Origin of the sequence: Myxococcus xanthus, from assembly GCF_013116825.1 — a bacterium.
Lineage (GTDB): Bacteria > Myxococcota > Myxococcia > Myxococcales > Myxococcaceae > Myxococcus > Myxococcus xanthus_B.
In genome coordinates this window covers 1-41,050 of sequence record NZ_JABFNS010000085.1, presented here as the reverse complement: position 1 = coordinate 41,050, position 41,050 = coordinate 1, and the positions used below count along the sequence as shown (strand labels likewise).

Annotated in this window: 29 protein-coding genes and 1 pseudogene; 11 read left to right on the top strand and 19 right to left on the bottom strand. The window is 69.4% G+C overall.

What is annotated here, in order from left to right; genetic code table 11:
- From HNV26_RS23445 to HNV26_RS23435, 3 genes are all read left to right on the top strand, one after another.
- On the top strand, positions 1 to 1,195 hold a 1,195-nt coding region (locus tag HNV26_RS23445; RefSeq protein WP_253816946.1), incomplete at its 5' end, for a class I SAM-dependent rRNA methyltransferase.
- A gap of 10 nt (positions 1,196 to 1,205) precedes the next feature.
- Complete coding sequence (locus HNV26_RS23440) at positions 1,206 to 1,694, top strand: YkgJ family cysteine cluster protein (protein WP_171444068.1); 489 nt, start codon at positions 1,206 to 1,208, stop codon at positions 1,692 to 1,694.
- 214 nt (positions 1,695 to 1,908) lie between these two features.
- Positions 1,909 to 3,024, top strand: coding sequence for a glycerate kinase (locus HNV26_RS23435; protein WP_171444067.1), 1,116 nt, complete (start codon positions 1,909 to 1,911; stop codon positions 3,022 to 3,024).
- A gap of 9 nt (positions 3,025 to 3,033) precedes the next feature.
- On the opposite strand, the gene HNV26_RS23430 is transcribed toward HNV26_RS23435, so the two are convergent.
- From HNV26_RS23430 to HNV26_RS23410, 5 genes are all read right to left on the bottom strand, one after another.
- Positions 3,034 to 4,182 carry a hypothetical protein gene (locus HNV26_RS23430; RefSeq protein WP_171444066.1) on the bottom strand — a complete coding sequence of 383 codons (1,149 nt, stop codon included), beginning with the start codon at positions 4,180 to 4,182 and terminating at the stop codon, positions 3,034 to 3,036.
- Between the two features lie 11 nt (positions 4,183 to 4,193).
- Positions 4,194 to 6,203, bottom strand: coding sequence for an amidohydrolase family protein (locus tag HNV26_RS23425; RefSeq protein ID WP_171444065.1), 2,010 nt, complete (start codon positions 6,201 to 6,203; stop codon positions 4,194 to 4,196).
- A gap of 48 nt (positions 6,204 to 6,251) precedes the next feature.
- Entirely contained in the window at positions 6,252 to 8,753 is a 2,502-nt protein-coding gene (locus HNV26_RS23420) for a type VI secretion system Vgr family protein (RefSeq protein ID WP_171444064.1), read from the bottom strand.
- 104 nt (positions 8,754 to 8,857) lie between these two features.
- Complete coding sequence (locus HNV26_RS23415; RefSeq protein ID WP_171444063.1) at positions 8,858 to 9,829, bottom strand: cysteine hydrolase family protein; 972 nt, start codon at positions 9,827 to 9,829, stop codon at positions 8,858 to 8,860.
- Between the two features lie 7 nt (positions 9,830 to 9,836).
- The gene (locus HNV26_RS23410) at positions 9,837 to 11,282 is read right to left on the bottom strand and encodes a nicotinate phosphoribosyltransferase (RefSeq protein WP_171444062.1); all 1,446 of its coding nucleotides are present in this window, start codon (positions 11,280 to 11,282) and stop codon (positions 9,837 to 9,839) included.
- 113 nt (positions 11,283 to 11,395) lie between these two features.
- Between HNV26_RS23410 and HNV26_RS23405 the strand changes: the two genes are divergently transcribed.
- Positions 11,396 to 12,739, top strand: a complete 1,344-nt coding sequence (locus tag HNV26_RS23405; RefSeq protein WP_171444061.1) for an energy transducer TonB family protein — start codon at positions 11,396 to 11,398, stop codon at positions 12,737 to 12,739.
- A 6-nt stretch (positions 12,740 to 12,745) separates the two neighbouring features.
- Here the strand turns inward: HNV26_RS23405 and HNV26_RS23400 are convergent, their stop codons facing one another.
- From HNV26_RS23400 to epmA, 3 genes are read right to left on the bottom strand one after another with little or no spacing between them, the layout of a single operon-like run.
- Positions 12,746 to 13,483 (bottom strand): inorganic pyrophosphatase, encoded by a 738-nt coding sequence (locus HNV26_RS23400; RefSeq protein WP_171444060.1) that lies wholly within the window; start codon positions 13,481 to 13,483, stop codon positions 12,746 to 12,748.
- Positions 13,480 to 14,217: a lysophospholipid acyltransferase family protein gene (locus HNV26_RS23395; protein WP_171444059.1), complete on the bottom strand. Its 738-nt coding sequence runs from the start codon at positions 14,215 to 14,217 to the stop codon at positions 13,480 to 13,482. Before HNV26_RS23395 ends, HNV26_RS23400 begins: the two co-directional genes overlap by 4 nt.
- A complete protein-coding gene (gene epmA, locus HNV26_RS23390; protein ID WP_090490170.1) occupies positions 14,214 to 15,218 on the bottom strand; it encodes an EF-P lysine aminoacylase EpmA in 1,005 nt (334 codons plus the stop codon). The genes HNV26_RS23395 and epmA overlap by 4 nt, the downstream gene beginning before the upstream one ends.
- A gap of 30 nt (positions 15,219 to 15,248) precedes the next feature.
- Between epmA and HNV26_RS23385 the strand changes: the two genes are divergently transcribed.
- On the top strand, positions 15,249 to 16,967 hold the full coding sequence (locus tag HNV26_RS23385; protein WP_171444058.1) for a chromosome segregation protein SMC: 1,719 nt from the start codon (positions 15,249 to 15,251) through the stop codon (positions 16,965 to 16,967).
- Here the strand turns inward: HNV26_RS23385 and HNV26_RS23380 are convergent.
- The 5 genes from HNV26_RS23380 to HNV26_RS23360 form a co-directional block, all read right to left on the bottom strand.
- Positions 16,964 to 18,886 (bottom strand): CotH kinase family protein, encoded by a 1,923-nt coding sequence (locus HNV26_RS23380; protein ID WP_253816944.1) that lies wholly within the window; start codon positions 18,884 to 18,886, stop codon positions 16,964 to 16,966. The two genes, HNV26_RS23385 and HNV26_RS23380, sit on opposite strands and share 4 nt — an antisense overlap.
- 297 nt (positions 18,887 to 19,183) lie before the next feature.
- Positions 19,184 to 20,233 carry an SPFH domain-containing protein gene (locus HNV26_RS23375; RefSeq protein ID WP_140865644.1) on the bottom strand — a complete coding sequence of 350 codons (1,050 nt, stop codon included), beginning with the start codon at positions 20,231 to 20,233 and terminating at the stop codon, positions 19,184 to 19,186.
- 198 nt (positions 20,234 to 20,431) lie between these two features.
- Complete coding sequence (locus HNV26_RS23370) at positions 20,432 to 21,232, bottom strand: ABC transporter permease subunit (protein ID WP_171444056.1); 801 nt, start codon at positions 21,230 to 21,232, stop codon at positions 20,432 to 20,434.
- Between the two features lie 3 nt (positions 21,233 to 21,235).
- Positions 21,236 to 22,153, bottom strand: coding sequence for an ABC transporter ATP-binding protein (locus tag HNV26_RS23365; protein WP_171444055.1), 918 nt, complete (start codon positions 22,151 to 22,153; stop codon positions 21,236 to 21,238).
- Positions 22,150 to 24,453, bottom strand: a complete 2,304-nt coding sequence (locus tag HNV26_RS23360; RefSeq protein WP_171444054.1) for an ArnT family glycosyltransferase — start codon at positions 24,451 to 24,453, stop codon at positions 22,150 to 22,152. Before HNV26_RS23360 ends, HNV26_RS23365 begins: the two co-directional genes overlap by 4 nt.
- 266 nt (positions 24,454 to 24,719) lie before the next feature.
- Here HNV26_RS23360 and HNV26_RS23355 point away from each other — a divergent pair, with 266 nt between their 5' ends.
- Positions 24,720 to 25,931: a hypothetical protein gene (locus HNV26_RS23355; RefSeq protein ID WP_171444053.1), complete on the top strand. Its 1,212-nt coding sequence runs from the start codon at positions 24,720 to 24,722 to the stop codon at positions 25,929 to 25,931.
- Positions 25,932 to 25,937: 6 nt separating this feature from the next.
- On the top strand, positions 25,938 to 26,816 hold the full coding sequence (locus HNV26_RS23350) for a hypothetical protein (protein ID WP_171444052.1): 879 nt from the start codon (positions 25,938 to 25,940) through the stop codon (positions 26,814 to 26,816).
- Positions 26,817 to 26,991: 175 nt separating this feature from the next.
- Here HNV26_RS23350 and HNV26_RS23345 read toward each other — a convergent pair whose 3' ends face one another.
- Entirely contained in the window at positions 26,992 to 28,518 is a 1,527-nt protein-coding gene (locus HNV26_RS23345) for a rhomboid family intramembrane serine protease (RefSeq protein ID WP_171452872.1), read from the bottom strand.
- Positions 28,519 to 28,653: 135 nt separating this feature from the next.
- Here HNV26_RS23345 and HNV26_RS38575 point away from each other — a divergent pair, with 135 nt between their 5' ends.
- From HNV26_RS38575 to HNV26_RS23335, 3 genes are all read left to right on the top strand, one after another.
- Positions 28,654 to 29,658 (top strand): FHA domain-containing protein, encoded by a 1,005-nt coding sequence (locus tag HNV26_RS38575; RefSeq protein ID WP_366816928.1) that lies wholly within the window; start codon positions 28,654 to 28,656, stop codon positions 29,656 to 29,658.
- On the top strand, positions 29,633 to 30,259 hold the full coding sequence (locus HNV26_RS38570; RefSeq protein WP_253816943.1) for a hypothetical protein: 627 nt from the start codon (positions 29,633 to 29,635) through the stop codon (positions 30,257 to 30,259). Before HNV26_RS38575 ends, HNV26_RS38570 begins: the two co-directional genes overlap by 26 nt.
- Before the next feature lie 74 nt (positions 30,260 to 30,333).
- A complete protein-coding gene (locus tag HNV26_RS23335) occupies positions 30,334 to 30,927 on the top strand; it encodes a response regulator (RefSeq protein ID WP_002634367.1) in 594 nt (197 codons plus the stop codon).
- A gap of 34 nt (positions 30,928 to 30,961) precedes the next feature.
- On the opposite strand, the gene HNV26_RS23330 is transcribed toward HNV26_RS23335, so the two are convergent.
- The 3 genes from HNV26_RS23330 to HNV26_RS23320 are packed head-to-tail and all read right to left on the bottom strand — an operon-like array spanning position 30,962 to position 33,358.
- Positions 30,962 to 31,744: an enoyl-CoA hydratase/isomerase family protein gene (locus HNV26_RS23330; protein WP_171441433.1), complete on the bottom strand. Its 783-nt coding sequence runs from the start codon at positions 31,742 to 31,744 to the stop codon at positions 30,962 to 30,964.
- 2 nt (positions 31,745 to 31,746) lie between these two features.
- A complete protein-coding gene (locus tag HNV26_RS23325; RefSeq protein WP_011555548.1) occupies positions 31,747 to 31,959 on the bottom strand; it encodes a biotin/lipoyl-binding carrier protein in 213 nt (70 codons plus the stop codon).
- Between the two features lie 46 nt (positions 31,960 to 32,005).
- Positions 32,006 to 33,358 carry an acetyl-CoA carboxylase biotin carboxylase subunit gene (locus HNV26_RS23320; RefSeq protein ID WP_171441432.1) on the bottom strand — a complete coding sequence of 451 codons (1,353 nt, stop codon included), beginning with the start codon at positions 33,356 to 33,358 and terminating at the stop codon, positions 32,006 to 32,008.
- 137 nt (positions 33,359 to 33,495) lie between these two features.
- Here HNV26_RS23320 and HNV26_RS23315 point away from each other — a divergent pair, with 137 nt between their 5' ends.
- On the top strand, positions 33,496 to 33,885 hold the full coding sequence (locus tag HNV26_RS23315) for a hypothetical protein (RefSeq protein ID WP_171441431.1): 390 nt from the start codon (positions 33,496 to 33,498) through the stop codon (positions 33,883 to 33,885).
- A 21-nt stretch (positions 33,886 to 33,906) separates the two neighbouring features.
- On the opposite strand, the gene ftsZ is transcribed toward HNV26_RS23315, so the two are convergent.
- Positions 33,907 to 35,124 (bottom strand): cell division protein FtsZ, encoded by a 1,218-nt coding sequence (gene ftsZ / locus HNV26_RS23310; protein WP_171441430.1) that lies wholly within the window; start codon positions 35,122 to 35,124, stop codon positions 33,907 to 33,909.
- 333 nt (positions 35,125 to 35,457) lie between these two features.
- Positions 35,458 to 40,749, bottom strand: a pseudogene (locus tag HNV26_RS23305) (Ig-like domain-containing protein); the annotation flags it as partial.
- Positions 40,750 to 41,050: the final 301 nt, after the last annotated feature.

The following is a 41,050-nucleotide window of genomic DNA, read 5'->3' as shown; positions in this document are numbered from 1 at the left end:
GGACCGCACCTCGCCCGAGCTGGGCCCGGACGGCCTCCCCCAGGTGTCGCTGCTGCGCCGCGGCGTGGAGCGCTGGCAGGGCGGCCACCCGTGGATCTACCGCGCGGACCTGAATGGCGACCCCGGGCTGCCCGGCGGCGAGGTGGTGCGCGTGACGGACACCCGGGGGTGGTTCCTGGGCAAGGCCTTCTATTCGAAGCACTCGAAGATTTCCCTGCGCTGGCTCTCCTTCGACGACGTCGCGGTGGACGCGGACTTCTTCCGGGAGCGGCTCCTGGCCGCGGACCGGCTGCGCCAGCTCGCGCTCCCGGGGGAGAAGACGTACCGCCTGGTGCATGGCGAGGCGGACGGGTTGCCCGGACTCGTGGTGGACCGCTACGGCGACTTCCTCAGCGTGCAGTTCCTGGTCCCCGCCATGGAGCAGCGCAAGGCGCTCATCGCCGACCTGCTCCAGGCGCAGTTCAATCCGCGCGGCATCATCAACCGCTCCGACGTGGGCGTCCGCAACCTGGAGGGCCTCACCCCGGAGAAGGGCGTGCTGCGCGGCGAACATCCCGGCCCGGTGTCCTTCGACGAGGGCCTCGTGAAGATGCGCGCGGACCTGCTGGAGGGCCAGAAGACGGGCGCCTTCCTGGACCAGCGCGAGAATCACGTCATGGCCGCGCACTACGCCCACGGCGAGGCGCTGGACTGCTTCTCCTATGTCGGCGGCTTCGCGCTCCAGCTCGCCACGCGGGCCAGGCACGTCACGGCGATTGAAATCTCCGAAGCGGCCTCGGCGCAGCTTCGGGAGAACGCCGCGGCCAACAAGCTGGACAACCTGGACGTGGTGGTGGCCAACGCCTTCGACTTCCTCCGCGACGCGGTGGACGAGGGCAAGCGCTTCGACACCATCGTCCTGGACCCGCCGTCCTTCGCGAAGAACAAGGACGCCATCCCCGCCGCGGTGCGCGGGTACAAGGAAATCAACCTCCGCGCCCTGCAGCTGTTGCGGCCCGGCGGCATCCTCATCACCGCCAGCTGCACGTACCACGTGGACGAGCAGGCCTTCGAGGACATGCTCGCCTCCGCCGCCGCGGATGCCCGCCGCCGCGTGCAAATCATCGAGCGCCGTGGCGCAGGCCGGGACCACCCCGTGCTGCTCAACCTGCGTGAGACGCGCTACCTGAAGTGCTTCGTGCTCCGGGTGCTCTGAGGACTCGCCCATGCGGACGCGGGACTGGGACGACGAGGCGGACGACGCGCCCCTGGGTGGCACCCGCGAAAGGGAGCGCGCGCTGAAGGAAGTGCGCGCCGTCTACCGCCAGGCGGACGCGGCCTACGCCCCCTACTCCTGCCCGGCCAGCGGCGAGTGCTGCCAGCTGGCCATCACGAAGCGCCAGCCCTGGCTGTGGCAGCCCGAATGGGAGCTGCTGTCCCGAGGGCGCCCGCTGCCGCCACCTCGCGCGGACGGCGGCTGTCCCTACCTGGACGCCACGGGCCTGCGCTGCTCGGTGTACGCGGACCGGCCCTTCGGCTGCCGGACCTTCTTCTGCCAGCGCATCCAAGGCCCCTCACGCCAACCCGCGGAGACGGTGGCCAGCCTGCTGGAGCGGCTGGAGCGTGTGTCTCAGCGCGTGGCCCCTTCACTGAAGGCTCCGCGCCCTTTGCTGGAATGGCATGCGGAGGACTGGCACGCGGCGACGAAAGCTTGAATTACCAATTTTCAATTCAAGTCTTTGCAGGAATTCGCGGCGCCAACGTCCGGTTGATACACAGAAGTGATGAAACACGCATCACCCCAGGAGTGGGAATGACGCTGGGAGTGGTATGCCAGGGGTGGGGACTCTCGCAGGTAAAGGACGCGGTACAGGTCCCCTGGCCTTCTGGAGTTCCCTGGACACCTCAGAAAGCGCCAAGCCCTTCACCGTGATTTCTCCTCGCTGGCTCGTCGCACCGCAAGAATTCAAGGGAACGCTGTCCGCCGCGGAAGCAGCTGAGGCCATGGCCCGCGGCCTCCGTGAGTCCTCGCCGGAAGTGGTGTTGGACGTGGCGCCGCTCGCGGATGGCGGGCCTGGGACGGTGGAAGCGCTGCTGACGGGCCTGCGCGGCGAGCGTCGTCAGCAGGTGGTGCGTGGACCGCTGGGCGCGCCCGTGGAAGCACACTGGGCCCTGGTGGAGGACGGACGCACGGCGGTGGTGGAGATGGCCTCCGCGTCCGGCCTGTCGCTGCTGGCGCCCGAGGCTCGCGATGCGCTGAAGGCATCCACGTATGGCACCGGCGAGCTGATGCACGCGGCGCTGGAGTCGGGCTGCGAACGCCTCATCGTCTGCCTGGGTGGCAGCGCCACCACGGACGCGGGCACCGGGGCGCTCAGCGCCCTGGGCTTCCGCTTCCTGGACGCGCGAGGACAGCCTCTTCCCCCGGGAGGCGCGGCGCTGGCCCAGCTCGCCCGCGTGGACGCGAGTGGCCGTCATCCCCGACTGGGCGCCGTGGAGCTGCTGGGGGCCACGGATGTCACCTCGCCCCTGCTGGGGCCGGACGGCGCCGCGCGGCTCTTCGGTCCGCAGAAGGGCGCGGACGAGGCCGGCGTGGAAGCACTGGAGGCGGCGTTGGCACACGCGGCAATGGTGCTGGGAGATACGTCCGCGGGCTGGCCCGGCGCGGGAGCGGCGGGAGGCTTCGGCTTTGGCCTGCTGGCCCTCGCTGGCGCGCGACTGGTGCCCGGCTACGAGCTGGTGTCACGCGCGCTGGGTCTGGAGCGGCGCGTGTTGATGGCGGACGTGGTGCTCACCGGAGAGGGCCGCTTCGACCGGCAGACGGCGCTGGGCAAGGGCCCGGGCGGCATCGCGCGGCTGGCCCGCGAGCACAGCACGCCGGTGGTGCTCTTCGCCGGCCAGGTGCAGCGGGATGAAGGCCTGCCGCTGGACCTCTTCCACGAGGTGGTGGAGCTGAGCGCCCACGCCCAGCCGGGCGAAACGGCCTCGAAGGTGCTGTGCGAAGCCGCCGCGCGCTGGGCGGCCCAGCGCCTCAAGGGACGCTGAGCCCCACCGTCACTTCCCGTCTGGCCTGGGCGACGCGGGAGGCTTCGCCGGTGCCGCCGTGCCCGCCAGCTTCCAGTGAGCCAGCGCGTCCTTCGTCCCGTCATACATGACGAGCGAAGGCGCCCCGCCCGTCCACAGCAGCGCCGCGCCCTTCTCCGGGACAGCGCCCAGTGACAGGGGCGGCTTGAAGGCCGCGCCGACCTGCTGCACGTAGAGCTGTGGGTCGCGGCCCGCGCTGTTCAGGACGCGGTAGTAGAGCCAGTCACCCTCGGGCGACAGCGGGCCCAGCGTCACCGACTCCCCGGAGGCATGGCGCGCCAGCCGCACCGTCACCGCGGGCGCGCCTTCCCACGACACGCGCCAGATGCCAGGGTCCTCGGGCTTCTCCTTCCCCTCCTCCCGCTTCGGCGTCACGTCACGGCCCAGGGCCACGAGCGCCACTGGCAACGAGGGATGCAAACGCAGCGACTGCAACGTGAGGCCATCCACCGCCAGCTTCCGCAGCGCCAGCGCCAGCGGGTGCTCCGGCTGGGGTTTGGCCAGGTCGGGCCCGTAGAGCTCCAACGGTACGCCGGGCTTCTGCACCGCGACCAACCCCGCCCCCGCGTCCCACTTCACCGCGCCGACGACGGAGCCGAGCTCCATCGAGCCCAGCTTCACGCGCTTTTCCCCCTCCAGTCGCCACGTGCGCAGCCGGAAGTCGATGCGGGACTTGCGGGCGTAATTCGAGGTGTCCTCCAGCTCCACCGCCAACACCTGCGGCGTGTGGGAGACCCAGGCGCCGCGGCTGGCCACCTCTTCCAGGCGCCCGACCATGGACCACGTCTTGGCAAGCTGCCACTTGAGGTCGTAGAGCACCAGCCGCCGCGTCTGGAGGTACGCCAGGTGCGTGGGTGACGGCGGCAGCATCGCGTGCAGCTCGCCCCCGGACACCTGCTCCAGGTACTCGTCGTCTACCTCGACGCGGCGTAGTTCGGGGCCGGTCAGCTCCAGCCGCCAGAGCTTGTCGTCCAGCGTGAGCACCGCCACCGAATCCGGAACCGGCGCCGGAAACACGAGCGCCACCTGGTTCCAGGGGAACGGCGAGGGATGGCGCACGGGCGCCGCGGCCGCGGGCAGCCCGGGCGTCAGCAGGAAGGGGTCCTTGTTGGGCTCCATGGGCGGGGCTCCTACTTCGCCTTCGTCGTCGAGGTGAACAACATGGGTCCGCTGGCCAGGCCGCCCGCCTTGTCAATCTGTTCCAGCGGGTGCTGCAACCGCATCAGCGTCGTGAAGTTGTCCTCGAGCTTGTCCACCGCGTCGCCCGTCACGTTGAGGTTTGTTTGAAGCTTCTTGAGGCCCTCCTTCATCTTCGGGGCGACCTCCATCATGCGGTAGAAGCGCATGGGATTGACGATGGCGAACTGGGTGAAGAGGTTCACCTGCGTCGGCAGCTCCTTCTGGATGAACTCCAGCCCTCGGATGGTGCGGCTGTACCAGGCCGCGTACGCCACGGGCTCGGCGGTGATCATGTACCAGTCGGTGCCGAACATGATCTTCTTCAGCATCCAGGGGCTGGACTTGAGGATTTCAGCCAGCAGCTTCCACTTCTGCTTCTCCATCAGGTCCAGATAGGAGATGTCCGTGTAGAAGTTGGGGAACGCGTTGCACAGCTCGACGATGGAGCCAATCCAGCTCTTGTCATACTGGACCTTCTGGCTGTCCTGCTTGACGGCGAGCCCCTTGCGGAAGTCCCAGAAGGTGCCGTCGCTGGCGAAGTGCGCCAGGCACAAGCGCAGCTTCGGGTTGTCATTGAGCACCGGGCGCCACGCTTCCGGGTGCACGTAGTTCTCGTAGAAGTAGCGCATCCGGCCCGGGTTCAGCAGCTTCTCCTTGGCCTCGATGGCGTCCTCCACGCCATTGCGCGCGCGGCGGAGCACGAGCGGGATGTGGCTCTTCCAGCTCCCCTCCAGCTCCGTCACGTAGTCGCGCGCCTTGGTGATGTTCGCGTCCGCGGTGGCGATGGCGTCCTTCGAGGGCCAGTACTTCGGGTCGTTGCGGATGGCCTCGTCCGGCTCATGGTCCAGGTAGAAGCGCCGCTCGTGCGTGTAGAAGCCCGACGGCGTGCAGTGGGTCATCAGCGGGATGTCGTTCGACGCGCACTCGGAGAAGAACCAGCTCAGGATGTCCTTCACCGGCGCATGGCGCTCCTTGGGCATGTAGCCCTGGGGCGTGTACATCTTGAAGCCGATGTATGGCGCCGCCTTGGAGGCCGTCACCACCATCTCGAAGGGGAGCGTCTTGTCCTCGTCCTTGATGTAGCGGCGCGGCTCGAAGTGATACATCGGCAGCAGCCGGAAGGGATGCTCCGCCGCCACCTTCTCGGTGTGCATGAGCTGCCGGTTCCACGTCTCGTGGAGATCCACCTCGTCTGACTTCGCGACAATCGTCTCGCCTGGGTCGTCGGACGTCGTGCGCCAGCGGTAGGTGATGCCGGGCCCGGACTCCGTCTCCTCTTCGCTGTAGATGGCGTCCCCCTGGTAGCCAGCCAGGTGGCAGTAGTCCATGTCCATGGTGAGGACGATGGACATGCCCAGGTAGGAAGCGCTGGCCTCCGCGTGGCCCTGCGTGGACGCATAGGCGCGCAGGGGCGCGGGGATGGTGTACTCCTCCACGTTGCCCATCCCATCCGAGGTGTATCCCGTCCGGTCCTGGGCAAGGCTGTCATTGGAGCGCACGGCCTCTTCGCCAATGCGGTGCGTGTCGCGGTGGGACACATCACCGATGTCGGGCGCGAACGGGATTTTCGCCGCCCAGAAGCCCAGGCGGTTGATTTTGGTGCGGCTGGTGCCCGTGCCGATGAGGAAGCCCAGGCCCTTGTCCTTCATCATCTGCACCAGCGCGGGCATGGGCGTGCAGTTGCCGCTCATGATGTGCATGTGCGCGTCGAAGTGGACGGGCGGCAGCGTGAGCGGCGTTCCCGGCGTGGCGATGAGGTTCTGCGGCCCTCCGGCGGACACCTGGTTCTCTGGCAGGTCCGGGATGATGACCCGGTCATCCGCCTTCACTTCATTGGCGCCGCGCGTGGCGCGCAGGCCCCCGTTGTCCGGATGCTCGTAGATGAGCTTCCATTCCTTGAACCCGTACTTCTGCGCGATTGAGTCGGGGGAGTCCCCGTCCTTGACGACGTACGTTTCCATCGCTGGCCTATCCGAAATGGCGCGTGTGCCCGCGCGGGCGGGTACGGCTCAGGAACCCTTGTTGATGCGGCCTGACATCTCCGGGAAGACGACGCGGTAGTCGCCGGGCGGAACCTTCTCCACCACGCCCTTCCCGCTCCCGTCCACGCGGCCCTTCTTGATGCTGCCGTCGGGCATGTGCAGTTCGAAGGGCTGGTCCTTGATGGGCTTGCCGTCCATGCCCTTGAGGTTGAACTCGACGTTGACGGGGTCCGGGTCCTTGAAGTGCTCCAGCTCCTTCGCCTTGCGCGAGTCGCTCTTGAGCGAACCCGCCGCCTCCATCTTCACCTTGCCGCCCTTGATCTTCACTTCCTTGCCGTCGACGGTGAGCGTCTTGAGGGCGAAGGTCACCTTGCCGGACTTCTCCATCTTCAGGATGAGGTTGTCACCGACGAGCAGCGAGAAGGTGTCTGCCTTCAGCTCGAACTTCTTGGCCAGGCCCGCCATGTCCTCGGTGATGTAGAGGCTGGTCGTCTTCCCGATGTCCTCTTCCCAGTCCTTGCCGATGGTCAGTGTGAGCTGGCCCTTGGTGCGCAAGTCCCAGTCCATGCCGACGTCCACCGTCTTGTCCTTGCCGACCGTCTCCTGCCGCGAGCCCAGCACGTGCTCGGTGTGCGCGGCGGCGACCTGGAGGCCGCGCGCGCCGCCGGTGGCCTCGTTGTAGGCCAGCGCCACGTTGACGCTGTAGGCGCCGCCAATGGTGGTGGCCTTCGCCGCCCCCACGTTCTCCATGGCGCCCTGGAGCACCAGCGCGGTGAGGTTGCCGCCCACCGTCATCGTCTGGTTGCCCTCCACTTCCTCGTCGTGGGACAGAGTCGTCCGGGTGGAGCGGTTGCCCTGCACCACCAACGTCTGGTTCTGCTCGACGACGCCCACGTCGTCCAGGCCCACGCGCAGCTCCTGGTTGCCCTCCACCGTGCGCTTGCGGTCCTTCTTCACCAGCAGGTCCTCGAAGCCCGTCACCTGCTGGTCCTTGTCGTTCTCCGTGAGCAGCTCTTCGTCCTTCTGCGCGTGGGTGAAGACCTCCTCCTGGCCCGCCGCGTCCTCGACGCGGACCTCGTTGAAGCCGTCGCTGCCCAGGCTGGACGCGCTCTTGCGCGTAGACTTCGTCTTCTCCCCCGGCAGGCCATACGGCACCGTGTTGGTGCCGTTGTAGACGGCGCCCGCCACCAGCGGCCGGTCCGGGTCGCCTTCCAGGAAGCGCACCACCACCTCCTGGCCGATGCGCGGCAGCCACACGTCACCCCAGGCCGGGCCGCCCCACGGCTGGCCCACGCGCACCCAGCACGACGACCTCTCGTCGCGCTTGCCCTCGCGGTCCCAGTGGAACTGCACCTTGATGCGCCCGTGCTCGTCGGTGTGAATCTCCTCGCCCGCGGGGCCCACCACCGTGGCCGTCTGCGGACCCGCCAGCTGCGGCAGGGGCGTCAGGCGCCGGGGCCGGAAGGGCACGGCCTTGGGCAGCAGCTGGTACTGGTTGCGGTACAGGCCCTGAATCGCCTCGCTGCCCGCGCTGACGTCCGGCTGCGTGCCCGAATGCACCACCTCCGTCACCAGGTACTCGCCCGCGAAGGTGCCATCCTCCGGGGACTGCACCTCCAGCAGGTACCCGGGCGTCAGGCGCGGCGCCACGCCCTGCCCCATCAGCGTGCGCCCGCCCATGCTGGCCGCTTCCGTGCGCACGTTCGTCGCCGCCTTGCCCACGCCCGGCGCCACGTAGCCCGCCGGATAGTCGTAGAGCTCCAGCTCCGTGACTCCTTCGGGCGCCTGCGCCTTGCCGGAGATGTCCAGGCCTGGCTTCTCGAAGTCGAAGTCCTTCAGGTGCACGGCGCCGGGACGCAGCCGGTGCACCACCTCCAGCGCGGAGAGGTACTCACCCGCCACGACCTCCTTGCCCAGGCTGGGACGCAGCGGGAGCTGCTGGCCCTGCGGCAGGGGCGCGTGCGCGCTGGGCTTGTCCCCCAGCACCAGGGTGTGCCCGTCCTCCGTGTGCTCGAAGAAGTAGAAGATGCCTTCCCACTCCATGAGGCGGCTGAGGAAGGCGAAGTCGCTCTCCCGGTACTGCACGCAGTACTCGCGGGGGGCGTAGCTGCCGGACAGGGCCAGCCGCGTCTTCACGCCCGCCGCGTCCAGGACCTCCTTGAGGATGTCCGGCACGGACTTCTGCTGGAAGATGCGGCTGCGGTGGTGCTGGGTGAGCCGCCACAGCCGGGGCACCACGTGCGCCCGGTAGCGGCGGCGGCCCGTCTTCATGCCCAGCGATTCCACCTCGCGGACCCAGCCGTGCACGTAGCGGGGCGCGCTGTCGCGGATGGAGAGGGTCAGCAGCGCGTCCTGCTCCAGCAACTCGCTGGTGGCGATGGGGTCGCCATCCTTGGCGAAGAAATCCACCCGGAAGTCGAACAGGTGGCTCAACGCCTCGGTGCCCGAAATGCTCGAGACACTCAGCGCATCCGCGCCGTGTGAGCCGACCTGCACCGTGAACGCAGGCGGATTGAATTGAGCGGCCATGACTCCCCCTTCACCGACGCGGAGGTCCCCAGCCTCGCCGGGAACGAACGGGAGATTCTACCACACGCTGGGTACGTGGGCGCACTCGCCCGGAATGCCGCCGGCTACCCTTCCAGCGGGTCCGAGGTCCGGACCACCCGCATTCCCGCCGCCTGGAAGTCCCGGAGGGCCTCCTTCGCCAACCGGGGGAAGTCCAACGAGGCGGGCAGCGGCTCCAGGGGGGGCGCCGGCACCGGGCTCATGGCGTCCTCCAGGATGTGGATGCGGCCCATCTTCGACGGGTCCGTCCGCTCGATGTGACGCCGCAGGTCCAGCAGCGTGTTCAGCACGCAGTGGGAGCTGGCCTGGCCGAACACGTAGACGCGGTCGAAGGACATCAGGCGCTCGAAGAGGCGCGTGTTGAAGGCCCCGACCTGCTGCCCCTTCAGCTCCGTCACCTCGGGTGAGAGCACGGAGTAGTTCTCCGTGAGCGGGTGCTCCCCCTTCAGCTCGAAGTGCGTGGGTACGTCGCGCACCAGGGCGTGGAAGAGGCTCGCCTCGAAGACGGACGGAACCAGCGCGTGGCTCAGGCCACCCAGCATCGCGTGGAAGGGCCAGACGGTGAGCACGTACCGGCCGCTGGCCTCCAGTTGTTCGCAGTAGGCCAGACTCTCCTCGTGGAAGCGCGTGGCCCGCCAGCGGCCGGAGCGAACATCCGCCGCGGTGATGGCCGTCAATGGCGGCGGCGGCCGGCCTTCCGCGTCCCGCCACCAGGACGGATGGAACACGTGGTACGCGTGGTGGGTGTCCAGCGAGAACACCAGCTCCGTCACCCGGTCCAGGTTCGCGTAGAGCCAGCGCAGCGCGCGCTGGGTGTCCTCCACCGCGCCGGGCACGAAGAGGCTGGCGCCCGGCGTGCAGAAGGCCACCTGCACGTCGATGCCGAACGCGGCGATGCGCGTCGCGTCCTCACGCGCGGGGCGGATGCGGTGCTCCGCCACGTAGCGGAGGGCCTCCTCGGTCACCTCCGCGCCACGCTCCAGGTAGAGCTGGCTGACGCGGGCGTCCTCGTGAAAGCGGGGAATGGGCAAGGGCATGTCGGCCTCAGCGGTGCTGCTGGGGGAAGTGACGGCGGTGCAGCGCATCCACCAGCGCCTGCGTCGCGGCGGTGTAGGCGACACGCGCCTCGGCCGCCGTCTCCTGCGCGCCCACCAGTGATGGGGTTTCCGGCGCGCTCTCCATGAGCGGGAAGTAGCCGTCCGGGACGGGCTCGCCCACCTGGCCAACCAGTCCAATGGGCCCCGAGCCATGGCGGCGGCGGAAGAGGACGGGCTCGCCGGGGATGCTCTTCTTGCCCTCGGCCAGCTCGTTGCCGAACTTCATCACCGGCGTGTTGCCCGTGCGAGACAGCTTGTAGATGGCGGCCACCTTGTCCCGGGTGAGCGGGCAGTCCATGGTCCGCGCGATGATGTGGCCGCCGTAGCCGTAGAACTGGGCCGACGGCTCCCAGCCCACCTGCCGCCGCAGCTCCTCGAACTCCCGCGTGGCCTCCGCGTCCAGTCCGTCCTCCAGGATGTTGACGGGCCGAATCCCCAGGTCCCGCGCCCGCGTCACCGCGTAGAGGTACTGGAGCTTCTTGTTGCCGGAGTCGAAGCGGATGGAGTCATTGTTGCCGGGCTCCTCCTGGATGAGCTGGAAGGCTGCGGGGATTCCGGACGTGAGCGTGTCGAAGGTGTCCAGCAGGTAGCTGGAGCGCTGCGGCCGGCGCTCGCGCATGGCCCGGAACGCGGCCTCATCCGAGCCATAGCGCTGGATGTGCTCGTGCCCCATGGTGCCCACGGGGACCATTCCCAGCTTCGCCGCCCCGTCCACGTTGGAGGTGCGCGTGACGCCCGCGTCCTTGCAGCTTCGCAGCGCCACCTCGTGCTGCTCCAGACAGGTGGCCGCGCGCAGGCCCACCTCGAAGATGCGGGACGGGTCCTCGACGATGTCCACCAGCTCCTTGACGGTGGCGAAGACGCGCCTGGCGTAGCCCTCCGTGTCCACGGTGATGGGCACCGCCTTCACGCCCACCGAGTCGAGCGTCTCCAGCGCGATGGCCTTCTGCGCATCGCACGTCACGGTGGCCAGCGCGCGGGCCAGCGCGTCCCGGTCCGACAGCGCCAGGGTGGCGACCTGGATGCGGAAGTTGAGCTGGAGCAGCAGCGGCTCCACCCAGGACACCAGGGCGGACGGCCCTGTCAGCGTGAGGATGGGCTCGCGCGGATAGAAGAGCGCGCCCTTGGGGATGGCGCGGATGCTGAGTTTCTCACGGCGGAGGATGGCCGCCTTGAACCCCACGCCCATCTCATAGTCGTACCGGCTGAGGTAGTCGTAGTCCTCCGGCCTGGGCTCCGGAATGAGCGACTGGACGAAGGCCGCCACGTCGAGCGGCATCACCTGGAGACCACCCCGCCGGTGTGAGTAGTAGAACGTTTCCCGACGAAGCGGCCAGCCGGCCTCCGCCATGCTGAACTTGTAGCCATCCGTCGCGAGCAGCGAGGTCGACATCCTGGGGTCCTTCCTCCGATGCCGCGAAGAGTAAACGCGTCAGGGTTGCGTTTCCTATCCTCCCCTCGCGGATTCCCAGGGCATGACGTGAAAGCGGGGTTAGATGGAGGCGCATGCCTCGGGAGCCCACCAGACGCCTGCTGCCAGCGCTCGCCGCCAGCCTGGGCGTGCATGGGCTCTTGTGGCTGACCCTGGAGCGCGAGGAGCCGGTCGCGAGGCCCCCTCCGGCGGCCCCGCCGCCTGCCCTGGAATGGGTCGATGTGGAGGTGGCGGGGCCCCGTGTATCGCGGGACACGCAGATGCCGGACGAGCGTCAGGGCGCCGGCTCAGCCCAGCCGGTGCCGCCAAGCCGTTCGGACAGCGCCCATGCGCCCCCTGCGCCCCGCACGGCTGCGAAGCCCCGGGCTCCCTCGAGGCAGGCTGCGCCGGAGCGCGACGCCGCGCACGCCCAAGCGGAGTCCCGGTCCGAGCGCCACACGGCCCCCGCCCACGCGAGCGCCCAGAGCGCCCACGACACGCAAGTCGCCCAAGCGGACGCGCGGCCTGAACGTCACGTGGAGGCCCTGGACTCGGCTCCGGCGCGCTCCCGTTTCGCGGACGCGCCCCTGGCGGGGACGCCCCCCACGGACGTGCCCCGCGCGGAGCCCGGCGCCAACGCCGTCTCGGGCTCGAGGCTGTTGCTCGCGGCCCGTCAGGTCACCGCGCTTTCAGGAACGCATCGCGATGTGGCGGCGGAGCTCGACGGCGGCGTGGACCCGCATGCGCCTCCTTCAGCCCAGGGCCTGGTGGAAGAGCTGGTATCCGAAAGCGTGGGCCGAGGCCGGGTGGAACGTGGGTTGGTGCACCCGTATTACGGCCAGCTCGGCAAGGCGTTGATGAAGGCGTGGGACGCTGACCGCTCCGTGAAGGAGCACGGCCTCCAGGGCTACTTCGACATGGGCATGGAGCGCGGCCGTGCGTACTCGCGCATCTGGGCGGAGCGCGCGGCGGACTACGGCGCGTCGGGCTCGTTCGCCGCGAAGAACGGCCCGGGCGAGGACCGGCGCAGGCCGCTCAGCACCGCCGGAGACCCCACGCTCAATGCCCGCCGCGAGATGCGCCAGCAGATGCGTCAGGAGTTCCGCACCACGCGCCGTGCCCTCCTCCGCGTCGTCCAGGACGCGAAGGGCCAGCTCGTGGACGTGCACCTTCTGGAACCCAGCCATCAGCCCGAGGTCGACAAGGAGGCCCTCGAGGACGTGCGGGCCATGGCGGAGAAGCTGCCCCCGCCGCCGGACGAGGCAGTCGGCGGACGCTCGCGGCTCACCAGCGTCTGGGAGTTCGAGCTGCTCATCTCCATCAGCCCGCCCATCCCCACCTTCAGCTTCGAGTTCGACGAAGCGCTCGGCTTCATCGACACCCGCCTGCCGCTGGACCGCCGCATCTACAAGCGCGTGCGACTGGTCGAGGTCCGCTGAGCCGGCTCAGGACGCGCGCGACTTGCGCGCCGCCTTCGTCTTGGCCTTCGCGGGCTTGGCGATCTTCGCCTCCACCGCCGCGACACGCTTACCGACAGCGCGCGCCTTCGTGGTGACCTGCGGGCCGTAGATGCGCTCGTAGTCCTTCATGCTGCGCTTGATGACCTCGAGCGCCTCCGGCTGATCGTAGACCTCCGCGATCTCCACGCTGCGCTTCCCCTCACCGGGAATCTGCTTGTAGGTGAGGAAGTAGTGCTTGAGGCGGTCGAGCAGCGCGCGCGGAAGCTGCGCGAGGTGCTGCAGCTCGCCGTACACCAGGTCGGACTCCAGCACCGCGATGATCTTGTCGTCGGCCTCGTCGCCGTCGACCATGCGGAAGCCGCCAATGGGAATCGCGCGCACCAGCAGGTTGCCGCTGGAGATGACCTTCTCCGTCAGCACGCAGATGTCGATGGGGTCGCCGTCGCCCTTGATGTCCTTCAGGCCCGTGCGCTCGGCGCAGCGCTTCGCCACCAGCTCGTCGCAGTACGTCTGCGGGATGAAGCCGTAGAGCGTGGGGCACTGGCTGCTGAAGCGCTGCGGACGGTCCAGCTTGAGGATGCCGGACTCCTTGTCCAGCTCGTACTTCACCGCGTCCGTGGGGACGATTTCGATGTACGCGGTGACGATTTCGGGGGCGTCCTCACCCGGGGTGATGCCGTGCCACGGGTGCGCCTGGGATGTGGTCTGGATTGGCTTCTTCATGGAATGTCTCCCGAGCGCTTGCAGGCCTCGGCATAGAGTTCTGCGACCGCGTCCTCCAACTGGCGCGTGAGCGCGTCGCGGTCCTGCATCGTCAGTCCCTGGGTGGGGATGGGCTTTCCCACCACCAGCGCCACGCGCTGTCCCCACTGCACGGCCCGGCCCCCCTTGGGAAGAATGAGGCGCGTCCCTGACACGGCCAGGGGCACCACTGGAACGCCCGCCTGGATGGCCAGCGTCGCGGCGCCCTTCTTGAACGGCCGCAGCCGCCCATCCGTGCTGCGCGTGCCTTCCGCGAAGAAGAGCACGCTCACCCGTTCCCGCAGCGCCGTGACGGCTTCCGACAAGCGGGCCCTGTCTCCCCCACCACCGGTGCGCTCCACCGGGATGTTGCCCGCGCGGCGGAGCGCGGGCCCGAAGACGGGGATGCGGAACAGCTCCGCCTTCGCCACGTAACGCGTGTGCTTGCGGATGTGGGCGAAGTTCACCAGCGCGTCGTAGTGCGACTGGTGGTTGCTCACGAAGACGACGTGGGTGTCGGCGGGGACGTTCTCGACGCCCACCGCCTCATGCCGAACCCCCGCGGACGCCAGCAGCGAGCGCGCCCACAGCACCAGCACGCCGTCCGCGTCCTTGGCGTCGCGCAGCGACAGCGCCGACACCACGGGAGACAGCACACCGGTGATGCCCACCGCCGCCGTTCCAGCAAAGGCCGTCTGCAGGAGCTTCCGAATCAAACGAACTCGTGGGCGGGGAAAAGGAGCACGTCCGAGATGCGCTGGACCCCGAGCAGCAGCATCAGGATTCTATCGAGCCCGACGGCGATGCCCGCCGAGGGTGGCATTCGCCCTACCGCGTCAAGGAACCGCTCGTCCAGAGGATACACGGCCCGGCCCAATTGGCGCCTGAGCTCCTGTTCTTCTGTCAATCGTGCCCGCTGTTCCACGGGGTCCGTCAGCTCGGAAAACCCGTTCGCCAGCTCCAAACCCTTGGCGTACAACTCCACCCGCTCCGCCACCGCCGCGTCACCGGGCTTCAGCCGGGACAGCGCCGCCATGGACGCCGGGTACTCCATGAGGAAGGTGGGCCGCTCGTGGCCCAAGCCGGTCTCCACCTTCTGGAGGAAGAGGTGGAAGAAGACGTCGTCGAACGTCTCCGCGTTCCCGGTGCGCACCCCGGCCGCCTCCGCCGCCCGCTTCAATGACGGGCCGTCCGAATGCTGGCGGATGTCCACGCCGGTGGCGCGCAGCACCGCGTCACGCACCGTCAACCGCTCGTAGGGAGTGCGTGTGAAGAAGAGCGGGTCCGCCCCGGGCTCCCCTTCCGTCGCGCCGCGGCCCGCCTCCGCCAGCGCCCCTTCCAGGTCATCCATGATGGCGTGGTAGTCCGCGTGAGGCCGGTAGAACTCCAGCATCGTGAATTCCGGATTGTGGGTCGGGGACACCTCCCCATTCCGGAACACCTTGCACAGCTGGAACAACGGCCCGGCCCCGTCCGCGAGCAGCCGCTTCATGGCGTACTCGGGGCTGGAGTGCAGGTAGAGCGTCCGCGCGGAGCCCACATCGGTCTCCGGGATGAAGCCGGCCTCGAACGCGTTGATGTGCGGCTCCATCCCCGGAGCGGGGACGAGCAGCGGCGTCTCCACCTCCAGGTAGCCGTGGGCGGCGAAGAAACGTCGCAGGGCGGAGTAGAGGGACTGGCGTCCCCGGGCGGCCCGCCATTGAGAAAGATTGGGCATGGGCTGCGCGCAAGTAACATGAGGAGCCACATGCACCCAAGGATTCCCCTGCTGCTGGCCTTCGCCTGCTGCCTCACCGCCTGCCCCAAGGGCCCGCCCGCCGATGGCCGGCAGGTCCTTTCCGAGAAGCAGCAGCTCGAGGCGGATGTCAGCGCCATGTCCTCGAAGGCTGAAGCCCTCCTCGAAGCCCAGAGCCGCCTGGTGTGGGACTTCTGGACGGAGGGCCGCCACGTGGACGTCGCCGCCACCTACGCCGGCCAGGAGGCGCTCTTCACCCTCGAGAACATCCGCAGAATCGACCGGCTGCGCCAGCTCACGGACGACGCCCGCGAGGTGCGCGCCCTCACCGCGCTGCACTCGCACTTCGCCGGCGAGTACCTGTCCCACGCGCTGGCCGAGTTCAACGACGCGGCCGCCAATCTGGAAGCGTCCCTCACCTTCCCCTTGGATGGAAAGGACGTGCGCTACCGGGACCTGGAGCGGCTGCTCGCCAACGAGCGCACGGTGGCGCGGCGCCGGGCCCTGTACGCCGCGGCCACGCCCGCGATTGAACGCCTCAACCAGACGCTGCGCCGCCGCGAGGAGCGCGCGGACGAGCTGGTGCGGGAGCTGGGCTTCGCCTCCTACGAGGCCTTCGGCAGCGAGCTGCGGCAGTCGGACCTGGGACGGCTGAGCGTGCTGGCGGAGGAAATCCTCCAGGCCACGCAGGCTCCCTACCGCGTGGTGATGGAGCGGCTGAGCCAGCGCGAGCTGGGCATGGCGTTCAAGGACATCACCCGCGCGGACATCCCCCGCCTGTTCCGCTCGCGCGAGGTGGAGGACGCCTTCCCCAAGGGCGAGTCCCTGCTCAAGGCCCACGGGACGCTGGCGGGCATGGGCCTGGATCTGGGTGAGCTGCCCCACGTCACCATCGACGCGCGGGACTTGAAGGCCAAGAGCCCACGCCCCCTGGCGCTGGCGGTGCGCGTGCCCTCCGACGTGCGCATCTCCTTCAAGTCGGGCACGGGCGTGCTGCACCAGGCACGCGTGCTCCACGAGTTCGGGCACGCGCTGCACGCGGCCTTCACCACGGAGACGCGCTTCGAACTGGCGCGCCTGGGCAACCCCACCGTGGGCGAGGCCTACTCCGCCCTCTTCGAGGACCTGGCCGAGGACCCGGTGTGGCTGGAGGAGCACGCGGGCGTCAGCGGCGAGCAGCGCGCGCAGTACCTGGCCGCGTCCAGCGCGCACAAGCTGTTCCTCATCCGCCATGCCGCCGGCCGGCTGCTCTACCAGTTGGAGCTGCACCGCCGCGTCGAGGCCGACCCGAAGGTGCTGTACCGCGAAATCATGTCACGCACCGACGACATCCCGATGACGGACGAGGACACCGAGCGCTACCTCGTGGACCAGGAGGACTTCTTTCAGTCCGCGGACAGCTTCCGCGCCTGGTTCCTGGCGGGTCAGCTGCAGGCGCAGCTCAAGGCGCGCTTCGGCCCCGCGTGGTGGCGCACGTCGCAGGCGGGCGAGTTCCTCAAGACGCTGTGGGCCAAGGGCAACGCGATGTCCGCGCGCGAGGTGGCCCAGGCCATTGGTGAGAAGGGCATCGAGCCGGACGTGCTGCTGCTGCGGCTGGGCACCACGCTCCAGGTGCCCATGAAGCTCCACCTCGAAGGCGTGGAGGACGCCATCCTCCCCGCCGCGCCGGGGCTGGAGGACTTCACCCAGCCCCCACCCGCGCCGGGGCTGGAGGACTTCAGCGCCCCCTAGAAGGGACCGAAGCTCGCTTCCAGGTGCTGGCGCACGCGCATGGGCCGCTGCGTGGCGAAGTCACGCATCGCGTCCACGTAGTAGCGCCACGACTCCACGGACACTGGATAGCCCCAACGCTCGATGTGCGCGGGAATCTCCGCGGCGACCAGGTCGGCCAGCGACTCCAGGTGTGCCGTCACGCGCTCCTCACGGAAGGTGTTGTCCAGGTGCCACTGGAATCGCGACACGAAGCGGCTCTTGAAGTCCGCGTTCGTCAGCAGCTTGCGGATGAGCAGCACGGACCACTCCGGGAGCGTTTCATCCGTCAGCACCCGAGCCAGTGAGTCGTAATTCGCGTCGCCGAGGAAGGCCCCGTCCAAATCGTAGAGCAGCCAGCGCCAGCGGCCGTCCTTCGCGACGGGCCCCTCGGCATCTGGCTCCACGTAGCGCCAGAACTTGACGTTGTTGTGGGGCCAGTCCGTGTTCGCGAAGAAGATCTCCGCGATTTGATAGTCGATGAAGTCGTCCACATCCATCATCGACTCCACGTGGGACAGGTTCTCCGGCAGCGAGAGGTCGTTGTTCCGGACGAAGTCCAGCAGCGCCAGGTAGTGCGACTCGTCGCCCTCCTCGCCAGTGTCGAGCACCCCGTCCAACTCCAGGATGGCCACCTTCTTGCGGTCGATGCCGTGGCGCGACGCGAGGTAGTACTCGTCATACCGCTCGCGCAGCTCGTGCAGGCCCCAGTACTCACCGTTGAGGTACAGGACGGTGGGGCGGCAGGCCTGCAGGTGCAGCGCCGTCTCCCGCAGCAGCCCCTGGAGCGCGCAGTCGCGAATCTTGGAGTACAGCAGGTCCTGTCCCGACGTGCGGACGATGAGCCGCGTGAATTCATCCACCGCCTCGCCGGGGAACACCGCCGCGCGGAAGGTCTTCGGCCCGTAGTCATCCTTCGCGTACAGGCGCAGGCTCTTGTGCGGCAGCGCCACGCTGCCCGAGCCATGGACGCGCACGCCCGCCCCCTGCGAAATCACCGGCTGGCCGTCTACCTCGAACCACTCCACGTGGAGGGGGCGCTCCCAGTCCTTGCCGCTCTGGTGATAGTTGCCGTTGCCCCACATCCAATCCGGCCTGGGGTCCTCCGCGTGGATCCGCCCGGGGACGTAGATGCCGTGCTCGAAGCCAAAGAAGTGCTCCGCGTCCACCGTCAGCGACATCACCGGCAACGGACCATGTGACTTGTCGATGAGATAGCTCCGCGTGCCGGAAGCACCCACGGGCGTGGCGCCCTGGAACTGCTGGAAACGCACCACGGCGGCGCGGCCCACCGGCCCGCGAGGCGGCAGCCATCGCCACTCCACCGGCGTCTCCGGCGGATTCGTGGGGATGAAGGACAGGGGCGCGGGCTCGCCCTGTGAACGCATCAGGACCAACGGCGAGGTGTAGATGGGCGAGTTCGCCGTCGGCGTCGAGCCATCCAGCGTGTAGCGCGTCGTCGCGGACTCGCTCGTGGGCAACGTCAGCAGGGACGGGGGCTGGTAGAGCGCGTGCGGCGTGGCGAAGTCCAACGGCTGGAGCGCCAGCGACGCGCGGGCCGGGGTGCCCGAGCCGTCATGCGCCACCACCTCGATGGAGTGCCTCGGCGCGCCGGGCAACCATTGGATGCTCCACTGGTCACCATTCACCTCGGCCCAGCCGAGCAGCACGCCGTCCACGTGGACTTCCACGGCCCTGATGTCGCCCTGCCCCTGGATGGTTCCCCGCAGGAAGCCGGACGCATTGTCCATGCCATCGATGGACACGTACGGAACGGACTGCTCTTCCCGCGGCTCTTCAATGGGCGGAACGACCGGCGCCGGTGGAACATCCTCACGGCAGGCGGACAATGAAATGGTGAGCCACAACAACGCCGAGCGGGACTTGAAACGAAGGGGCATCAACGCCTGTCTCCCTGGGAACGAGCGGCCGGCACATGGCTGGCACGGGGACGTCCGGCCCGCAGGAATACGCTCCTCCTGCGACACGTCCCCCACGCGCCCGTGCACGGCGCACGCCATCTGAGTCCCCAGGTGGGGCGCCCTGAAACGTACACCGTGCGACGACCGCGGCGGCCGCTATGTAGCGCAGGGGACGTTTGAGGTCCATCCAGCCCCAGGGCATGTCAGGGAAAGCACGAGAGCCCCCGCCCGGTGTCGGACGGAGGCTCTGGGTACCGCAAGGGCACACGAAGGGAACTACAGGAGCTTCATCAGCTCCGCGCGCTTCGCATTGTACTCCTCGTCGCTGAGGACACCCGCGTCCTTCAGCTCCTTGATTTCCTTCAGGCGCTGCGCGGGGCTGCGCGTGTCCGCCGGGGGCGCCGCGGGCGCGGGCTCCGGAGGCCGCTGCTGGTGCTGCTGCTGGTTCATGAACTGCTGGGCCATGCCGAAGCCCATGCCCATGCCCATGCCGCCCAGTGCGTTGCCCGCGCCACCACCGCCGTCACCGCCCTTGGCCATGCCCTCGGCCGCGCCGAGCATCGCCTGGCCCTGCGCGTACTGCTGGAAGCCACCGGCCAGACGCGAGTACGCCACGTCCTTGCCCAGCTTCTTCAGCGTCGCCTCGTCCTCCTCCTTGATGGAGACGTGGAAGTTGCCCATCCGCACCACGGTGAGGCCGTAGCCGTCCACGTGGGGCTTGAGCCCGGAGATGACCTCGGTCTCGATCTCCTCGGTGTACGCGCCGCTCGTCACGTCGAGCAGCGGCCAACGCTTCTTGACGAGCAGCTCCGCGATGCGGTCGCGCGTCACCTTCAGCACCTGGTTCTTGAACCAGCCGAGCAGTTCGTCGTTGCCGGTGCGGCCCATGCCCACCAGGCCCACCACCAGGCGCTCAGGGTCCGTCACACGGATGGAGAAGTCGCCGTACACCATGGTGCCAATGCCCAGGCCCGTCTCCGGGTCGCGCACGTCACCGATGGGGCCACCGAACTTCACGCCGGCGAACTCCCGGGTGGAGACGAAGAAGATTTCGGAGATGAAGAGGTTGCCGCCCGTGAAGCCTTCGATGAGGCGGGACAGGAACGGGATGTTGTTCGTGTCCAGTGAGTGACGGCCGGGCCCCAGCTTGCCCTCCACCTTGCCGTCCTTCACGAAGAGGGCGACCTCGTCCGCATCGACGGTGAGCTGGGTCAGCATCCGGACGTTGTTCTCCGGATACTTGTAGATGATGTCGCCCTTCGCCGAGTCCGCCCGGGCGATGAAGTTGCGCTTCGCCTCACCCTTGATGCTGTCGAAGATACCCATTGCCGTCAGCGCCTCCGTGGCCGCGTTGGCAGCCGGTCAACCCGCGCCGCCACCCCAACCCTTTTAAGAGCATGGCATCCCGGACGAAAGCGCGCGCGCTCGCGTACCGGCACCTGCTCGCAACATGCCAGTTTTACTGGCGAAAGCCTAGCCGCTCGGCGGGCTGGATGCCCTGGAAAGCGACGGCCGGCGGCCGCGCTAGCCCCAGCGGCTCACCAGCCGCTCGCGGTCCAACAGGCGGATGCTGGCCCACAGCAGGAGGGCGTCCAGCACCAGCACCACGGCGCCCTGGAGCAGGTAGTAGCCGAAGCCCGCCTTGAGCACGCCCGCCACCTGCCCCCCCACCATGCCCACGATGGGCAGCACCACCAGCGCGGACAACTGCTGGGCCATGCGCGCCTCGCTCACCCGGGCGGAGATGAGCACCGCCACCCCGTTGCCGAAGAAGGCGAACAGCGGCGCGATGACGAACACGCCGAAGGTCCACAGCGCGTTGGGCATCAGCGGCATCTTCACCAGCGGCCACGCGACGATGTCCACACCTACGCAGAACACGACGAAGGCCGTCCACGTAATCGCCACGGAGGGCACCAACGCCGCCAGGCTCTTGCCCGTCACCAGCTCCGCCGCCGTCACGGGCGAGGCCAGGAGCGGCTCCAGCGTGCGCCGCTCCTTCTCCCCCGCCACGCTCTGGGACGCGATGAGGATGGGCACGAACACCGGCATCACCAGGAACATGCCGAACCAGTCGGTGAGCGTCTTGTCGATGAGGAAGCGCGCGGCGCTGGCGCCCAGCGGCAGCGTGGGGTCGTAGAAGAGCGCCACGCTGCGCAGGTCCGCGTGGTCCGGCGTGCGCACGTACGTCCACACCACGCCAATGGGCACCAGCACCATGACGGCCGGGAGCACCATCATGGACACCAGCAGGCCCACGTTCTTTCGCAGGTCCAGGAAGTCCTTCCAGAACACCGCCAGGGCCCGCTTCGGACGGAACGCCATGGGCTACCCCCTCCCCTCGCGCAGCAGCTCCAGATAGACCTCTTCCAGGGGACGCTGCGTGGGCACCGCGCTGTGCACCCGCGCTCCCGCTCCCACCAGGCACGCCACCACATCGGGCGCCTGCGCGTCGTCCGCCAACATCACGCGCAGCTTCGGCCCTTCGGCCAGCACGTTGGGCGCGAAGGGCAGCTGGGCCAGCGCGACACGAAAGCGCTCCGCCTCCCCTTCCACGCGCACCTCCAGCGCCTGCCCCGCGTGCCGCAGCTCGCGGACGGGGCCCATGGCCAGCAGGCGGCGCTTCACCACCGCCACGCGCTCACACAGGCGCTCCACCTCCGCCAGGTTGTGCGAGCACAGGACGATGGTGCGCCCCTCCGACGCCAGCTCCGCCACGGCGTCGCGCACGGTGCGCGCCGACTCCGGGTCCAGGCCGCTGGTGGGCTCGTCCAGGAAGATGACCTTCGGGTCGTGCACCAGCGTCCGGACGATGGCCAGCTTCTGCCGCATCCCCTTGGAGAAGCCGCCCACCGGCTCCTCCTCGCGCCCACCCAGCCCGAAGCGCTCCAGGTAGTGCCGGGCCCGAGGCCAGGCCGCGGCTTCGTCCAGCTCATGCAGCTTCATGAAGAAGCGCAGGTTCTCCCGCGCGGTGAGCCTGTCGTAGAGGCCGGGCTGCTCGGTGAGCAGGCCCACCACCTTGCGCAGCGGCTCGCCGTCGCGGTCCACCCGGTGGCCCCACACGGTGGCCTCGCCCTCGGTGGGCTGAAGCAGTCCCGTGAGCATGCGCACCGTGGTCGTCTTCCCCGCGCCGTTGGGCCCCAGCAGGCCGAATACCTCGCCGGACCGCACGTGGAAGGACAACGCCTCCACGGCCACCCGGTCTCCGAAGCGCTTGCCCAGGTCCTGGACGTGGATGCCGCTCAATCGATGGTCACCAGGACGAACTTGTTGTTGATGTCGCGGTCCACCGGCGTGACGACCTTGTCCGAGCCCACCGCGGTGCGCAGCAGGTTGAGCCGGTTGTGCTCCACCAGGGCCCACTCACGCCCCGGCCGCTGCGCCAGGGCGCGAATGCGCGCGTTCGCGTCCGACACGCGGTACTGCTCCACCGTGTTCTGCGAGTAGAACGTCTCGCCGCGCCAGTTCATCATGTACGCGACGATGGGCTCGCCCGCCTGACGCTGCGCGTAGTAGCGCCAGAAGAGGTCGCGCTGCGTCCAGTGGTGGGACAGGTCCACCCAGTGGTTCCAGTTGAACCAGAGGGCCATGCCCGCCGCGAGCACCCAGAAGGTGCCGAACAGCATCGCCCGCGCCCGCATCAGCGACGCCACCACCGCCATGCCGCCCGCCACCGCGAAGGTGAAGCCCAGCGTCTTCTTGACGTTGACGGGCTCCGACAGCGCCTTGAGCAGCGAGTCCTCCGCCGCAGGCTGACGGAAGCCCCGCACCGCGAACGCGATGCCCACCACCGCCAGCACGCCGGCCAACGTCTGGAGCGACGCGCGGCCCTCCGCGCCCGGCCGCATGGACTCCCACGCCAGATAGCCCGCCACCGCCAGCACCGCCACGCCCACCAGCGCCTTGGCGGACACCTGGGCCTGGGCGCTCACCGCGCCCAGCGTCGCCACGCCGCCCAGGAGCAGCATCAGCGCCACGGCGCGCGCGCTCGGCGTCGTCCGGGCCCGCCCCTTCGCGGAGAAGGCGTCGAAGGACAGGTAGACGCCGAAGGCCAGCAGCACCAGCGTCACCAGATCTCCCGTCCACAGCGGCCGCGAGGTGAAGAACGCGATGGGCTTCGTCACCAGGTCCTGCGGATAGGTCCGGTCGTAGTTGTAGACGAACAGGTCGGTGAAGATCTTTGGGTTCTCCGCGATGTTCTTCCCCACCAGGACGAAGAGCATGAACCCGAAGATGAGGCTCACCGCGTGCGCGGAGATGCCCTCCTCCCACAGCCGGTCGATGAAGAGCGCCAGGAGGACGGCCACGCCCGGCAGCACCGGGAAGACGTAGTGGTGGAACTTGGTGGCGCTGGACGACAGCAGCCAGAAGGAGAAGGCCACCCACAGCACCGCGATGATGGCCAGGTGGTCCGCCGCCTTCTCCGAGCGCAGCTTCAGCCGCGCCACCACCGCGAAGGCGCCGGGCAGCAGCGCCACCCAGGGGAAGATGGCGAAGCCCCCCTGCTCGATGAAGTAGATGAACGTGCCGCCCGGCGTGGTGGTGTGCACGCCCGCCGTGAGGCGGTTGAGGTGGTCGTGGACGAAGAAGCGGTACCAGAAGAGCTTGCCCTCATCGTCCACGGAGCCGAAGAGGGACAGCGTCAGGTACCAGGGGCCCGCCACCGCGAAGAACACCAGGATGCCCGTGCCCAGGTGCATCTTGAACATCTGCCCCCACAGCACGGGCATGGGCCGCCGGCCCTCGCGCACGTCCTGGCGGAAGCGGGACTGCGTGAGCCACTTCAAGTGCGCGTCCAGGCTGTCGCTGTCCCAGGGGATGACGGACAGGGCCGCGTACAGCACCAGGATGACGGCGGGCAGGCCCACGCCCAGCAGGCCCTTGGCCAGCGCGGACAGGCCGGCGAAGAAATAGAAGCCGTACCACCAGGCGGCGCGGTGCTTCGTCGTCGCATCCAACTGGCCGATGAGCGCGCACGCCATGGCGCAGATGAAGGTGGTGACGAAGGGCGTGTCCGTCACCGTCTGCCGCGTGAGCAGGAAGTACAGCGGCATGGTGGCCAGCACGAAGCCGGTGGCCAATCCCGCGCGCCGGGACACCACGCGCGCCACCGCCAGTGACAGCAACGCCACCGCGGTGATGCTCAGGAGCGCGAAGGGCATCCGCATGCCCCACTCCGTATAGAGGCCCAGCATCCCACCCGGGTTCGCAGCCCCCACCACGTTCATGCCCAGCGCCTGCATCCACATCGTGAGCGGCGGCTTGGAGAAGAACCACGAGTTCTCCCAGAAGGGGTACACGTAGTCCTGGCGGACAATCATCATCCGCGCGACTTCGCCGTAGTGCGTCTCCCAGGGGTCCCAGAGCCCCACCGCGCCTAGGTAGGGAAGGAAGAGCAGGGCCGCGAAGCCCGCCGTGGCCGTCACGACGCGCAGACTGAGGGACAGCTCCAGCCACCGCTTCGCCCACTTCGCCTGGAAGAAGTCCTTGCCGAGGATGGCCTCGACGAAGGTCTGCTCCCGCTGCTGTTCGACTTCGCTCTCCACGGACTGAAGCTCCTTGAGTCGTTCCGGGCGGTGGGCGGCCCACCCTCGGCAGGACGCGGCGTTATATCCCCGCGGCCCCCTCCGGTCGACCACCGCCAACGGCCGCTGCCGTGAGCCTGACTGCGCGCCGCTGTGCAGGGGGATGTACACGACAGGGGCGTCAACCCCGCGAAAGCACGGCTCCTGGGCAGAGGCACGGCGCTTGAATCGCCCAGGGCCGGCGGTGCTTCCCGAGGCCGACGGGACGTCGCCACCGAGGAGACATCATGCTCGCCCCCGCAGTGTCCCTGGCTTGCGCCCTCTTGCTCGCGCAGCCAGGGAACGAGGCCCCCGTCCTTCAGCCGCCCGCCACGCCGCTCCCCTCCCAGACGTGGCACGCCCCCACGGTGTGCATGCGGCTGCCACCGACGAAGGACGTTCCCTCCGGCGAGTGGCGGGCCCAGTGTGACGACACCGGCCAGGTGTGCCGGGTGTCCCCGTTGAGGGAGCTGGACGCCGAGGGCATGGAGACGGACCGGCTGCAAGCGAGGGTGACGACCTGCTCCATCACGTTCGATGAGGAAACGGCGGAGCGGGTGAAGGGGTATCGAATGGAGCCGGCCCGCGCGGCGGCCCCACCCGGCTGGTACCGCGACGAGCGCGGGCGGGTGATGCAGTTCAACTTCGACCTGAACCGGCGCGTCTGGCTCGGAGGTGCCTGGGCGCCCCTGTGGCATGACGGCCAGGTGCAGGGCCGCATGCGCGCCGACTTCGGCATCGCGGTGGAGGCGCCGTCCCACCGGGGGAAGCGGCTGCACCGGCTCCGCTTCCTGGAGACGGAGCTGCACCTGGGCGTGCCCTCGCTCGACCTGACGGCGGCGCGTTACGACTTCAGCGTCGAGCGCGACGACCCGCTCTTCCGCGTGACGACCTTCTTCGGCAAGCCGCGACGGCATGACCTCCACCTCAACCTGGGCTTGTGGATGGAGACGCTCCGCGTGGAGGAGCTCGAACGCGGCGGCGAAGTGGGGCGCTTCCTCACCTGGGGCACGCTCCACGCCACGGTGGACCTGTGGCGTTCGAAGGACCTGGTGTCCTACGTGCGCGTGCGCGCCGGTCCCTCCTTCGAGCGGGACTCCGTGAATGGCTTCAACACCTTCGTCCCCGGCGCGGCGCTCGAAGCAGACCTGACGCTGGACCAGGACGGATTCCACCATCTGCGGCTGGGAGTGGAGGCGGAGAAGGTGTTGCTGGCCCCCGCCGTCGCGGGCCGCCCGCTGAGGCCAGAGCGGCTGCGGCTCCAGGCCGGCTACGAGGTCATCATCCTGGCCATCAACGACCAGCCGTTGAGCCTGCTCGTGGATGGCCGCGGCATGAAGCGCGGCGACATCGCGGGCGTCCCCGAGCAGTGGGAATGGTCCGCGTCCGCGGGCCTGCGCTTCTCCCTCTGGGCTCCCGCGCGTCGCTCCGCGCCCATGGCCACGTCCGTGAAGGAGTAGGCCCCCATGCTGATGCTCGGACTGGCGCTGCTGCTGGCCACCGCCGCGGACGTGCCGCGGGGCGTACCCGATGACGACGCCTGCGTGGCCCTGGACGAGCGCGGTGAGCGCTACCCCATCTGCTTCGACCCCGGTGACGGCTTCGTGGTGGGCACGCGCACGCGGTTCAGCGGTTCGGCGATGGCGCAGGCGGTGCGCACGGGCGTGCACATCCGAAGCGGACGCAGCAGCCGGAGCAAGGGCTCGCCCTGGTTCAACAACCACCGGCTGCTCGGTCTGGAGGCGTGGGATGGGGAGCAGCGTGGGCTCACCTTCACGGCGTATGACGGGACGCTGCGCCGGCACCTGGAGGAAGGCTTCATCCTGGTGCCCACGGCGCGGCCGGCGCGCATTCCCTTCCCCTTCGACGTGACGGTGGCGCTGCGACTGGGGCACCTGGAGCGCCGCGTCTGGGAGGGCCCCGGTTGGACCTTGGAAACGGGACGGCTGGGCCTGCTGCTGGACCCGCTGCGCGCGGAGACGGAGCGGGTGTGGTTCGGCGTGGGGCCCGCCGCCGGGCACGCAGCGCGGCGTTCCCGGGAGGGCGTCTCGCACACGGTGGCGCCCTTCACCGAGCTGATGTTCGACGCGGGCCTGGAGTCACGGGACGGACTGTGGGCCCTGCGCGCATCGGGGCTCGCGGGCTGGAGCATCGGAATCGAGCGTGGGCTGTACTTCCGCGCCAGGACGGACGTGGGCCTGGAGCGCGTCGTGCTCGCGGTGGCGGACCAGCCCGTGGTGCTCCAGGTGAGCGGGGCCTATGTCCACCGGGACGCGGGGCTGGACCGGCGCAGTGAGTGGACCGCGAACGTCGGGCTCGCGGTCCGGGTTTTCGGTGCCCGATGATGCGCGGCATGCGGCCCTTCCAGTCCCCCCACGGGCCACCGTCTCGTTCAAGGTCATCAACAACGACGTCCTGCTCGAGGACGAGGACTGAAGCCCGGCGCTGGCTCACGTGGCCGACATTGGGGTTCTCCGCGATGATTCTCGGGAGCCTCCCCCACACTTTCCGACCTGGTTTTCAGCGGGGCGGCGCGGCCTCCAGCACCGTCCGCAGCGCGAGCTCCGCGGCGCGCAGCCGGGCATCCTGAGGGTCCACCCGGCGCGCTTCCACCAGGCGCTCCAGGGCCCGCGCGACGTTGCCGCGTGACAGCTCACAGCGCACCCCCGCCTCCAACGCGCCCGTGTCCCAAGGCCCGTACACCCGCGCCTCCGCGGCGGCGTGACACCCTTCCTCCACCCGCGATGACTCCAGGAGCGCGCGCGCCAGCTCGACACGCGTCTCTACATGAGCGGGCGCCAACCGCACGGACTCGCTCAACGGCGCCACTGCTTCCTTGGGAAGGCCCAGGCGGCGCAGCACTCCGCCCAATGCGCGCAGCGGTCCAGATGCCCCCGGGACGAGCAGCGCTCTGGCCCGCGCCTCGCGCAGGACGGACGGCTCGTCGAAGCGAACCTCCGCCACCATCCGGTCCATCACCTCGCGGTAGGCGGGGTACGCCGCGGGCCAGGTGAACACGAGCCGGTACACCCACTCCCCCCGTGGCACGAAGAGCGCCATCAGATGAGTGGGCCCCCCTGGCCCCTCCAACTCCGCATGCAGCCGCTGCGCGCTCCGCCCGCCCACGCGCGCCGCCACCGGCCCCGTCACCTTCAGCGTCCGCCCCTGGGGGCTCGGAGCGCCCAGCACCAGCACCTCCTGCTGGAACTGCCACGCCTGGACCGAGCCGTCTCCTGGCTCTCCTGTCTCGATGGCCTCCGCCGAGAAGGTCGCGCGGCCACGCCCCGGCAGTCCATTGGAGAAGACCCGCCGGCCCTGCCCATCCACGTCGCCCCGCCAGTCGCGCGGCAGGGCCACGGAGAGGCCAAAGCCGTCATCCCGCTCCGTGCGCCAGACGGAGCGCTCCGCCACCACGCCCCCCGTCACCACCACCGCCGCCACCACCATCCCCACCGGGCGCAGCCAGCCCGTGTCCGGGTGCCAGCGCGGCTCCAGGAAGACGCCGGCCAGCAGCCCCGCGAGCAAACCGCCCAGGTGCCCCGCGTTGTCCACGCCCACCGACGTCCACCCCATCCATAGGAAGACGAGCACGGTGGGCACCGCGGCCTCGCTGGACATCCACCGCGCCGGCAGCTTCGCCCGGTGACGCCGGCCCAGGACGAGCAGCGCACCCACGCAGGCATATACGAGCCCAGAAGCTCCTACACTCACGCCCCCGGAGCTGCCGAGCGAGCCCGCCATGGTCGCCAGCCCCGCCGCCACCAGCAGCGCCGCGTAGTCCCGGCGCCGGCACAGGCGCTCCAGGCCGCTTCCCGCCGCCAACAGCACCAGGACATTGAGCGCCAGATGGGGGAAGTCCCGGTGCAGGAAGTGGGCGGTGACGAGCCGCCAGACCTGGCCCACGTCCACCACCAGGGGCCCCGCCTTCGCGCCCCACCGCAGCAGGGTGTCCAGCCCCACCGGCCCCGCGGCTCGCGCCGCGCCGTGGATGCCCACCAGCACGGTGGCGAGGATCAACGTGAGCCAGGGCGCCCCCCCAAGTCGCATTCCACCGGCCGATTGACCGATGGACAACAGCCTCGCCTGCCCCTCTTCCTCGGGAGAAAGTCGTGTCTTTTGAGGGGGATACATGGCTTGTACAGGGAAAGGCCGTTCTGCTATGACTGTACGCGGATCGGACCCGTGCTGAAGCTCATCATCGAAGACGACGAGGGGCGCAAGACCGTTGTTCCTTTCGTGCGTGACGAGATCACCATCGGCCGTCAGGAGGGAAACACCATCCGCCTGACGGAACGGAATGTGTCTCGCCGTCACGCACGATTGGTGCGACTCAATGGCCACGTCGTAGTGGAAGACCTGGGGAGCTATAACGGCACCCGGATCAACGGCGAGCGAATCGCGGGTCAGTCGCCCCTGAAAGAGGGTGACCTGGTCCAGATTGGCGACTACGACCTCGCGCTCCAAGCGGAGGGCGCGGCCAACGCCGTAGGCCCCATCACCACCAAGGTGCCCGCCCGCCGGCCGGAGCCCGAGCCGGAGGAGGACGACTCCGACGACGAGCCGGAGGAGAGCGAGCACACCCCTCCCTCCCTCAGCGCCGCGGACGCGCGCCGTCACTCCACCTCCATCATCCGGTTGGACCAGGTGGAGGCGGAGCGGCCGCGCAAGGTGGTGGACGTGCCCGCCGAGGACGCTCCCCGCCTGCTCGTGCTGTCCCCGGACGAGCTCAAGGGCCAGGAGTTCGCCTGCATCCGCACGGAGCTGCGGATCGGCCGCACCGACGACAACGACATCACCTTGGATCATCGGTCGCTGTCGCGCACCCACGCCAAGCTCGTCCGCGAGGACGCGGGCGAGTGGCGCGTCATCGACATGCAGTCCGCCAACGGGATGACGGTCAACGGTGAGAGCTACGCACAGGCCACGCTCGCCACCGGTGACATCATCGAACTGGGGCACGTGAAGCTGCGCTTCGTCAGCGCCGGTGACGCGTCGGACGACGTGGCCCCGGACGGCGGCTCGCGCTCGAAGCTGCCCCTGGTGGCGAGCCTCGTGGCCCTGCTGCTCGGCGGAGGCGGCGGAGCCTTCTGGTACATGAACCAGCAGGGCACCCAGCCGACCGCGCCCCCCGTCATCGCGCGGACGCCCACGCGGCCCCTCCATGGAGGAGCAGCGCGCGGTCGCTGACAAGGCGATTGCGGCGCGTGACTTCGACACGGCCGTGGACGCGCTGGAGCGCATCAAGGATGCCAACGGCCAGCGCCCCCGCGACGTGGAGACCCGGCTCGACGAGGCGCGCGCCGAGCAGTTGATGAAGCGGCGGCTCGACGACGTCCGCAAGGCCCTGGGCGACGGCAAGCTGCCAGAGGCCGAGGAAGCCCTGCGCGAGAGCGCCGCCACCAAGGCGTTCGCCAAGGAGTACGCGGCGCTGAAGACGCAGGTCGCCGAGGCCCAGAAGAAGGCCGCTCCGCCCGCCGCGGTGCCCACCTCCGGCACGGAGAAGCCGCCGCCCGCCGCGCAGTCCGCGGCCGCCAAGGCCCAGGCGGAGGGCTTCGATCACATCAAGGGACTACGCTACCGGCAGGCCATCGAGCAGTTGAACAAGTGCCTCGACCTGGAGCCCACCCGCGCCGAGTGCCACCTCTACCTCGGGTCCGCCTACGCGAACGACAACCAGCCAGAGAAGGGCGCGGTTCACTACAAGCGATTCCTGGAACTTGCGCCCAATCACGCGTACTACGAGCGCGTGAAGGGTTTGGTCGAGAGTTACGAGAATCCCAAGAAGTAGTGGTCTGCCGGAATCACCCCCGCCCCCCGGGGGTATTCCGGTCCCATGGCACTGAACTGCAGCGAGGAGACGCTGTGCAGATTCGCATCCTGGTAGTTGATGATGAGCAGGACAACTGCGACTACCTCAAGCTGGTCCTGACCCGTGAAGGCTACGAGGTCGTGACCACGACGGACCCCACCCAGACGGTGGAAATCCTCCGGGGCTCCGACTTCCACCTCGTCATCCTCGACATGATGATGCCGCAGATGTCGGGCACCGAGGTGCTGGAGCAGATTCGCAAGTACGACACGGACGTGGCCGTCATCGTCGCCACCGCGTACCCCACGGTGGACACGGCGGTGGCCTCGCTCAAGGCGCAGGCCTCCGACTACGTCAAGAAGCCCATGGAGCCGGAGCAGTTCATCACCGCGGTCCGCAACGCCCTCCAGAAGAAGGGCTTGTCCCAGGACCCGGAGGCGGACCTGCACCGCGCCATTGGCCGCACCATCCGTGACGCACGCAAGACGCAGGAGCTCACGCTCAAGCAGCTGGCGCGGCGCACGGGCCTGTCGGTGTCGCTGCTCTCGCAGATTGAGCGCGCGGAGTCCTCCGCCTCCATCTCCTCGCTGTACAAGATTGCCTCGGCGCTGCAGCTGCGCATGGGCGAGCTCTTCGGCGATACCTGATGTCGCCGTGGCAGTGCCCCGCCGGCCGCCCTGACTAGCGGCCGGAGAAGCGGGGCGGGCGCTTTTCAAGGAAGGCCGCCCGCCCCTCCTTCGCGTCCTCGCTCCCGAAGGCCGCCGCGCGCAAGCCGCGCAGCCGCGCCCGGTCTGCCTCCTCCAGCGGGGCCCGAGCCAGACGCCCGAAGGACTCCTTCATCCCCGACACCGCCAGCGGCGCATGGCCGGCCAGGGTGGCGCACAGCGCCAGCGCGCGCGCCTCCGCGTCCGCCAGGCAGTCATCCAGCAGCCCCCACTCCAGCGCCTCCCGCGCGCTCAGCTTCCGCGCCGCGAGGAAGAGTTGCTTGGCGCGCGCCACGCCCACCAGCCTCGCGGCCCGGGCCAACCCCTCCGGGGAGTAGACGATGCCCAGCTTCGCGGGGGGCATGAGGAAGACGGCGTTGGGCGTGCCAATGCGGAAGTCGCACGAGGCCGCCAGGTCGAAGCCGGCCCCCACCGCGGGGCCCTCCACCAGCGCCACACTGGGCGCGGGGTGGGACTCCAGCTTCAACAGACACTCCACCAGCAGGTCATCCGGCAGCCGTCCGCCCGCGCCCGGGGGGCCCAGGTGCGTCAAGTCATAGCCGGAACAGAAAGCCCCGCCCGCGCCGCGCACCAGCAAGGCGCGCACATGCGGGGCGGGCTCCAGCGCCGCGTCCAGCCGCGCCAGCAGGCCGTCATCGAGCGCGTTGCGGCGGGCCGGGTTGGACAGCGTCAACACCCGGACCCCGTCGTCGCGGTCCTCGACGTTCAGCGAAGCACCTGTCGCGACGACGGGCTCCACTGCTAGCCGAGCACCACGAGGACATCGCCCTCGTTGACCGACTGCGCCTCCTTCACCCGAATCTCCTTCACCGTCCCGCCATCCTCTGCCTCCACGGGCATCTCCATCTTCATGGATTCGAGGATGACGAGCGTGTCGCCCGCGTTGACCTGCTGGCCGACCTGAACCTCAATCTTCCACACCGTGCCGGTGATGTGCGCCGCTACGTCCGCCATGAATCCGTGCCTCCTCAGGGGTGGTTTGGGGCTGGAGCGAGCCCCGCTACGCCGGCTTGGCGTGGTGCTCCAGGAAGTGCGTGTCCAGCTCGCCGGCCTGGAAGGCCGCATCCTGCACGATGCGCAGGTGGAGCGGGATGTTCGTCTTGATGCCTTCGATGCGGAACGACTGGAGCGCCGCCACGGAGCGCTCAATCGCCTGCGCCCGCGTCTCACCGGTGACGATGAGCTTGGCAATCATCGGGTCGTAGTTGGGCGTGACGGTGTTGCCCTCGCCGTAGCCCGCGTCCAGCCGGACGCCCTCGCCCGTGGGCGGCTGGAACACCTTCAGCGGCCCGGGAGACGGGAAGAACTTCACCGGGTCCTCGGCGTAGATGCGGAACTCCAGCGCCGCCCCGCGCCGCTTCACGTCCTCCTGCTTCACCGTGAGGCGCTCGCCCGCGGCGATGCGCAGCTGCCAGCCAATGAGGTCCAGCCCCGTGGTCAGCTCCGTCACCGGGTGCTCCACCTGGAGGCGGGCGTTCATCTCGATGAAGTAGACCTCACCATCCGAGTAGAGGAACTCCACCGTGCCGGCGTTCGCGTAGCCGAAGGCCTTCGCCGCGGCCACCGCGGCCGTGAAGAGCTTCTGCGCCAGCTCCGGGCTGCGCCCGTCCGCGAACAGCACGGAGGGGGCCTCCTCCACCACCTTCTGGTGGCGCCGCTGGATGGAACACTCCCGCTCCAGGCAGTGGATGAGGTGGCCGTGCTGGTCCCCCAGAATCTGGACCTCGATGTGCCGGGGCGCCGGGAAGTAGCGCTCCACGTACACGCCTTCCTTGCCGAAGGCGGCCTTCGCCCGGTCCGTGCACTGGCGGTAGACCTTCTCCATCTCCGCGGGGTTCCTGGCCACCGCCATGCCAATGCCGCCGCCGCCGCTGGCCGCCTTGACGAGCACCGGGTAGCCGATGCGCTCGGCCTCCGCCAGCGCGCTGGCCACGTCGGGCACCACGTCCTCGCTGCCGGGCACCACGGGAACCCCCGCGGCGGCCACCAACTTGCGGGCCTGGCTCTTGTCCTTCATCCGCGCCATGGCCTCGGGCGGCGGCCCCACGAAGATGAGCCCCGCGTCCGCGCAGGCCTGGGCGAACTCGCCGTTCTCCGACAGGAAGCCGTAGCCCGGGTGGATGGCCTGCGCACCCGTCTGCTTCGCGGCGTCCAGGATGGCGGCGGTGTTGAGGTAGCTGTCCTTGGCCGGTGCGGGGCCGATGCGCACCGCCTCGTCAGCCTCTTTCACGAAGGGCAGCTCGGCGTCCGCGTCCGAATAGACGGCGACCGTCTTGAGCCCCATGCCCCGGGCCACCACGCCGATGCGGCGGGCAATCTCTCCCCGGTTGGCGATGAGCAGCTTCTGGAACATGGCGAAACCCCTGCGGTGCGGGTGCGAAAGGGCGGCGAACCTAACCCTCGCTCCCTCTCAAGACAAGGGTGCGAACGGACGTGCAACAGGTCCCTACAGTCCAGTAAATTTGCGGGTCTACGAGGCGGTGTCGTACCTTGTTCCCCGTGACGCCCCCCACCTCCTCAAGCCCTGGCGGCGTGGTCAATCTGCACCACGCGCGGCGCGCCAAGCGCCTGGACCTCTACCGTGGCCGGCACACGGACCGCGTTCGCTTCGTACGCACCACGCTCGAGACGTTGACGCAGAGCGGCACCCTCTTCACCGAGGAGGGCACGCGCCGCGGCCTCTCCCTGCTGAAGGCGCTCCAGTTGCTGCAGCGGGCCCACGCGCGCCTGGAGGAAGTGTCCGGCGACGGCGTGCTGCCCGCGGCCCGGCTCCCGGAGCGCGTGGACGCGCTCTATTCGGAAGTCGACGGCCTCTTCGCCCGCGCGGACACCCTGTCCGCACGCGACGATGCCAGCGTGGCCCAGCTTCCCGCTCGCTGAGCCCCGCGTCTCCCCTGCCCCTTACGGCAGTTCCGTCTGGCCCTGCCGCCGCAGGAAGGTGGGGATGTCGAACTGGTCCTCGTCCAGCGGCAGCGGCGCGTCCTTCACCACCGCGGTGCGGGCGCTCACCGACTTGGCGCTCTCCACGGTCAGGGGCCGCGAGCTGCTGCCCTTCGTGGGCACCAGGCTTGCGACTTCCTCGCGCGCGTTCGCGAGCACGGACGGCGCCGGGCGCGACAGCGGCACCTGCACCACCGGCGCCACCGTGCGGACCTTGGGCGAATCACGGTGCACGAAGCCCGTGGCGATGATGGTGATCTTCACCTCATCCGAGATGTTCTCGTCGATGAGCGAACCGAAGATGATCTCCGCCTCGCTGTCGGCGGCGTCGTGCACCAGCGTCAGGGCCTCGTTGACCTCCTGCAGGGTCATGTCGCGGCCACCGGTGATGTTGATGAGCAGGCCCGTGGCGCCGTCGATGGAGACGTCCTCCAGCAGCGGGCTGGCGATGGCCTGCTGCATGGCAATCAGCGCGCGCTTGTCACCGGTCGAGTTGCCCGTGCCCATGAGCGCGATGCCCTTGTCGCTCATGATGGTCTTCACGTCGGCGAAGTCGACGTTGATGTAGCCGTGGTACTGGATGAGGTCGCTGATGCCCTGCACGGCGTTCAGCAGGACCTCGTCCGCGCGCTTGAAGGTCTCCAGCAGCGGCATCGGCTCGTTGGAGAGCGACAGCAGGCGCTGGTTCGGAATGGTGATGAGCGTGTCCACCGCGGCCTTGAGCTCCACGATGCCCTGCTCGGCTTGCTTGCGGCGCTTGTTGCCCTCGAAGAGGAAGGGCTTGGTGACGACGCCCACCGTGAGGCAACCCAGGCTCTTGGCGATGTCCGCGATGATGGGCGCGGCGCCCGTGCCGGTGCCGCCGCCCATGCCGGCGGTGACGAACACCATGTCGGCGCCCTCGAGCACCGCGGCAATCTGGTCACGCGACTCCAGGGCGGCCTCGCGGCCCATCTCCGGGTTGGCGCCCGCGCCCAGGCCCTTCGTCAGCGTCTGGCCCAGCTGAAGCCGGGTGGGCGCCTTGCTCGCGGCGAGCGCCTGGACATCGGTGTTGGCGGCGATGAAGTCCACCCGGTCCAGCTTGGACAGGATCATCGTATTGACGGCGTTGCAGCCGGCCCCACCCGCCCCGACGACCCGAATCTTGGCGGCCTGCTTGTTCTGATCGAACTGGTCCATGGTGGTCCTCTCGCCCGGAGTCGCGCGGTGCAGCGCACGTGCTCCCAACCCCCACAATCATCAGCAAGTCCCACGCTTTGGCAAGTATTCCGCTACGAGCCTGTAGCGGGATGCTGCGCGTCTGAGTCCTGACGCGCACTTACGCCAACCCATGGACGTGCAGGCGTGCGACCCGGTGGGTGAACTTCGCCCCTTGACTCGCGATACACGGCACTGCCTGGCGGGTGGAGCGCAGCATGCCCCAAAAAACGACGGGTGGCCCCGAAATCTCTTTCGGAGCCACCCTCGCTGAAATCACCCGGTGTGTTTCACCGGAAATTCAGAGCCAGTGGGTCAGCGCGCCTCGCGTTCCACTTCCACCTTCCCCACGCGGAGGATGGTGAACCCCACGCGGCGGTTGTTCTCACGGCCCTTCGCCGTCTTGTTGGTGTCCACCGGCTTCGTCTCGCCGTAGCCCACCGCCTCCATGCGGCCCTCGGCGATGCCCTCCTTCACCAGGAAGGCGCGCACGTTGTTCGCGCGGCGCTGGGACAGGTCCAGGTTCTTCGCGTCGTTGCCCTGGTCGTCCGTGTGGCCCTCGATGCGGACCAGCTCCACCTGCGGGTTGGCGCGCAGCACCGCGGCCACCTGCTTCAGCAGCGGGAACGAGCGGGCCAGGATGACGTCCTTTCCAGTGGCGAAGTAGACCTTCTCCAGGATGACGATGCGCTCGCCGTCCACGAGCACCTTCACCTTGCCCTTGTCGGGGCAGCCGTCCTCGTCCTGGAAGCCGTTGATGGTCTCCGGCTCGTTCGGGCACGTGTCCGCCGTGTCGGGGATGCCGTCCCGGTCGTTGTCCGGGTCCGGGCACCCGTCCTCGTCCTGGAAGCCGTCCTTGTCCTCCGGGTCGTTGGGGCAGCGGTCATCCGGATCCATGATGCCGTCGCCATCCGTGTCCACCGGCGGCGGAGGCGGCGCCACATCCGGGCAGCCCTCCGTGTCCTCGAAGCCGTTGACCGTCTCCGGCTCGTTCGGGCACGTGTCCGCCGTGTCGGGGATGCCGTCCGCGTCGTTGTCCGGGTCCGGGCAGCCGTCCTCATCCTGGAAGCCATCCTTGTCCTCGGGCTCCGTCGGGCAGGCGTCGTCGATGTCCAGGATGCCGTCGCCGTCCGTGTCCACGGGCGCGGCCTGCTTCGGCTCGCGGGACGGCTCCGGGCTGTAGCTGAAGCCCGCGAGCAGCCGGAAGCCCGGCGTGCCGTAGCCGCGGGTGAGCCCCGGCCCACCGCCCACGTGCGCGGAGAAGCCGCCCAGCGCGCGGTACTTCAGCGCCGCCAACAGCTCCAGCGGGCGCTCCTCCGTGTCCTGCTGCTCCAGGTTCACCGCGCCCACCAGCGTGGCCGCGAGCGCCAGCGGCACCTCGCTCACCGTGAAGGGCAGCTCGGCGCCCACGCCGTAGGACACCGCGTTGCCCAGGTTCAGGTTGCGCAGCTGCTGCTTCTCCCGGAAGTCCACGCCCACGTTGGCGGCCACGCGAAACCGCTCGCCGTATTCAGCCACCAGGCGCGGCTGCACGCCCACGCCCGAGCCCCCGAGGAAGTCGGAGCCGCCGCCCGTGGGCAGCACCACCGGCACCGTCAGGGCCAGGCCGAAGGAGCCCTCCTCCAGGAGGCGGGCCTTGGGCACCAGGCGCAGGTCACCGATGCCGCCCGAGCCCACGCCCTGGGCGAAGGACGGGTCCACCATGGGCGCCGCCTGCGAACGCTGGAGCGTCACCGGCAGCAGCACGCCGAGCTCGAAGCGGTCGAAGAGGCCCACGGAGCCCATCAGGTCCACCCCCACCTGGCTGCGCACCAGCGCGGTGATGAACCGGCCCGAGCGCGGGTCCATGAAGTTGAGCGGCTTGTCCGCGTAGTTGACGGACACGCCCACGTTCCAACCCAGGTGGGAATGCACCTGGGCGCTCTGGACGCCCAGGATGTCCTTCGAGCTCGGCCCCGGCTTGTACTGCTGCACGTCGATGGACTGGGACGCGGACAGCGTGGGCACCTGCGCCACGGCCGGCCGCGACACCATCAGGACCGCCAGCGCCAGCACGGCGGCGGCGGCCACAGGGGCCCCAGCGGCCCGCCCCGCCGAGCGGCGGAAGCGGCCCAGCAGGGGCAGCCCGAGCAGCAGCAGCGCCAGCGGCGCGAAGGTGCCCGCCCCGCTCGAGCTGCACCCACGGCCGGAGATGACGAAGTCGTCGTTGCCGTCCAGCGGGTTGGTCCCGCCGGTGACTTCCTCGCCGTCGTTCACGCCGCCGCCGTCCGTGTCGGCGTTGTTCGGGTCCGTCTCGCCGTTGTCGAAGGAGCCGTTGCGGTTGGCGTCCTCCGCGCCGTCCAGCAGGCCGTCGCCATCCGTGTCCGGGTTCAGCGGGTGGGTGGGGTTGGAGCCACGCACCTCCACGCCGTCCGTCAGCCCGTCAGCGTCCGTGTCCGGGTTGTTCGGGTCCGTCTCCGTGCTGTCGACGCGGCCGTCGTGGTTGGCATCCTCCGCACCGTCCAGCAGACCGTCACCATCCGTGTCCGGGTTCTTCGGGTCGGTGGTGGTGCGCGGGTCCGCGTCCGGACGGAAGTTGGGCGAGTTGCGGTCCGTGTCCGCCGGAGCGCTCTCCAGCGTCACGCCCATCTCCGTGCCATCCAGGATGCCGTCGTTGTCGCTGTCCGGATCCAGCGCGTCGATGAGGCCGTCACCATCCGTGTCGGTGATGCCGTCGATGCCGTCCGGCACGCCGTCGTCGTCGCTGTCCGCGTCGTTGGGGTCCAGGCCCCGCGCGATTTCGGTCGCATCATCGATGCCGTCGCCGTCGGAGTCGACGTCGTCCGCGGGGTTGAGCGGATCCGTCTCGCCCGGGTCCACCCGGCCGTTGCGGTTGGCGTCCTCGATGCCGTCACGCACGCTGCCGCCGTCCGTGTCGGGGTTGAGCGGGTCCGTCGTCGTGGTCGGGTCGGCGTCCGCCACGAAGCGCGTCATGTCCGTATCGGCGCCCTGGGGCTCGGCGAGGCCCAGCTCCAGACCGTCCGACAGCAGGTCGCCATCGGTATCCCCGTTGTTCGGGTCCGTCTCGCCGTCATCGACGATGCCGTTGTGGTTGGCGTCCTCGTTGCCGTCCAGGATGCCGTCGTCATCCGAGTCGTCGTCGAGCGGGTCCGTCCCCGCGGTATTCACCTCGATGCCGTCCGGCAGTCCGTCACCGTCCGTGTCGGGGTTCTCGGGGTCGGTGCCCAGCACGACCTCCTCGGCGTCCGTCAGGCCGTCGCCATCCGTGTCGGCCGCGACCGACCAGGTGTAGGTCGCCGGCGTGCCGTCAACGTTGCCCGCCTCATCCACCGCGCGGACGCTCAGCGTATGGCTGCCTTCCGCCAGGCCCGTGAAGGTGGCCGGGTCCGAGCACGACACGTACGCCGCGCCGTCCAGGCTGCACTCGTATGTCACCGGGGATTCGTCCGAATCGAAGTCGAACGTCGCGGTGCCAGGCGCTTCCGTCAGCGGCGGGCCGGAGAGGATGAGAGTGTCCGGCGCGGAGGTGTCCACGATGAACGTGTGCGTCACCGTCGTGCTGGTGTTGCCCGCCTCGTCCTCCGCCGTGACGGACACCGTATGGGGGCCCTCCGCCAGTGTGTCGCCCACGGGGAGCGACCAGTTGCCGGACGGGTCGGCCACCACCGTCCCCACCGTGACGCCATCCACCACCACCGTCACCGTGCTGCCCGGCTCCGTCGTACCGGAGTACGTCATCACCGGCGCATTGAGCACCTCGCCGTCCGCGGGCGTGGTGATGACCACCACCGGCGGCGTGAGGTCCACCGTCCACGCGTACTGCGCGGGCGTCGGGTCCACGTTGCCCGCCACGTCCACCGCGCGCACCAGCAGCGTGTTGTCACCGTCCGGCAGCGGGCCGAACTGCGCCTGGGCCGGGCACGCCGTGAAGGGGGCGCCATTCAGCGAGCACTCGTACGTCACCGGAGACTCGTTCGAGGAGAAGACGAAGTCCGCGGTGGCCACGTTCGTCAGCACCGCCGGGCCACTGTCGATGGCGGTATCCGGCGCCGCTGTGTCCACCGTGAAGGTGGAGCTCGTCGAAGCGCTGGTGTTACCCGCCTCATCCGTCCCCGTGACAACAACCGTGTACGGGCCGTCCGCCAGCGTCACCGGCGGCGTGAAGCTCCAGTTGCCACCCGCATCGACCGTGATGGGGCCGTAGGTCGTCCCATTCAGCGTCAGCATCACGAACTCAGCGCCATCCGCCGTGCCGATGATGGTCACCACGCCGTCACTCAGCACCGCGCCGTTCGCGGGCGAGGTGATGAGCGGCGCCACCGGCGGCGTGAGGTCCACCGTCCACGCGTACTGCGCGGGCGTCGGGTCCACGTTGCCCGCCGCGTCCACCGCGCGCACCAGGAGCAGGTGGTCCCCCTCCGCCAGGCCCGTGAAGGTCGCGGGGTCGGCGCAAGCCACATAGACGCCCCCATCCAGGCTGCACTCGTAGGCCACGGCTCCGCCTTCCGAGCGAAGGTCGAAGGTGGCGGACGCGTCCCGCGTCAGCAGCGCCGGGCCGGAGTCGATGAACGTGTCAGGCGCCGTCAGGTCGACGATGAACGTGCTCGTCACCGGACCCGCGGAGTTGCCCGCCGGATCGACGCTGGTGATGGACACCGTGTGCGGCCCCTCGTCGAGCGGCTCCGGCACGGTGAAGGTCCAATTGCCGTTCTCATCGACCAGGATGGGGCCGTGCGTGGCGTCGCCCACGTCCAGGTAGATGTTGCTGCCCGGCTCACCCGTTCCCGTCAGTGTCGGCGTCCCAGTGGCAACCGCCTCCTGGTCCGCGGGCGAGTCGATGGTCGGCAGCGTCGGGGGCGTGAGGTCCACCGTCCACGTGTACGTCGCGGGCGTCGGGTCCATGTTGCCCTCCGCGTCCACCGCGCGCACCGCCAGCGTCTGGGCGCCCTCGCTGAAGCCCGTGAACGTCTGCGGGGCCGAGCAGTCCTCGAAAGGACCACCGTTCAGCGAGCACTCGTACGTCACCGGGCCCTCGTTCGAGCTGAAGTCGAACGTCGCGCTGGTGGAGTTCGTCACCGCCGGCGGGCCACTCACGATGGTGGTATCCGGAGGCGTGGTTTCGGAGAGCACGGTGAAGGTATTGGTGTTGCTCAGCACGGACGACACGCCCTGGAGCAGGGCGTAGGCATTCACCGAGTGAGCACCGACGGACAGATCCGCGGTCGGCGTGAAGCTGAAGTTCCCCGAGGGGTCCGCCGTCACGCGGGCCACTTCGACGCCATCCACGAAGATGATCACCGTGGAGTTCGCGGGGGCGGTACCGCTGAGGACCGGACGAAAGCCCGTGGCGGAGCCGTTGGCAGGCGTCACCACCACGGGGGCCGCCACACTCGCCGGAAAGCCACCCGGCAGGATGCTGACGACACCCGGGCTGCCCGGAGCGGCGCCATACGTGAACCCATCCAGCGCGTCGGCGTCCGGCTGCGTGCCCGCTCCGCCACCCGAGACGACCGGGCTGCACCCGACCGTCTCGCCCTGAATCAGCGCACGACCACCGCCGCCGCCGCCGCCCGTTCCGTGCTGAGGATACGTGGTGCTGCCACCATCACCACCACGGGCCGTCACTGCATTGGCCGAGCAAGACAGGGCGCCGGTGACGCGCACATACACGGTGCCGCCAGCGCCAGCGCCGCCCGCGGCGTCATTGGCAACCCCGATGGCGTTGCCACCCGCGAACCCGTCCGCCGACACGCGACCGGCCCCAGAGAGCGAGGCCCCGCGGATGAACACCCAACCGCCACCCGCGCTCCCCCCGCCAGCCGCGCCGTCATTGCCATGGCCCGCGCCGCCACCGCCGCCGAACACCGCATGGGACACCGCATCGAAGGTCAGCGGGGCCCCGCCGGGC

Bases quoted from the DNA above. Each gene is read 5' to 3' on its own strand.
- HNV26_RS23345 (WP_171452872.1), bottom strand. From the start codon at position 28,518: ATGCGACTTGGGGGGGCGCCCTGGCTCACGTTGATCCTCGCCACCGTG.
- HNV26_RS23420 (WP_171444064.1), bottom strand. From the start codon at position 8,753: ATGGCCGCTCAATTCAATCCGCCTGCGTTCACGGTGCAGGTCGGCTCA.
- HNV26_RS38570 (WP_253816943.1), top strand. From the start codon at position 29,633: ATGGAGGAGCAGCGCGCGGTCGCTGACAAGGCGATTGCGGCGCGTGAC.
- HNV26_RS23320 (WP_171441432.1), bottom strand. From the start codon at position 33,358: ATGTTCCAGAAGCTGCTCATCGCCAACCGGGGAGAGATTGCCCGCCGC.
- HNV26_RS23350 (WP_171444052.1), top strand. From the start codon at position 25,938: ATGCTGATGCTCGGACTGGCGCTGCTGCTGGCCACCGCCGCGGACGTG.
- epmA (WP_090490170.1), bottom strand. From the start codon at position 15,218: ATGCCCAATCTTTCTCAATGGCGGGCCGCCCGGGGACGCCAGTCCCTC.
- HNV26_RS23370 (WP_171444056.1), bottom strand. From the start codon at position 21,232: ATGGCGTTCCGTCCGAAGCGGGCCCTGGCGGTGTTCTGGAAGGACTTC.
- HNV26_RS23325 (WP_011555548.1), bottom strand. From the start codon at position 31,959: ATGGCGGACGTAGCGGCGCACATCACCGGCACGGTGTGGAAGATTGAG.
- HNV26_RS23355 (WP_171444053.1), top strand. From the start codon at position 24,720: ATGCTCGCCCCCGCAGTGTCCCTGGCTTGCGCCCTCTTGCTCGCGCAG.
- ftsZ (WP_171441430.1), bottom strand. From the start codon at position 35,124: ATGGACCAGTTCGATCAGAACAAGCAGGCCGCCAAGATTCGGGTCGTC.
- HNV26_RS23410 (WP_171444062.1), bottom strand. From the start codon at position 11,282: ATGTCGACCTCGCTGCTCGCGACGGATGGCTACAAGTTCAGCATGGCG.
- HNV26_RS23415 (WP_171444063.1), bottom strand. From the start codon at position 9,829: ATGCCCTTGCCCATTCCCCGCTTTCACGAGGACGCCCGCGTCAGCCAG.
- HNV26_RS23400 (WP_171444060.1), bottom strand. From the start codon at position 13,483: ATGAAGAAGCCAATCCAGACCACATCCCAGGCGCACCCGTGGCACGGC.
- HNV26_RS23405 (WP_171444061.1), top strand. From the start codon at position 11,396: ATGCCTCGGGAGCCCACCAGACGCCTGCTGCCAGCGCTCGCCGCCAGC.
- HNV26_RS23430 (WP_171444066.1), bottom strand. From the start codon at position 4,182: ATGGAGCCCAACAAGGACCCCTTCCTGCTGACGCCCGGGCTGCCCGCG.
- HNV26_RS23385 (WP_171444058.1), top strand. From the start codon at position 15,249: ATGCACCCAAGGATTCCCCTGCTGCTGGCCTTCGCCTGCTGCCTCACC.
- HNV26_RS23375 (WP_140865644.1), bottom strand. From the start codon at position 20,233: ATGGGTATCTTCGACAGCATCAAGGGTGAGGCGAAGCGCAACTTCATC.
- HNV26_RS23380 (WP_253816944.1), bottom strand. From the start codon at position 18,886: ATGCCCCTTCGTTTCAAGTCCCGCTCGGCGTTGTTGTGGCTCACCATT.
- HNV26_RS23440 (WP_171444068.1), top strand. From the start codon at position 1,206: ATGCGGACGCGGGACTGGGACGACGAGGCGGACGACGCGCCCCTGGGT.
- HNV26_RS23425 (WP_171444065.1), bottom strand. From the start codon at position 6,203: ATGGAAACGTACGTCGTCAAGGACGGGGACTCCCCCGACTCAATCGCG.